This is a genomic window from Flavobacterium sp. (assembly GCF_028689845.1).
Classification (GTDB): Bacteria; Bacteroidota; Bacteroidia; order Flavobacteriales; family Flavobacteriaceae; genus Flavobacterium.
In genome coordinates, this window is record NZ_JAQVCH010000004.1 from 1 (window position 1) to 57,671 (window position 57,671).

Consider the following 57,671-nt stretch of genomic DNA (forward strand, 5'->3'; position numbering starts at 1 on the left):
AGAGCAATTGAGATTTTTTTGATGCCTGATTTTGAAAATTGACAAAAAAATAAAATCAAACAACTGATTTTCAGTTAAATAAAAAACAAAAAAGTTCGATTTTAATTTTTATCGGACATTAATGAAAGGAAATATAGAAGTTGAAGATTTTGTTTTGAGATTTGAAATGAAAGCTGGAGTTAAAGCTATTATGAATGTATTTAACTTTAGCAATAAGTATCATCATCTTTATAATTCTGAAATTTTTTCATGGAATAATTCTAATTCACCAAAGTTTGGAGGTTGGTTAACCAACAATTATATTACTGTAAACTGGGTTTTTGGAAAAAAAATAAATACAAATTCAAAAACAGTACTTACAAATAGTTATGATTTTGTTATGTTGACCGATGGTGATTTTTTTGAACTGGATGATGAAGAACATAAATTAGAAGAATTCTGCAGGTTAAAGTTTGTAGATCAGTTTATTGTTGGGTTTGAAAATGGTTATAAAAAAACAAAACAGGACAAAATTGAATTTTATGAGTATTTGATTGATTTTAATAATTCACTTTAATTTTGACCGTTATTTTAAAATAAAATTTTAAAACAATAATTACTTATGCTTCCCGAATTAAATAATTTTCATGATTTACTCGATAAATTAGAATATGACAAAAATAGACTTACTACTACCAGTCATATTTATGAATTATTAGATTGTTTGCTAACTTTAAATGCATTACCCGAATGGATTATAAATTCTGATGTTGAAAATGATAAATTAAAGGAATTAGCTAGAAAAAAAATATTGATTATGAGAGGAATAAATTTTGATTTAGATGAAAATTTAATATCTCACGAACTAAATCATCAGCTCAGGTTGATTAGATTGGTTTGTAACCATGCAAAGCACAATACAAATTCTAGACTAATACCAAAAATTAAAAGAGAGTATGATGCATCCTTTCCTATGGACTTTCCTGTTAAATTTGGATTTGTAATTTCAATTGGTAATAAAAAAGTTGACGCAGAATTTATTGTGGATGCTATAGCTACATTCTGGAAAACTGCTATAGCAGAACAAAGATAATATTAGAAAATAAACTATTTAATTCAATGATTTATCAATTGCCACCTCCTAAAAGTCCTGATTCTTTTGAATCTATAATTTGTGATTTATTAAATGCTTTGCATAATACAACGAGTTTTACTTTATATGGACGTAAAGGACAAAAGCAAAATGGTATAGATATTATTTCGAGCGAAAAGAAAATTGTTGCACAATGCAAACTCAGGAATATAAATCTCAATAATAGATCGGCAAAAATTGATTTTATTAATGAAATTATAAAAGACATAAATTCGATTCTACTCTTTGATAACCCACCCTATAAAATTATTATAGCTACTTCAATTGATAATGATACTTTGATTCAGGATCAGTTAAATACGATTATGCTTAAAAATAATAGTTCTTTATTAATTGAATTTTGGAGTTGGGATTATATTAGTAATCATCTTTTTCTTTTCTCTTTTCTTGTAAATAGATATTATCCTTATCGAAATAATTTTATTGAACTATCCAAAATTGAAGTGCTGAACAAAAATGTATATCGAAAAGATCCCTCTAATGAAAGGCTTTACATTTTTCATGATTCGCCTGATGATAATATTTTACCTGTTTTTGATATTTCCTTCATTAATAATTCTGAGAATACTATTCTGTTGAATTCTATAGATATAATAGCTAAAATACTACCCGTAGGTTTGGCTGGAGTATATCCAAAACCTACAGGTTTTTTAAAAGTAACAACAAAGTTTACTGCAGAAATAAATTTTGGTGATTTATATAATGAAGGAAAAACAATTATTGAATTAACAGATCCACTCTATATTTATCCTAAAACTCCTTTTAGAATTCAAATACAAAACTTAAAACCAATAGTTTCTTTTGTTAAGATAAAATTTGTATTTCATTTCTCTTCAGACACCATAGTTACACCTGATATCTTTTTTAATTCTGAAAGAGGGGTAGGTGGCAGAATAGTAGGTTTGAGATAAAATCTGATTTTTTAATTTTTAGATTTAATTTTTTTTAAGATTTTATTTGTTGATTTTTTTTTTTCTTAGTTCCTTTATTTTACAAATTCTCAAGAGCTTTTAGAAATAGTTTTTATACTCAATTTCTCTTTGAGTATTGCCATATCCTCACTTACTTTTCTATCCAAAACCTTAGCATAATGCTGCGTAGTTCTCAAATTTTTATGGCCAAGCATTTTGCTAACACTTTCTATTGGAACGCCATTTGTCAGTGTTACAGTAGTTGCAAATGTATGGCGAGCCATATGAAAAGTTATTTCCTTTTGAATGCCGCAAACGTCTCCTATTTCTTTTAAATAACTATTCATTTTTTGATTACTTAGAACAGGTAAAATTCTATCTTCATTTATACATTTTGGATGTTCGGCATATTTTTCTATTAATTCTTCTGCTACTGGTAGTAATGGAATTCTTGATTTTGTATCCGTTTTTTGTCTGTTCTTGAAAATCCATCTATTGCCATCGATTCCTATCCCAATGTGATCTTTGCGAAGCAATTGAACATCAACATAGGCTAAACCAGTGAAACAGCAAAAAATGAATATGTCTCGCACTTGCTCAAGTCGTGCATTGTTTAATTTTTTGGAATATATTTTTTGTAGCTCTTCTTCGGTTAAAAATTCTTTATCAATTTCATATACTTTTCCTTCGTATTTACTAAAAGGATTTTTTTCAATCCAATCATTATTTAGACAGCCATTGATAATTTTTCTAAAGTTACGGACGTATTTTACAGCTGTATTGTTTGAGCAATTTTTGACTGTTCTAAGGTAGAATTCGAAGTCGGTTATAAATGCAAAATCTAATTTATCTAATCTGTAATCATTGAGATTGTATTTCCACATAATAAAGTTCTGTAGATGGTTTAGAGTAACCTCAAATCTTTGTAAAGTGCCGCTGGCATATTTTTTACCAACTAACTCTTTCATGTGTTTATTATGGTCTTGAAAAACGGATACTAACATTCTAACATTTTTATCTTCATTGAACAATAAACTTTGAAAGTTTTCAATTGAAATATCCTCGTTTTTATGTAGAAGCTGAAGTTCTGCTCCCATGACTTTAGATCGCATCATATCAAGGTAACTATTTATTGAACGAGCCTCCTCAGTATTCCCTTTCATTTTTGCTTGTTCTGGCGACCATTTTGTATTTTCTACAAATTTTTTAGAACTAAATTCTAGTCGTTTTCCATTAATGGTTAGTCTTACATAAATAGGCGACTTCCCGTTACTATTCATTTTTGTGCTTTTTGCATAAAAATGCAAAGTGATTTTTGTTTTCATAGTGGTGACCTTTTAATTAATATTCAATTTAAATTTATTAGTAATTGCAAACAAGATGTACATTATTTGAACAAGTGTTTGAACTGGTTAATGCATTGTATTTACTGTGCTTGAGGTGATTTAGCGAGACCCTAAATTTGAAATTTTATAGGGTCTCGATTTTGCACCTTTAAGTTGAAGATTGAATGAATAATTTGAAGTGACCAAAAAAGCAAAAACCCTATAAATACTAAGATTTGTAGGGTTTTGAGACTATTTGTTTTTTAAAGTGTGGGGAGAGCAGGATTCGAACCTGCGAAGATGTAATCAGCGGATTTACAGTCCGCCCTCGTTGGCCGCTTGAGTATCTCCCCCTGCATTAGCGGTTGCAAATATAAAATTGTTTTTACATTGTACAAACCTTTTTTTACCTATTTTTAAAAAAATATATAAGTACTTCATGCTGAATAAACTAAAAAATCCCCAAAAAGGGGATTTTTAACTAATTCTATTTTTTAGAGTTCTTATGAACCTAATAATTCTTGAATTTTAGCTTTTAATGCATCGCCACGTAAATCTTTGGCCACAATCACACCATTCGCATCCAAGATAAATGTAGCAGGAATAGATTGTACATTATATTTTTTAGCAACAGGATCATTCCAATATTTTAAATTAGATATTTGAGGCCACGATAATTGGTCGTCTGCAATGGCTTTTTTCCATTTTTCAGCATCACCTTCTTTGTCTAAAGAAACACCAATAATGTTTAAACCTTTGTTATGAAATTCATTATATAAAGCCACTACATTCGGGTTTTCTTGACGACAAGGTGCACACCATGAAGCCCAAAAATCAATGATCGTTACTTTTCCTAATGATTCTTTTAAGGATATTGTTTTTCCTTCTGGATTTGGAGCAGAGAAGTCTGGTGCAGCTTTGCCCACATCGGCTGAAGCATAATTAGAAACCATTTCTCCAATTTTTTTACCTGGTTTTGTGTCTTGGATAGTTTTATCTAATCCTGTGTACACTTTTTTAATTTTTTCAATGTCTACATTGGGTTGGTAGAACATGTTTTCTAACATTAAGACACTGATAAATGCTTTTGGATTATCTTCCGCAAACTTCACATTATAAGCGTTTAATTCATCTTGCAATTTAACAAAATCAGCTTGGATTGTGTTCACCGTTGTGGTATCATTCGCTCCCATTGCTTCTTGCATTTTTTGCATGTTGACATTTCTAAAGTCAGTAATTTTCTTTTGAATAGCACTTTGACCTTTGTTATATTTTGCAAACTCGTCGTTGTTAAACGTTCCGCCTACTTCTGATTTATTGACACTATCTTTATAAATTTTCAAATTGATTTCACCATTTTCAAGTATAAAAACGGCTTTTCCTTGTACTTCTGGCAATTGGATAAAACGTAATTCCGGTTCTGTAGTTGTTCCTTTAAATTCGAATTTTCCATCTGTAATCACGGCAGAATCAATGGCTTTTAATCCCATTCCTGTTTCATCTTGTGTTTCTAAAACAGCCATTTTTCCGTTTTCAATTCCTTCAACAGATCCTTTAATTACATATTCGTTGTCGCCTAATTGGTTACAACTTATAAAAGTTAAAGCCATAACGAACAATACCACTAATTTTTTCATGATTTAAATTTAATATTTCGAGTGCAAAAGTATTAAAAAAACCTTTTTGATATGTATATGTTAACTTATTTTTTGGTTATCTAAATACACTAACTTAAAAATAGCTTGCTAATTTTGATTTTAATTTAAAAAATGAAAATTCTTAAGACAGATATATAGTTTTTTTTTAGCAAATTAAAAGCAAAGGGTTCAGTTCGTTCCTTCCTTCTCAATCTTTTTGTTTTATCGTATATGTGGGAGTTTTTTCAAGTCTAAGCAGTTGTAATCGGAATTTAATGTTAGTAAATACTATTTTAATGTGTATTTAATGCTATTTGTGATGGTATTTACTAACATGTTTTCAGTAATATTTTTTTTTAGTATTTTTTTTCGTTATATTTGTTAGGAAAAATCAACGATAAAATTCATTTAAACTAATAAAAATGGTAAATACCAACCTAGAGTGGGTTGCAATGAGTGATACAGCAATCGTAACTAAAATTGGAACATTCATTAAAAATGAGCGACTAAAACAAAATAAAACGCAAGTGCAGTTGGCACAAGAAGCAGGTGTTAACCGTTGGACCATTAGTCAAATTGAAAACGGAGAAGCCATTACGATGCTATCCTTGATTCAGATTATGAGGGCTTTAGATATTTTGCAACTCTTAGACGTATTTTCTATTCGGCATGAAATAAGTCCGCTCGAACTCGCAAAGCAAGACCAGCAAAAAAGACAACGGGCTAGAAAAAAAGATCACGACAACACAAAAAATTCTGACTGGTAATGATTACAACAGCATTTGTAAAAATTTGGGGAGAAACAGTTGGAGCTGTTGCATGGAATGCAGCGACTGGTATTGCGAGTTTTGAATATGATTCAAAGTTTATAAGTACCAAATTAGATTTGGCTCCTTTAAAGATGCCCATCACAAACAGTGCTAAGCGTATTTTTTCGTTTCCAGAATTGCGAGACCTTAAAACATTTAAAGGGTTGCCCGGTTTGTTAGCCGATGTTTTACCCGATGATTACGGAAACCAATTAATCAACAGTTGGTTGGCACAAAATGGTCGTCCCGAAAACAGCATGAACCCTGTAGAGCTATTGTGTTTTATAGGAACACGAGGTATGGGAGCTATAGAATTTGAACCTTCTCAATTAAAACCTAGCAAAAGGGCTTTTGATATCGAAATAGACAGCTTGATTAGCATTTCACAAAAGATGCTTTTGAAAAGAGAAGATTTTCAAACTAATTTAAGTGAAGACGAACAAAAAGCCATGCTCGACATTCTAAAAATAGGAACTTCAGCGGGTGGAGCACGTCCAAAAGCCATTATCACGTATAATGAAAAAACGGGTCAAGTAAAATCAGGACAAACGACAGCTCCAAAAGGTTTTGAACATTGGTTGATTAAGTTAGATACCGTAAGTGACATTCAGTTTGGTGAAAGTACAGGTTATGGCAGAATAGAAATGGCCTATTACCTTATGGCAACTGCCTGTGGCATTGAAATGACGGAATGTAAATTGATGGAAGAAAATGGTAGAGCTCATTTCATGACCAAGCGTTTTGATCGTGAAGGTGGTACACAAAAACACCATATACAAACATTGTGTGCGATGCAACATTATGATTTTAACCAAATTATGAGTTTTAATTATGAACAAGTGTTTCAGACCATGCGTTTGTTGCGAGTTCCTTATCCGCAAGCTGAACAAATGTTCAAACGAATGGTATTTAATGTTATCGCTAGTAATTGTGACGACCATACCAAAAATTTTGCGTTTCGACTTAAGCAAGGAGGAGTTTGGGAATTAGCTCCCGCATACGATATCTGTTTTGCTTACCGGCCAGAAAGTGAATGGGTAAGCCAGCATAATTTGAGCATTAACGGAAAAAGAAAAAACATTACAAAAGAGGACTTGTTAGCAGTGGCCAAAAGCATGAATATTAAGAAAGCAAATCGTATTATTGAACAGATTAGCGAAACGGTTGTCGATTGGTATACCTATGCAGAACAAGCCAAAGTCGAGAAGCATCATAAAGTAGCAATTGGGCACTCACATCTTATTTTATAAAACTATTGCAGATGAAGTATAAAAAACTACATTTTCATTGCTATTTTGTTTTAAAGAAGGTTGTTTTCAACTTTTTCTTTACTATTTTGTCTGTTTTTTCCGAGAATAATCATCCCATTTAGAATAAATAAAAGTTAGTTTCTTGTAAATTACTATAAGCAAGACCAATTGAAAATTACTAGTTTTTAATGTAGTTTGTTTCGGCTATTTATTTGCCGATACAGAAATTAGCAAAAATATTTCCTAACAATTCATCGTTGGTTACTTCGCCAGTAATTTCACCAAAATAGCATAAGGCTTCTCGAATATCAATGGCCATTAAATCAGACGAAATGCTTTGTTCTAGTCCATATCTCACTTTCGCAATTTCTTCTAAGGCTTTTAACAAGGAGTCGTAATGCCGCGAATTGGTGACTATCGTTTCGTTATTTCTCAACGCACCCGTGTTTACAAACGAAAGTAGGGTAGACTTGAGCTCGTCGATACCGGTTTTGTTTTTGGCAGAAATTGTTTCAAGTTTCACGTTTAAAGTTTCAAGTTGTTGGCGTAAAGAAGTAACGTCGTCCGCAGTGAGCAAATCGACTTTATTTATGATTACAACGAGCGGTTTTAACGGAAACTTGTTCTTAATCTTCTCAATTTCGATTAAAACTGATTTCATACTTTCGACTTTTGACTTTTGACTTTCGACTAAATATAAAACAACCTGTGCTTGCTCAATCTTTTCAAACGTCTTTTTTATCCCAATACTTTCCACAACATCTTTTGTTTCTCTAATTCCAGCCGTATCGATAAATCGAAAACCAATTCCACCTATAACCAATTCGTCTTCAATCGTATCACGCGTTGTGCCAGCAATCTCCGAAACGATGGCTCGTTCTTCGTTTAATAAGGCATTCAATAAAGTAGATTTTCCCACATTGGGTTCGCCTACAATCACAATCGGAATCCCATTTTTGATAACATTTCCAACGGCAAAACTGTCGATTAATCTTTTTAAGACGAATTCAATACGGTTCAATAAATTAGCAAACTGTGTTCGGTCGGCAAATTCGACATCTTCCTCCGCAAAGTCTAATTCTAATTCAATTAACGAAGCAAAATTGAGTAATTCTTCTCGCAGTTTCGAGATTTCGTTGCTAAACCCGCCACGCATTTGCTGCATCGCAATTTGATGACTTGCTTCATTATCGGAAGCAATTAAATCGGCCACCGCTTCGGCTTGCGACAAATCGAGCTTTCCGTTTAAAAAAGCACGAAGCGTGAATTCGCCCGGTTGAGCCATTTTTGCTCCGTTTCGCAACAATAATTGGATAATTTGTTGCTGAATGAAAGTCGAACCATGACATGAAATTTCTATGACATCTTCGCCTGTATAAGAATGCGGATTTTTAAAGAGCGAAACCAACACTTGATCGATAACTTTTGGACCGTCTTTGATAAAACCTAAATGAATAGTATGTGTTTTTTGGGCTGCTAAGTCTTTATTTGAAACCGATTGAAACACGGTTGAGGCAATCATTAGGGCATTTTTACCCGAAAGACGAATGACCGCAATCGCACCTGCACCAGAAGGAGAAGCTAAAGCAACAATGGTTTCTATTGGAATCATAACTTGAAATTTGAACTGCAAAATTAGCAATAATTAATCAAACTCCCATTTTTTGCTTGAAGTGGAAATTTATATGATAATTGTCATTCTATTAAATGAAAAGTTTTCACTAAATTTACCTAACCATAATAACGTAAAACAACAGAACTCATGAAACGTATACTTTTTCCAACAGATTTTTCAGAAGCCTCTAAAAATGCTTTTGTTTACGCCTTGAAATTGGCAGATGCAATTAAAGCTGAAGTAATTACGCTTCATGCTTATGAGTTACCCCAATTGAATGTGGGTCGACTTCCGAACACGATTAAAGAAGTGTATGATAATATTGAATTAGAAAATTTTGATGATTTCAAAGGTCAGATTCCAGTCTTGCGAGAAATAGCTGAAAAATATCAGTTAGGTCATGTCAAATTAACGAATATGTTAAAACATGGCGATATTATTTGGACTATTAAAAATGTAGTCAAAGAAGAGCATATTGATTACGTGGTGATGGGAACAAAAGGAGCTACTGGTTTAAAAGAAACTTTTTTAGGTTCTAATACAGGTAGTGTAATCACCGAAGTGGATGCAATTGTGATTGGAGTGCCAGAAAGTTCTGAATTTACAGGAATTCACAATATTGTGTTTTCAACTCGCTATCGTGAAAAAGATTTAAAAGCGATTAAACAATTAGTTCCGTTAGCGGAATTGTTTGGAGCAAAAATCCATTGTTTGTATATCAAAACTAAAAAATCAGATGTAAATCCAGTAGTTATTGAAGATTGGAAGTTTTTATTAAAAGATGCAAATGTTATTTTTCATACGGTAGAAAGTGAAAATGTAAAAGATTCTATTTTGAATTTTGTCGATTCTTATAATATTGATATGTTAGCTATGTTGAACTATAAAAGAGGTTTTTTTGAAGAATTATTTAAACAAAGTTTAACTCAAAAACTATCTTACCATGTTAAAGTTCCAATTTTGGCTTTGCATGAAAATGCAGTGTAAAACAAATTTAACCAAACGAAAAAACCGAAGTAAACTAGTACTTCGGTTTTTTTATGAGTAAAACATTCTTAAACGTTTAAGCTTATAAAAAGATTAATTATTTAACATTACTGGCATCACCAACATGGTCACAATTTCACCTTCGTCTAAACCGTCAACAGGGGTTAAAATTCCTGCTCGGTTGGGCAACGACATTTCTAATTGAATTTCGTCAGACTGCAAGTTGTTTAACATTTCAGTTAAAAAACGAGAGTTAAAACCAATCTGCAAATCATCACCTTGGTAATCACACGTTAACCGTTCTTCTGCTTTGTTGGAATAATCCACATCTTCTGCAGAAATATTCAATTCTGTTCCCGCTATTTTTAAACGAATTTGATGGGTTGTTTTGTTTGAGAAGATCGCTACACGACGCACAGAATTTAAAAACTGCGTTCGATTAATTAATAATTTATTTGGATTTTCTTTTGGAATAACCGCTTCATAATTTGGATATTTTCCGTCAATTAAGCGACAAACCAACATATAATTGTCAAAAGAGAATTTGGCATTGCTGTCGTTATATTCTATTTTAACATCGCTGTCTAACATACTTAAAATTCCTTTTAAAATGTTAAGCGGTTTTTTAGGCATGATGAATTCCGCGACTTGCGAAGATTTCACATCCGTACGCGAATATTTTACTAATTTATGAGCATCGGTGGCCACAAAAATCAATCCTTCGGTAGAAAATTGAAAGAAAACACCGCTCATTACCGGACGTAAATCATCATTTCCAGCAGCAAAAATCGTTTTGCTAATGGCTGAAGCTAATACTTCTGCCGGAACTAAGGTGGTTGATGATTCGTCTAATACAACTGCTTTTGGAAACTCATCACCTGGCGCATAGGCCAAAGCATATTTTCCAGAATTTGAGCTAATTTCAATCGTATTATTTTCTTCAACTGTAAAAGTAAGGGGTTGTTCAGGAAACGTTTTAAGAATTTCTAACAACAATTTTGCAGGCACAGCCACACTTCCTTCACTTGTACTGTCAATTTCTAAGGTGGCCAACATGGTCGTTTCTAAATCGGTTGCAGAAACCGTTAAACGATTTTGTTCTAATTGAAAAAGAAAATTATCTAAGATGGCAAGCGAATTACTGCTGCTAATCACACTTCCTAAGACTTGTAATTGTTTTAATAAATAGGAACTCGATACTATAAATTTCATTTCGGTTTTTTATTTTTTATATCCCACAAATATAAACGTTAGTATTCAAACAAAAAAAGTATTTTATTAACATCTAACGAGCATATTTTTTCTTTCGGATAAAACGGAATATAAATCCAAATATAAGTAGGATAAGTATTGGTAATCCAACGGTTATCAATTGAATTAAGGTATAATCTTTACTCACTTTATCTTTGTCTAAAACAGCTAAGGTAATCTCTTTGTTTCGAATGTTAATAAGTCCTTTGTCATCTAAAAGATAGTTCACGGCATTTAATAAAAATTCTTTATTGCCATAAACTTGCTGCGTCCATTGGTCAATGCCGTTATCCAAAGGTTTTTTGTTCACATAATTATAATTGATGATGTCGCCATCTGCAATCACAATCATTTTATTATTTTTTCCTTCATCCATTCCTGTGAATGAAAAAGGTTTTACCCGATTTTTAAAACCTGAAGTAAATTTACCTTCTAAAAGCACCCCTAAAATGTGATTTCCTTTGTTAAAACTGCTCTCGTCTAAATTCTCCATGAATTGGTATAAATTGACTTCTAAAGGGCTTCCAAGGGCTTTTGATTGCGGTGAACTTTGTAATAAAACCGTTTTTTTTATGTTGTTTTTTAATGTGTCAATGGTATTGGCAAATTCTAATTTAACTAAATTGACGTTTTTTGTGATGGGATGATTGTCCAACGATTTCACAATGGGCGAATACAACCAATCGATGGGTACATCGCCTTGTGGTCCTTGAGCAGTTATCGGTGTCGATAATAAATCTTGTACCAAATGAGAATTGATTCGAACGCCATATTTAAAAAACAAATCATCGAGTTGCAATTCTCTTGGAAAAGCCAGAGCCACATTCTGCTCATTTTGCAAGGAATCAATGTCTATGACGACCTTATCCATGAGCCACAACGTTTTGCCGCCGTGCATTACATATTGGTCTAAAATATATTTTTCGTTGTCTGAAAAAGCTTCAGTAGGTTTGGTAATTATCGTAGCGTCAAAACGCTTTAAATTCTCTAAAATCTTTTGTGGATTAGCTTGAAGCGAGTCAAAATTAAATTCGCCTAATTGATAATATTCTTTCAATTGAAACAGAAAATCGGCTTGGTACTTATCGGCCATTTCACCATTTCCTTTTAAAATGGCAATTTTTTTCTGTTTTCCGGTGGTAATTTTAGTAAGGGCATCGGCGAAAGCAAATTCAAGTAATTGAACAGATTTATTGATATTATCCGAAGGTGAATTCCCGAAATTATTTACTAAAAGTGAGACACGAACCGATTTTTGCTCTTGGTTTACAATGGCCCACGGAAAAATTTGAATCAATTCTTTCTTCCCTTTTTTAGTGCTATTGATGTTGGTAGGAACAAAACCTAAATTACTCAATTCTTTTGCATATTGTTCTGCTTTACTATCGTCTTCAAGCGGATCGGTAAACTGAAAAATTAAATTGGAATTATAACTCCGAAACTCTTCTAAAATTTGTTTGGTTTCAGTTTTTAACCGTTCAAATTCAGGAGGAAAGGCACCCTCTAAAAATACATCAATAAAAACAGGTTCTTTAATGCCTTGAATCAATTGTATAGTCGATTCCGATAACGTATAGCGTTTATCTTGTGTTAAATCAAATCGCTTAAAATAAAAATGACTACCAAGGTTTACTAAAACTAAAAACACAAAAAGGAAGCCCAGCGATTTACTATTTTTTTTTGTTTGCTCTTTCATTAGTTTTTCAAGTTATTAAGTTGATATACCGTCGCTGCTAAAAAAAAGAGGGTGATGCTCACAAAATAAATAACATCTCGTGTGTCAAGTATGCCGCGGCTAATGCTATTAAAGTGATAATCCATTCCCAAAGCAGCTACCACATCGGCCCATGAGCCTGAAAAACTAGCCAAGCCTTCAAAACCAAAATAGAAAAGAAAACAAAGAAAAACGGCAACTAAAAAAGCTACAATTTGATTTTCGGAAAGGGTGGAGGTAAAAATTCCAATGGCTGTATAAGAAGAAACCAAGAAAAGTAATCCAAAATAAGAGCCCAGCGTACTGCCAACATCTAAATTTCCAGGAGGATTTCCGTAATCAGAAATAACAAGCACATAGAGTAAGGTAGGCAACAAAGCAATAATAATCAGAAACAAAGAACCTAAAAACTTTCCATTTACAATTTGCCAGCTGCTTAAGGGTTTGGTTAAAAGCAATTCAATGGTGCCCAATTTTTTCTCGTCAGAAAAACTTCGCATCGTTACCGCCGGAATAAGAAAAATTAAAATCCAAGGTGCCAAGGTAAAAAACGGATTTAAATCGGCGTAACCACTGTTTAAAATATTAAAATCACCTTCAAAAACCCATAAAAATAAGCCGTTGAGCAGTAAAAATAAGCCAATGACCAAATAGCCGATGGGCGATCCAAAAAAGGATTTAATTTCTCTAAAAAGTATTGCTTTCATTAACTATTTTATCGTTTAATTTGTAGCACAAAGCGGTTAATTTTATTTTAAACTGACCAATTTATCAACACTCCACGCTTCGGGTTTGTCATTAAAAAGCTTTTTAGTAAATTGCCAAACTTCATAGAATAGTTCTGAATTTCGGTAATTTTCTAAATCGGCTTCGGTATCCCAATAGCTATAAGTAAAAAATAATTCTGGATTTTGTTTGTCCTGATACAATTCTAACAAACGGTTTCCTGGAGCATTTCGTATTTTTTCTTTCATCAATTCAAAATTTTCCAAAAAAGCAGGAATATTTTCAAGGTGAAAGCTTAATTTGACAATTCGTACAAACATATTTTTTTATTTAAAATGAATCGTAATCGTATCACGATAACCAATTCCCAATAGGGAAGAAGCACTTCCCATCGATTTCGGATTGCTTCTAAACAACGCTATTTCTAAAAATCCCGCTTCATTAAAAATGGCCAATCGTTCTCCTTCATAATATTTTATAGGAAATTTATCAGAAATTGCCACTGCTTGAAAATTTGGTAAAATGGTTTTTAAAGGTTTTGGTTTCAACTCAATTTCATATTCTCGTCCTTTACTAATTTCTAAAAAAAGCTTTTTACTAATGTTTACGACAATATTGCCAAAATGGTCTATATATATCACATTTCCTTTAATAGATTGAGCATCTTTTGAAATAATCGGCTGTAAATCGCTTGTTGGTTTTAAACTTGAGATTTCTTTTCCAATCACATTTAGCGAACCTCCTTTTGCCAAATGACAAGCCACGGTTTTAAAAACATCTAAATCAGTCGCCGTTTCAGATAATCGGTCATGAATATTGATGGCCACAATTTTTTCGGGAAGCAAACGTTCGGTAAGCATACTCAAAATCCCATTATCTGCACAAATGAAAAAATGATCATTCCAAAGCATTGCAACATGGTCAATATCAGCACTTCGCTCTGCGTCAACCCCAATTAAATGAACGGTTCCTTTAGGAAAGCTATCGTATGCGGCTTGCATAATATAACTTGTTTCGGCCAGGTTAAAGGGGTCAATGTCATGAGAAATATCTACGATTTTCGCATCTGGAAACTCGGATAATATTTTTCCTTTCAAAGCACCCACAAAGTGGTCTTTCAATCCGTAATCTGTAGTTAGCGTAATTATTGACATTTTTTTGTTTATAACTATTCGTTGAACCAACGAACTTTTTTGTTTAAATTTGAGTGATGCAAATCTACTAATTAAAAACTATTTTTTAATTCTAAAACCATTGCTTTTGAACGAAAGAATCATCGAACTCCACGACATTGCCCCAAAAGAGTTTTGGGGAGCACAAGATAAACATCTTGAAACCATCAAAAAGTATTATCCAAAGCTGAAAATTGTAGCCCGGGGAACCACCTTGAAGGCTTATGGCGAGAAGGAAGAGCTAGATGAATTTGAAAACCGCTTTAACCGACTTATGTTACACTTTACGCGTTATAATAATATTGATACCAATGTAATTGAACGAGTAATTCAAAGTAATTCGGCTGAAGAACAAAAAATGAGTGACCATGATAAAATCTTGGTGCACGGTTTAGGCGGAAAACTGATTAAACCCATGACGCCCAATCAACACAAATTAGTTGAATTGGTCAATAAAAATGATATGGTTTTTGCTATTGGCCCCGCCGGAACGGGCAAAACCTATACGGGTGTTGCCTTGGCTGTAAAAGCTTTAAAAGAAAAACAAGTCAAACGCATTATTTTAACCCGACCCGCCGTTGAAGCAGGAGAGAATTTAGGTTTTTTACCGGGCGACATGAAGGAAAAGCTCGATCCGTATATGCAACCGCTTTATGATGCGTTACGCGATATGCTTCCGCCACAAACATTAGAAGATTATATTCTGAAAGGAATTATTCAAATTGCTCCGTTGGCTTTTATGCGAGGGAGGACACTCGATCATGCTTTTGTGATTTTGGATGAAGCTCAAAATACAACGCATTCTCAAATGAAAATGTTTTTAACCCGAATGGGTAAAAATGCCAAATTCATCATTACAGGTGATCCTGGACAAGTAGATTTGCCACGAAGAACTATTTCTGGTTTAAAAGAAGCCATTCTTATTCTTAAAGACGTAGAAGGAATTGGAATTATCTACTTGGACGATAAGGATATTGTGAGACACCGATTAGTGAAAAAGGTGATTGATGCCTACAAAAGTATTGAGAATATAGACTAATTTATTTGATGAATTAAAATAACATCCTACTAATTAAGTTAGTAATAGCAAAGCCAATTATTTTTAATAGTTGGCTTTTTTAGTTGATTTTCAATAAGATAGCTGTCTGTTGTTCGAATTCTATAACAATTGGTTAAAATCATGTAATTTATTTTTCGTACTTCTACTCGAAATTTGTACTTGTAATACCAAACAAAATATCATTATGAGAAATTTATTTTTATTTATCGGATTAATTGGATTTAGTTCCATTTTCGCACAAGAAACAGAAATCGATATCACGCCAGACAATTCTTGGCTTAAGGCAGGTTTAACCGCTGGTGTGCCGGTAGGCGATGCAAATGATTATGCCTCTTTTAATTTTGGTCTCGATTTAAGAGGGCAGTATTTATTTAACCCCAATTTTGCAATCGGAATTGCCTCTGGGTATACGCACTTTTTTGCAAAAGATGATTTTGAAGATTTTGGTGTAATTCCAGTTGCCGGATTTGCCCGTTATTATTTTACACCCCAGGGATTATTTTTCGGAGTCGATTTAGGCTATGGTTTTTTAACAAATGTAGAAGATAATGCAGGCGGAATGTATGTAAATCCTCAAATTGGTTACCACAACAGAGATTGGAATATTTATGCTTTTTATCAAAATACATTTGCTGAGAACGATTTAGATTTACAATCTGTAGGTTTAGGCGTAACGTATAACATACGGTTTAACTAATCAATTTAGTGTGGTTTAGTTTAGTTTTTGTTGAAAAAGGAGAAATATTATTTCTCCTTTTTTTATTTTATATTGTATAGCATCAAGAAACAAATTACTTTTGCACTTCAACACAACAACACACTATGAATACAATCACCACAACCGATTTTTCTTTTCCAAATCAAAAATCGGTTTACCGCGGAAAAGTACGTGAAGTTTATACTATTAATGACGAATTATTAGTCATGATTGCTACCGATCGCTTATCGGCTTTTGATGTGGTCATGCCCAAAGGGATTCCTTATAAAGGTCAAATTTTAAATCAAATTGCCACGAAATTCATGCATTTAACTTCGGATATTGTTCCGAATTGGTTAATTGCTACGCCAGATCCAAACGTAGCGATTGGGCATTTATGCGAGCCTTTTAAAGTTGAAATGGTTATTCGAGGTTATTTGTCAGGTCATGCCGCACGGGAATATGCCAGCGGAAAGCGAATGATTTGTGGCGTGCCAATGCCTGATGGTTTACAGGAAAACGATAAGTTTTTAAATCCGATCATTACACCCACGACCAAAGCAGAAAATGGCTCGCACGACGAAGACATTGCTAGAGAAGCAATTTTAGCCAACGGAATTGTTTCTGAAGCAGATTATTTGGTTTTAGAAAAATATACACGAGCTTTATTCCAACGCGGAACTGAAATTGCCGCTTCACGAGGGTTAATTTTAGTAGATACTAAATATGAATTCGGCAAAACAAAATCAGGAGAAATTGTTTTAATTGATGAAATTCACACACCAGATTCCTCGCGTTATTTTTATGCGGATGGGTATGCAGAACGTCAAAAAAATAAAGAGGAGCAGAAACAATTATCTAAAGAATTTGTACGTCGATGGTTAATTGAAAATGGATTTCAAGGAAAAGAAGGGCAGCAAATTCCAGCGATGTCAGAGGAATATATTGAAACGGTTTCAGAGCGATACATCGAATTATTTGAAAATATTTTAGGAGAAAAATTCATCAAAGCGGATATTTCAAATATTCACGAACGCATTGAGAAAAATGTTTTGAATTATTTGAGATAATCGTCAACGGAACAAGTTTTTCAACCACGTTTTATACGTGGTTTTTTTATGATTAAGGTAAAAGTGTAACATTTTGTTAATTTGGTCGTCTATCACTATATCCTTCATCAGTCAAATTTTTGAACGAGTTAGTTAATCAAAAAAGCCGCTACAATTGAACTTTGTAACGGCTTTAATTTATGTTAGTATTGTCAAAATAATCAAAAAAACTATTTGATAATCGTTTGCTTACGGTCAGGTCCGACAGAAATCACAGTAATAGGAACTTCAATTTCTTTTTCGATAAAATCAATATAGGCTTTTAATTCAGCCGGAAGTTCAGTGTAGGAAGTCATTCCCGTTAAATCCGCATGCCAGCCTTTCATTTCCGTATAAATAGGTTCTACATTTTCAGGTTCAATATTATAGGGAAGGTGCGTTATTTTTTGACCTTTATATTGATAAGCGGTACACACTTTTAAAGTGTCAAAACCGGATAAAACATCACCTTTCATCATATATAAACCCGTTACTCCATTCACTTGTACGGCATATTTCAAGGCTACTAAATCTAGCCAACCGCAACGTCTTTTCCGTCCGGTCACAGAGCCAAATTCATTACCTACTTTTGCCATTATGTCTCCCGCTTCTTCAAAATCTTCTGTTGGAAACGGACCACTTCCTACGCGAGTGGTATACGCTTTAAAAATTCCAAAAACATTTTTTACCTTATTGGGAGCAATGCCTAAACCTGTACAAGCACCAGCGGCAGTAGTGTTAGACGAAGTTACAAACGGATACGTACCAAAATCAATATCAAGTAAAGAACCTTGAGCACCTTCACACAGAATTGATTTTCCGACTTTCAAAGCTTGATTTAAAAATTCTTCACTATCAATAAAAGTTAGCGTTTTCAATACCTCAATTGCGGTAAAAAATTCTTCTTCCAGTTCAGGTAAATTATATTGTAAATTGACATCATAAAATGAAATCATCGCTTCATGTTTATCCGCTAAGGCTCGATAACGTTCTTTAAAATTGGTCATTTCGATATCGCCAACTCGAATTCCGTTTCGCCCAGTTTTATCCATATACGTTGGACCAATTCCTTTTAAAGTAGAGCCAATTTTAGCTTTTCCTTTAGAAGCTTCCGAAGCCGCATCAAGTAAGCGATGGGTTGGCAGTATCAAGTGAGCTTTTCTAGAAATAAATAATTTCGACTTGATATCCATGTTGAATTTTTCAAGTCCTTCTAATTCTTTTTGAAAAACCACGGGGTCAATTACCACGCCATTTCCAATAATATTTAATGCATTTTTATGAAAAATTCCAGAAGGAATAGTTCGCAAAACATGTTTTATTCCATCGAATTCTAAAGTATGTCCGGCATTTGGACCACCTTGAAAACGAGCAATAATATCATATTTTGAAGTGAGTACGTCTACAATTTTTCCTTTTCCTTCATCGCCCCATTGCAGGCCTAGTAGCAAATCTACAGTCATTTTTTTTGTGAGTTGTTAGTGTTGAGTAGTTGTTTATTTATTCGATTGTTTTTTTCTTATTTCCATAGAAATAAAGGGAATGGTTATGAATTTCTATTCCGAAAATTTCTTCAATAGTTTGTTTTATTTGTTGAATTCGTGGGTCACAAAACTCGATGACTTCGCCAGAATCTGTCATAATAATATGGTCATGTTGTTTGTCAAAATACGACTTTTCATAATGAGCTTGGTTTTGCCCAAATTGATGACGCCGCACTAAGCCACATTCCAACAATAACTCTATGGTATTGTATAGCGTGGCCCGGCTTACCCGATAGTTTTTGTTTTTCATCTTGATATAGAGTGATTCAATATCAAAATGTTCTTTGTTATTGTAAATTTCTTGAAGAATAGCATAGCGTTCTGGGGTTTTTCGATGCCCTTTTTGCTCCATGTATTTGGTAAATACTGTTTTTACTACTTCTTGATTTTTTTGAGTTTCCATGATTATTAATATCTACAAAGATACATTATTTTTAGTTTTTGACTGATTTTCATTGGAAGTTTACCATGAGATTATGAATAATAAAACGAATGCCTTTATCATTACTAATTGTTTACTCGTGTAACTTTATCAATACCGTCAATTTTTTTAATATTTTCAATTAATCGTTTTAAAATTGTATTATTTTGCACCACAACAGTTACTTGTCCGTTAAAAATTCCCGCATCGCCACTAAGTGAAATACTTTGAATATTCACGTTCATCTGGTTGGAAATCACCCGTGTAAGTTCGTTGGTTAGACCCATCGTGTCCATTCCCGTAATTTTTAAAATCGCTTTAAAGTCTTGTTGGCTTGAATCAATCCATTTGGCTTGAATAATCCGATAGGCATAATTTGATTGTAAACTGATGGCATTCGGACAGTCTTTTCGGTGCACTTTTATTCCGTCATTTATAGTTAAAAAACCAAAAACATCGTCACCCGGTATTGGATTACAGCAACTGGATAATTTATAATCTAATTTATCAAGTTCCGATCCAAACACAAGCATGTCATAATTCTTACTTAATTCATGTTTTAAAATTTGCTCTGGTGCAACCGAAGGAGAACGTTTCATTTTTTTGAAAAAGTTCATCAACGTGTTGCTTTTTTGAGCGGCATAATCTTTTAATTGTTGATTATCTATGGTGCCAATTCCCATTCTATAAAACAAATCTAAACTTGTTTTTAACTTAAAATAACTCACCAACTCATTGATAGTTGTTTCGTTTAACGTAATTTTTAAATGACGCAATTTTCGAGTAAGCAATTCTTTTCCGTCTTCTGCAATTCGTTTTGTATCTTCATTGAGCACATTTTTAATCTTATTTTTTGCTCTAGAAGTAGTAACATAATCAAGCCAATGTGCCGTTGGTTTTTGGTTGGGTGAGGTGATAATTTCTATTTGATCACCACTATTTAATACATGGTTTAAAGGAACAAGTTTTCCATTAACACGTGTTCCTCTGGTGCGTATACCAATTTCAGAGTGAATACTAAAGGCAAAATCTAAAGAAGTAGCTCCTTTGGGAAGTGATTTAATTTCTCCTTTTGGCGTAAACACATAAATTTCTTTGGAATAGAGATTGAGTTTAAAATCTTCTACAAAATCAACCGCATTGGCAGTCGAATTTTCTAGAGCTTCTTTTAATAAATTTAGCCAAGTATCTAAGGTGTTTTCCTCTGTAACGCCTTGTTTATATTTGTAATGTGCTGCGTATCCTTTTTCTGCAATTTCGTCCATGCGTTCGGAGCGGACTTGAATTTCTACCCAACGCCCTTTCGGACCCATTACTGTAATATGTAAGGCTTCATAACCGGTAGACTTTGGTGAAGAAATCCAATCGCGTAGGCGACTCGGGCTCGGACGATAATGGTCTGTAACGATTGAATAAATTTTCCAAGCAATGAATTTTTCGTCGTGTTGATTCGATTTGTAAACAATACGTAAAGCAAATTTATCATATACTTCATCAAAAGTTACCCCTTGTGTCAACATTTTTCGACGGATGGAATAAATCGATTTTGGTCGGCCTTTAATGGTATATTCTATGCCTTCCACATCTAATGACTTTTTAATTACATCAGAAATCGCATTGATATACGCTTCTTGCTCTTCTTTACTTTCTTTAAGTTTTCCGATAATATCTGCGTAAACGGCGGGTTCTGTATATTTTAATCCTAAATCTTCAAGTTTAGATTTGATGTTGTATAAACCAAGACGGTGGGCGAGTGGTGCATAAATATAAAGAGTTTCTGAAGCAATTTTGGCTTGCTTATAATCCACCATCGATTCCATGGTTTGCATATTGTGCAAGCGATCAGCCAATTTGATTAGGATTACCCGAACATCATCGTTTAACGTTAAAAGCATTCTGCGAAAATTTTCGGCTTGCATCGAAATTTCCTGGTCTGTTTTTACTTTCGCAATTTTGGTCAACCCATCTACTAGTTGAGCAATTTTCGGATTGAACATTTTTTCGATATCGGCCACGGTAATATCGGTGTCTTCTACCACATCGTGCATCAAAGCAGCAGCAATAGCAGTGGCACCCAGCCCAATTTCTGCAGCTACAATTTTAGCTACTGCTATGGGATGAAAGATATACGCTTCGCCAGATTTACGACGTTGGTCTTTATGGGCATCAACTGCAACATCAAAGGCTTTACGGATGATTTTCTTATCATCGGGAGTTAAGGTTTGATAACTAATGCGTAATAACTCTTTGTATTCCTTGGCAATAAGCTTGTTTTCTTGTTCAATTTCTATTTCCGTCATAGTAGTTGGTTCATTTACTAAAAGTAGCATAAAGTTTTGAATTATACAAGGCGTTTAGGAGTATAAAAGTACATTTTTTTGAATTTTATTTTCATAAAAAAGTTTAAAGGGGATTTGATTTTAAGTAGTTGTACACATTGAATTAATTTTTTAGAATATGTAAAATACTAAAAAATTGAAATTTTCAATTAAAAATAAGGATGTAAATAGGAGGCAAGTCTTATCACATTTGCACGATTTAAAAAAAAATGGCTTTATTTGTATATGGAAATAAAAAAAATAGTCAGTTGGATAGTCTTGTTTTTTGGAACAATGGGATTTGCTCAAACGAGTGAAACGGATAAAGCCTTAGAAGAAGGAAAAAAATTATACCGTTTAGAAAAAGCCTCTTGGTATAGTGTGGACGATTTTTTAGAGCGTTTCAAATCGAAACAAGATAGTTTGGCGGGTTACTTATCTTATTTTAATGATCAAGGTAATGTTATTACAATCTTTTACGGACGTGATACTTCTCAAATTCTCGTTCGTTATGAGTATGAGAATGTTCCAACCCGAAAACCAATTTTAATTGATACTCGAAATCGAACCCCTGAAGCTGTTGAGGAAGTCTTAATTACCCTTCGGCAAGATGCCAAAAAACGCGTAGCTGCAAATCCGAATGGATTTTATAAATCGTATGAACATACGACGTTGAGTTATATTCCGATTTATCATGAAAATGATAAAAAAGTGTATGTGATGACCGCTTCTACAAAAAAAGGAATAATCACGATGGGAAATGACTATTTGTTACATTATAACAACAATAATAAATTTGTTAAAGAAGAGAAATTTCATCATTCCCTGATACAATTACCAGCTCAATCTAAAGATAAGAAGTCAAAATTAGAATCAACAACCCATACCAACGTGATGAGTGATTATATAGATGCAACTGATATTTGTACGCTTCTTTTATATAAAGATTTTGTTGAATGGAAAAAGCATATCGTGTTGAGCGATAAAGAAGTTTCTGTTTTTGTATTAGATACCGAATTGATTTATACCATGTCTAGAAAAGAATGGGATAAACAAAATAAGGGTAAGTAACAGTTCTTTTTATAGGGTTTGACTATTACGAATGATAGATTTTAGCGTATAAATCTTTATATATTTCGCGTATAATTTTACGGCGTAGCTTCATAGTTGGTGTAAGATGTCCCGCTTCAATTGACCAAACATCAGGAGTAAGTTCAAATCGTTTTACTTTTTCCCAATTACCAAATCGTTCATTGGCATGGTCAACTTCTTCTTGAAAACGCTCAAGAACTTTTGGGTTTTTGATTAATTCTTTATTGCTACCTTCTAATTTTAAGCCATGTCGTAATCCCCAATCACGGATAAAATCAAAACTAGGTTGAATAAAAGCAGCTGGCATTTTTTCGCCATCACCAATAACCATCGCTTGTTCAATAAATAAGGATTGTTTCATACGGTTTTCAATAATTTGAGGAGCAATATATTTTCCGCCAGATGTTTTAAACATTTCTTTTTTACGGTCTGTAATTCGTAAAAAACCATCCGAATCAAATTCTCCAATATCCCCAGTATGAAAATAACCGTCTTTAATTGCTTCATTGGTTAGCGTTTCATCTTTGTAATAACCCATCATTACATTAGGGCCTTTACAAAGAATTTCACCGTCTTCAGCGATTTTAACCTCTACATTTTGTATTACTTTTCCAACTGTTCCAACACGAAATAAACCCTTACGCATGTCGTTGACCGAAATAACAGGCGAAGTTTCTGTCAAGCCATATCCTTCCATGACTGGAATATTGGCTGCCGCAAAAACACGAGCTAACCGATGTTGTAAAGCTGCACTTCCAGAGACCATGACGCTTAATTCGCCTCCTAAGCCCTCTCGCCATTTGCTAAATATTAATTTTCTTGCAATAGCCAATTGTTTTTCATAAAACCAACCATTTTGCCCATACGGTTTGTATCGTAAGCCGAGGTTAATTGCCCAAAAAAACAACATTTTTTTCAGACCAGATAATTCCGCTCCTTTGGCATAAATTTTATCGTATACTTTTTCTAAAAGCCGCGGAACAACCGTCATGACCGTGGGATGAACTTCCTTTAAATTATCCGTTAATTTTTCAATACTTTCAGCAAAATAGATGGAAACAGAATAATATTGATAAATGTAGATTATCATTCTTTCAAAAATATGGCAGATAGGCAGAAAGCTTAACGCCCTGCTTGTACCTTCATCAAAAGGAATTCGGGGAGCACTATTTAGTACATTTGAAACAATATTGTTATGCGACAACATAACTCCTTTAGGTTTTCCTGTTGTTCCAGAAGTATAAATAATAGTTGCTAATTCTTCTGGTTTTACATTGTCTTTTCTGTGTTCTACGTCTGGTTGATTGGATTCATCCGCCCCAAGTTCAAGGAGCTCTTTCCAATTTCTGCAGCCCGAAATTTCATCAAAGCTAAATACTTCTTTTAAGGAAGGAATATTTTGTTTGATGGCGTTTAATTTATCCAAAACTACTTGGTCAGAAACAAAACAGTATTTTGATTCCGAATGGTTTAATACATATTCATATTCTTCTGGAGAAATGGTTGGATATATCGGTACCGTTTGAGCACCAACTTGCAGTGAACCAATATCCATTATATTCCACTCTGTTCTATTTGTTGTAGAAATGATGGCTATTTTATCCATTTTTTGAACTCCCAAACGAAGTAAGGCACGCGAAATGGCATTCGATTTGTTGATATATTCTTGGGTAGAAGTTTTAATCCATTCCCCATTATATTTTGTTACTAAACAATCTGGAATATTGTTTTTTTCCAGTTGGTAATATGGAAAGTCGAAAAGTCGCGAAATTTGCACCATTTGTTAATGAATTTTGTGCAAATTAGATAAAAATCAATCATTTTCAAATGATTTTAATAAAAAAAGGAGCTGAATAGTGTCAACTCCTTGATTTTATGAAACTAAAATGTTAAAAAATTTTATTTTTTAACATTTTCTACCCAAACTCTAGCATTTACAAAAGCCTCTAGCCAAGGTGAAACTTCATCATTTCTGTCTTTTGGATAATAAGCCCAATTCCATGGAAATGTGGAGCGTTCAATATGCGGCATCATGACTAAATGGCGTCCCGTTTTATCGCACAACATGGCGGTATTGAAATCGGAACCATTTGGATTGGCAGGATAATTATCATAGCCGTATTTGGCCACGATGTTATAATTTTCTTCTGAAAGCGGTAATTTAAATTTTCCTTCGCCATGTGAAACCCATACGCCTAAAGTGCTTCCAGCTAATGTTTTAAGCATGACCGAGTTGTTTTCTTGCACTTTTACCGAAGTAAAGATACTTTCATGTTTTTGACTGGTATTGTGTTGCATTTTTCCATGAATTTCATGTTCTGGATTAATCACTTCTAATTCCATAAACAATTGACAGCCATTGCAAATTCCAACAGAAAGTGTGTCTTCTCGTTTAAAAAAGTTATCCAAAGCAGTTTTTGCTTTTTCATTATACAAGAATGCACCCGCCCAGCCTTTGGCAGAACCTAATACATCCGAATTGGAAAAACCGCCAACCGCTCCAATAAATTGAATTTCTTCTAAGTTTTCACGACCGCTAATTAAATCGGTCATATGAACATCTTTTACATCAAATCCGGCTAAATACATGGCATTGGCCATTTCGCGTTCTGAATTACTTCCCTTTTCACGAATAATGGCTGCTTTCGGGCGAACTTGTGCTGTTTCCACTACTGGTTTTTTACCAGAAAACTGAGTTGGAAATTGATAGGATAAGATTTGGTTTTTATAATTTTCAAACCGAGCGTTTGCCTGTCCGTTTTTAGTTTGTTTTTGATCTAATAAATACGAAGTTTTAAACCAAATGTCTCGGTATTCCGGAATAGAAAGCGTCCAGTTTCCAACTTCTAATTTCTCATCAGTAATTACTTTTCCTATGTTGAAAAATTCGATATTTTCCTGAGTTAAGAACGATTCAAAAACAGCATCATCATTGGCTTGCAAAACGACTCCAATGTTTTCTGCAAAAAGTATTTTGAGTATATCTTTTTCTGTAAAAGCACTAAAGTCCAATTGAGCCCCCAATTGTGTATTCGCAAAACAGAGTTCTAATAAAGTGGTAATTAAACCACCACTTCCAATGTCATGACCTGCGGCAATTTCATCGTTTTTTATCAACTCTTGAATGGCATTAAATGCATTTTTAAAGAAAGCTGCGTTTTGAACGGTTGGCGTTTCCTTACCAATGGCATTTCTAATTTGACCAAAGGAAGAACCGCCTAACTTAAATTTGTCTTGCGATAAGTTGATATAATAAATAGAACCACTATTTTTTTGAAAAACAGGCTCAACTACTTTTGTTATTTCGTTGCAATTTCCTGAGGCAGAAATAATTACTGTTCCAGGAGCAATCACTTCTGCATCGGCATATTTTTGCTTCATGGATAAAGAATCTTTTCCAGTTGGAATATTAATTCCCAATTCAATCGCAAAATCAGAACAGGCTTCAACAGCTTCATATAGCCGGGCATCTTCGCCTTCATTTTTACAAGCCCACATCCAATTGGCAGAAAGGGAAACACTTTTTAAGCCATCTTTTAAAGGTGCAAAAACAAGGTTAGAAAGAGCTTCTCCAATAGCATTTCTGCTTCCAGCTTTAGGGTCAATTAAAGCAGCAATAGGAGCGTGGCCAATGGAGGTTGCAATTCCTTCTTTTCCATTGTAATCTAAGGCCATAACGCCTACGTTGTTTAAAGGTAGTTGCAACGGACCAGCACATTGTTGTTTGGCTACTTTTCCGCCCACACAACGGTCGACTTTATTGGTTAACCAATCTTTACAAGCCACGGCTTCTAATTGTAAAACTTGTGCTAAATAGGTTGTAAAATCCGATTCAGAATAGCTAATTTCCGTATAATTTCTAGTAACGGTTACATCGTGCATTCTTACTTTGGGAGAACTTCCAAACATATCGGCTAAATCAAAATCCATTGTTTTTTCTCCAGTTGATTTAGATTCAAAAGTAAACCGATGATTTCCTGTTACATTACCCACATCATATATTGGTGAACGCTCTCTTATTGCAATTCGCTCTAGCGTTTCATAATCTTTTTGTCCGATAACCAATCCCATTCGCTCTTGACTTTCATTGCCAATAATTTCTTTGGCAGAAAGCGTTGGGTCGCCCACAGGAAGTTTATCTAAATCAATTAATCCGCCAGTTGCTTCGACTAATTCAGATAAACAATTTAAGTGTCCACCAGCCCCATGATCATGAATAGAGACAATCGGATTTTCATCACTTTCTACCATTCCACGAATCGCATTGGCGGCTCTTTTTTGCATTTCAGGATTTGAACGTTGGATGGCATTTAATTCGATGCCAGAACCTAAAGCTCCAGTATCTGCTGACGAAACAGCCGCTCCGCCCATTCCAATACGGTAATTTTCACCACCTAAAATCACTATTTTATCCCCAACTTTAGGTTCTTTTTTTATTGCTTGATCCGCTTTTCCGTAGCCAATTCCACCCGCTAACATGATGACTTTGTCAAAACCTAATTTCCGAGCTTCTTCTTCGTGCTCAAAAGTGAGTACAGAACCTGTAATTAAGGGTTGGCCAAATTTATTTCCAAAATCAGAAGCTCCATTGGAGGCTTTGATTAAAATATCCATCGGGGTTTGATATAGCCATTTACGTTCTTGCATGGCATTTTCCCATGGACGATTTTCGTCTATTCGAGAATAAGAAGTCATGTAAACCGCAGTTCCAGCTAAAGGCAAAGAACCTTGTCCACCTGCTAAACGGTCTCTTATTTCGCCACCAGAACCCGTTGCAGCACCATTAAATGGTTCTACTGTTGTTGGAAAATTATGGGTTTCTGCTTTTAATGAAATAACTGATTCAAATGGCTTGGTTTGGTAAAAATCGGGTTTATCGGCACTTTTAGGGGCAAACTGTTCAACTATTGGCCCTTTGATAAACGCCACATTATCTTTGTAAGCGGAAACAATCTCGTTTGGGTTTTCGGCCGAAGTTTTTTTAATTAATTTGAATAGGGATGAGGGTTTCTCTTCGCCATCGATTATAAATGTTCCGTTGAAAATTTTGTGACGGCAATGTTCTGAATTTACTTGGGAAAATCCAAAAACCTCAGAATCTGTTAAATTTCTTTTTAACTTAATGGCTAAAGTATTCAAGTAATTGACTTCTTCTTCACTTAACGACAAGCCTTCTTTTTGGTTATAAGCCGCAATGTCATCAATTTCTAAAATGGCTTCTGGTTGGATTTTTATATAGAAGATTTCCTGATTTAAAGTCGAATATTTTTGAAAAAGCATCGGATCAAAATCAGAAAAAACTTCAGTTGTGTGTTGAAATTCTTCTATTCGAATAATTCCGAAAATCCCCATATTTTGAGTAATTTCAACTGCATTGGTACTCCAAGGCGTAACCATAGCGGCACGTGGGCCAACAAAAAAATCCGCTAAGACGGATTTTTCTATTTTTTCTGTTTGTCCAAAAAGCCAATTTAATTTAGCAATGTCTTGAGTTGAAAGATCATTTTGCGATTGAACGGCAAAAACTGTGTTATTTTCGTTTCCGAAGAAATGAATCATGATATGTTGAATTAGTTGTGTGGCACAAAGATAATCCGAAAAATTTAATCGGCAAAGTTGAATTTTACTCTTTTTGTAAACAAAAAGAATAAGGTATTGTTAACAGTTTTTAAACTATAACTTTCGAATTTATAAGCAAAAAAGTTGTTTTGTTAATCTTCTTCAAAAGTCACAAAATTATAGGCTCCAATATCAGAAGGATTTTCTCGCGTTCTGTCCGTTATATCCTTTGTGCCAGTAGAATAAATGTAATTTGCTTGTCCGCGAGCAGCAGAATCATCACCAATAATTAATTGATTAGAATTTACATCAAAAAAAGAAGGGCGAAAAACGGCAGAATTCACAGCGATTAAACAATTTTCATAATGAGTCACATCTGTAGCAAATTGATACAACGGATTGTTTGAAAAAACATTATTCACGTTATTAAATCGAATGAGACAATGGTCAAACTTATAATTGAAATTAGGATCATCTTTTTTGTCAATAATAAATTGGATTTGGTTAGAACCATATATAAGACAATTGGTAAATGTTGCTTCTACCATTGGCTGAATTTCAGGAATAGCTCCTTCAATATAATTATTCAACAGAACAGAAAGCTGTTTAGAACTCGACCAATTGTTATTAAAAGTGGAATGATTAAAATTATATTTTCCACCGTAGGTACAAGCTAAAGCCGCCTGTCCCGCACTATTAATAACCACATTTTTACCAGTGATATAACCGGTTTGGGCTAAAATTCCAAAGTTGGAATGGTTGTAAAACTCTACATTTGTTAAGGTTACATCCGCTTCTGAATTGGTTAGCGAAGTATTTCCTGTAACATATAATCCAAACGTTCCGTTTTTGATGAGACAATTCGTGAATAAATTATTTTTACTCCCTTGCGTAAGCCAAATCGTTCCCCATTGACCAGGAACATTTTCATACAATGGCTCTAGTCGATCGCCTTCAAAAACCACACGATTTTCATAGAAATCATCTGGATTAGCAGAAGGTAATCCATTCACTTGCATCGAAGCATTATTTCCGACAATGATTCCTGATTCAGCATGAAAATGAATTCGAGCTCCGGCTTCAACGGTTAATGTTTTGTTAGATGGAACAGCGGCGTAACCATAAATTACATAGGGTTTCGAATTATTCCAAACATATTCATTGCCATTTATAGGATCATTTTCATCTAAATAGAAACCAAAAATTTCGTCCTCCCTAATGGGAAGGGTTTCTGTGGTGCCATTATCAAAACGCTGAGGATAAAGAAAATATGCATCTTGAATTAAAGTCACTAATTCTACTTTTTGAAAACTTGTTGCCGAACCAAATTCAATTTGATCGGTATATAAAAAATCACTCGGATTTGCTTCGGCGATATCCACCGTAGTTTCAATAAAAATATACATACTGTCTTTGGCCAACATTTCCACATTTTCAAAAATGCGGTTGTTAGTTCCAGTCATTCCATCCACGGTCATGCGGTATTTCGATTCTAATCCTTTGGCGAATTTAATTTGTGAAATACGAATGTCCTTATTCGATTTGTTATACACTTTTAACGTATAGGTGCTTGAGCTAATTCCTGTAAAAATGGTGTCAAAATAAATGGTGTCTTTTGAGAATTCGAGACCGCCATTACTCGGTTCAAAAGTGAAATCTTCTCGACAAGAAGCTAACGAAAGTATGGACAGGATGAAAAGTATAACAAGTGAATTGCGCATGGACTTCTTTTTTGGTAAAATTAGCGATTTATTTGAATTAGCAAAACAAAACTACAAACGGGAATAAATTCATTTTAGTTTATCGGAATTGTCATATTTTATTTTTCTTTAGTAAATTTACCAAAAAAGTAAAAATGGCAATTGACAAAGAAGCAATCTTACAAAACTGTAAAAAATGGAGCAAGAATACTTTAATGGAAACTTTAGAAATTGAATATATTGATGTGGGTGAAGATTTTTTAACAGCTAAAATGCCAGTCAATTCTCGCGTTCACCAACCGATGGGATTATTGCATGGCGGAGCAAGTGTTGCTTTAGCAGAAAGCGTAGGCAGTGCTGCCTCAATGCTGTTTGTTGATGCAGAGCAACATGAAATTAGAGGCATTGAAATTTCGGCAAATCACTTAAAGAGTAAAAAAGAAGGTGAAGTTTTTTGTACCGCTCGAATCATTCATAAAGGGCGGAGCATCCATTTGTGGGAAATTAAAATTACCGATGAAGAGGGAAAATTGATTTCACTTTGTAAATTAACCAATATGATTTTACCTCGAAAAAATTAACCGCATGACTATTTTTGAAAAAGTTAGCTTTCAAATAGAAAGCGAATTACCATTTGTATTGTATTCCGAACCGAATCAACAAAAAATTTGTGCTTTGCTTCAAAAGGATACTGTTTTACATACTTTTAAGGGGCAAGATGGTTTTGTAATGGCTTCCTTTGAATTAGACAAAGTAATCGTTATTCCAAAAGTTAATTCTGATTACATAGAAGAGGAAAAAAGCAATTATGTAGAAGCAAAATCTACTAAAATCGACTATCAATCCTCAGCAGAAGCACGGTCTAATTTTGAAAAGCTAGTAGCAAAAGCTGTTAAAGCGATTCAAGAAGGAGTTTTTGAAAAAGTGGTGGTATCACGAACACTTGAGATTCAAAAACGGGTTGAAGTTTTTTCAACGTTTATTCGAATGATGCAACAGTATCCAACGGCTTTTTGTTCGTTGTTTTATCATCCTAAAAGTGGTTGTTGGATGGGAGCAACGCCTGAACAATTAGTAAAAGTAAAAGAAAGTCAGCTAGAAACAGTTGCCTTAGCGGGCACACAAGCTAAAGCAACTTTTGAAAACTGGTCTTCCAAAGAAATACACGAACAACAAGTGGTGACTGATTATGTGGTGAATTTAGTGCAATCGGAAGTGAAAAACATTAAAATTTCTGATACCAAAACAGTAGAAGCAGGGCAATTAGTACATTTGAATACTACAATTTCAGGAGAAATTCAATCGCAAATAGCATTAGAAAAAATTGTCCACGACTTACATCCAACTCCAGCGGTCTGTGGTTTTCCTAGGAATTTAGCTTTTGATTTTATTGTCAAAAACGAAAATTATTCGCGTGAATTTTATAGTGGTTATTTAGGCCTTTGGGAAGGAACGAAATCAAATGCGAATCTTTTTGTAAATTTGCGGTGCATGCAAGTCCAAAAAAACAAAGTTATTCTTTATGTGGGATGTGGTATAACTGCCAAAAGTAATCCGAGTTTAGAATTTTTGGAAACAGAGCACAAATCGATGACTATGCGAAACATATTATAAAAAACAAAAAAGTGGAATCAATAAAACTAGATATTTTAGCTTTTGGAGCACATCCAGACGATGTAGAATTAGGTTGTGCTGGCACCTTGCTTAAAGAAATTGCTTTGGGTAAGAAAGTTGGCCTAATTGATTTAACACAGGGTGAATTAGGAACGCGAGGCTCTGTAGAAATTCGCTATCAAGAAGCAGCCAAAGCAGCTAAGATTTTAGGCGTCGCTGTGCGTGAAAATTTAAAAATGCGTGATGGTTTTTTTGTCAATGATGAAGCACATCAGCTGCAAGTTATTCAAATGATTCGTAAATATAAACCTGAAATTGTGTTGTGTAATGCAATTAACGATCGTCATATTGATCATTCCAAAGGAAGTCAATTGGTTTCGGACGCCTGTTTTTTATCGGGTTTACAAAAAATAGAAACGTTTTTAGCAGGTGAATTGCAAGCAGTTTGGCGACCAAAAGTAGTCTATCATTATATTCAATGGGCTACTATTGAACCAGATTTTGTGGTAGACATTTCTGGTTTTATGGAAAAGAAAAAAGAAGCAATTTTGGCTTATGATTCGCAGTTTTACAATCCTACTACGCAAGAACCGCAAACGCCAATTGCCACTAAAAACTTTTTAGAGAGTATTCATTACCGTTCACAAGACCTCGGACGTTTGATTGGAACTGATTTTGCAGAAGGTTTTACCACAGAAAGATATGTGGCTGTCAGTAGCTTAACAAAATTGATGTAATTTTTTATAAAAACCTTTGTAAAATTCAAGGTTTGCATTATATTTGCACTCGCAAACAAAGCTTTGACGGATTTATTTCAAAAAGTGTTGCGAAGTAAAACAAATGGTGGTTGTAGCTCAGTTGGTTAGAGCATCGGTTTGTGGTACCGAGGGTCGCGGGTTCGAGCCCCGTCTCCCACCCAATTTTCAAAGCCTCAAGGAAAACTTGAGGCTTTTTTTTGTTTTATATTTTTAAATTTAATTTATGGTCTTTTCATTTTGAATTGTTAAAATTATTTTTTAATTTAGTAGTCAATAATTTTAAAAATAACATTAATCACACATTATGGGATCATTTGTAATTAGTAAAAGAAAAAACGGAGAATTTCAATTTGTACTTAAAGCGGGAAACGGTCAAGTTATTCTGGCTAGTGAAGGCTATACCACTAAAGCAGCTTGCGAAAACGGTATCGAATCAGTTCGTAAAAATTCACAAGTAGATGCTCGTTTTGACCGTTTGGAAGCAAAAAATGGTAAACCTTATTTTAATTTAAAAGCCACTAACGGTCAAATCATTGGAAACAGTGAAATGTATGAGTCGGTTGCCGCTCGGGAAAATGGTGTTGCTTCTGTGGCAAAAAATGCTCCAGATGCGGATGTGAAAGAAGATTTAGAATAAATTATTTCTATTTCAATATCAAAAAAGCTCTGAGAATTCAGAGCTTTTTTTTATGATGTAAATGCATCTTTTAGCTATTTAATTTCTTCATAAGTCACCAATTAATAACAAATATTTTTTTATTTATGGTACTTTTAGATGTGCTTTTTTACGGCTTTAGCTTTTTAAAATTAATTAAAATCAAAAAACTATTTCCCATCCTTATCCACTTTCGGGCGTTCTGGATTATTTGCTAATTCCCACGCCACTACAAATGCTAATTGAGCTCGCTTGGTCAATTGGGGATAGTCAATTTTATCTGGGGTATCGGTGGCTTTATGATAATCATCGTGAACGCCATTAAAATAGAAAATAGCTGGAATTCCTCTTTTTGCAAAATTATAGTGATCAGAACGATAATAAAATCGGTTTGGGTCTTTTAAATCGTTGTAAGTATAATCCAATTCCATGCCGATGTATTTTTTATTCGCATCCTCAGACCAATTATGTAAATCGGAGCTCAAGCGGTCGGAACCAATTACATAAATATAATTGTCGTTGTTTTCTTTGCCATAACCACGTCTGCCAATCATATCGATATTGATGTTTGCAATTGTATTTTCTAATGGAAAAAGTGGATTTTCGGTATAAAAACGAGAACCGTGTAAACCGTGTTCTTCGCCAGTTACATGTAAAAACAAAATAGAACGTTTTGGTCCATTTCCTTCCTTTTTCGCTTTTTGAAAAGCAGCGGCGATTTCTAATAACGCAACTGTTCCTGAACCATCATCATCGGCACCATTATAAACTTCCCCGTTTTTCATTCCCACATGGTCATAATGTGCAGAAATTACGAGTATTTCTTCTGGTTTTTCAGAACCTTCAATAAACGCCCAAATATTTTCAGAATCGCCTAATTTTGGGCTAAATTGTTTTTTGAAAAATTCGGATGGAATCGGTTGGTAATACGTTGTTGCTCCTTTTGGGTAATTCACACCTATCGATTTATAAAAATCAATCAAGTAAACCCCCGCTTTTTTTTGTCCTGGAGTGCCTGTGTCGCGGCCTTCCATTTCATCTGAAGCGACAATATATAAGTGTTTACTTAAATTTTCCGCTTTAATATGGGTTAAATAATCTGCAGGATTAAAATCTTTGGTAGCAGTTTTATTTGATGAGCATCCAACACTAAAAAAAGCGATAATAAAAAGACTAGCTATGATTTTATTCATGTTTACTTAATTTGAAAATCAAAAATTAGGAATTGTTTTTTATAATATTTCTTGAATGAAATTTAAAAAATGAGCAAAAGATCGCTTATCGGCCAATTCATTATAGGCCGCTCCTTTTGAATTATCATTGCCCGCATTTTTATTCGTAAACGAATGTACTGAATTGGCGTAATAAATCATTTGCCAATCTGCTTTAGAAGTTCGCATTTCTTCTTGAAATTGTGCGATTTCCTTTTCAGAAACATAAGGGTCATCGGCTCCATGAAGCACTAAAACTTTAGCTTTTATTTGTGCATCATCTCGCTTTTCGTCTTTGCCTAATCCACCATGAAAAGAAACAACGCCAACTACATCCAAATTACTTCGAGCGGCTTCTAAAGCACCGGTTCCGCCAAAACAATAACCAATCACGACGATTTTGTTTTTATTCGCCCCAGTAGTAATGAGTTGATTTAAAGCTAATTGAATCCGACGTTGATAGTCAACAACATTGTTTTTATAATAACCCGCTTGTTGACCTGCTTCTTGTGTATTGGTGGGGTAATTTCCTTCTCCATAAATATCTGCAATAAAAGTAAAGTAGCCTAATTCACTTAATTTTGAAGCTACTTCTTTTTCGTGTTCGCTAATTCCCATCCAAGAAGGTAAAATCAGAATTCCCGGATGAGTTGAAATTGCTTTAGTGGGTTTGGATACCAATCCGATTAAAGATTGATTTTCATCTTGGTAAATAACTGATTTTAATTGAGCGTTTAACATCAAAGGGAGGAATAATAGAAGGAAAATTATTTTTTTCATCGTTTTCATAATCAAAAATAGAAATTAATTTTAGTAGAACTATTATTTTAATAGATTTTTAATAGTTTAACGTGATATAATGAGATTTGCAATTAAAAACGAAACAAAACCTTTATTTTTTCTATTTTATTCCTATATTTTTCTCAAATTTACCAGTTATATAAGCTTGTTAATTATGATTGATTTATTGAAGCAGACTTACGGTTTTATTTTTGAAGAAAAATTAATTGAAGAAATTGCCGAGGTTTCCGTTTTACGGGATTTTAACGAAGGTGATGTGCTTATTGATTTTGGCGATTACATCAAAAAAATGCCACTATTGATAAATGGAGCAATTAAAATTTTACGAGAAGATTTTGATGAAGGCGAATTACTTTTATATTTTATTGAAAAAGGCGATACGTGTGCGATGACACTAGCGTGTTGTATTGGTGAAACCAAAAGCGAAATTAGAGCTGTTGCAGAAACTAAAGGGGTTGTTATTATGATTCCGATTTATAAAATGGAAGAATGGTTGGGCAAATATAAAAGTTGGAGAAATTATGTGTTCAACAGTTATAACAACCGTTTAAAAGAAATGCTTTCTGCTATTGATAGTTTAGCTTTTATGAACATGAATGAACGCCTGATGAGCTATCTGTTTGACAAATCTAAGATTAATCAATCTAAAATGATACTCAATACGCACCAAGAAATTGCGTATGATTTAAACACGTCTCGCGTCGTGATTTCCCGATTACTAAAAGCCTTGGAACGCGAAAATAAGATTGTCTTGCATCGTGCTTTTATTGAGTTGAAGTAATTGAATCTCAAGATTTGATAAAAACCAAATTATAAATGTAACCAAAGTTACGTTCAATTAAAAAGGTTCATGTAATTTTGCCTTCAATATGGAAATTTCTTCAATTATAGGATATTTTTTAGCTGTTTTAGTCGGAATTTCTTTGGGATTAATCGGCAGCGGCGGTTCTATTTTATCCGTTCCCATCTTGGTTTATATTATGCATGTTGAACCCGTCCTGGCCACAGGTTATTCTTTATTTATCGTGGGTGTTTCTGCATTAGTGGGCGGAATTCAAAAAGCAAAACAACAATTAGTCGATTTTAAAAATGTAGCTTTATTTGGTATTCCTACGATTATAGCCGTTTTTCTTACTCGAAACTTTATTGTTCCAGCTATTCCAGAAAAACTAATCGAAATCGGCACATTTGTAGTGACAAAATCAGTATTTGTCATGCTTGTTTTTGCGGTAGTAATGGTCATCGCTTCCATTCGAATGATTAAGCCAATGCAACATAAAGAAAGTGAAAGCGACAAGCCGCTTAATATGAGAGCTATTGTTTTTCAGGGATTAGGAATTGGTTTAATAGCAGGATTTGTTGGAGCTGGTGGCGGATTTTTAATTATTCCTGCTTTGTATTTTTTAGCTAAAATTTCAATGAAAAAGGCCATCGGAACTTCTTTGTTTATTATCGCTTTTCAATCGCTTATTGGATTTATAGGTGATTTAAATCGAACTCCAGCAATGGATTGGAATTTGTTGTTAGGTTTTACATTGGCATCGATTGTCGGGATTTTTATCGGTAACTTATTATCAAAATATATATCTGGAGACAAATTAAAAACAAGTTTTGGATGGTTTGTGCTACTAATGGGGATTTATATTATTTTAAAAGAAGTAGTTTTGTAATATGGAAATGACTAGAAAAGAACATTGGGAAAATATTTACTCGAACAAAAAATTAGAGGAGGTAAGCTGGTATCAGCCCAAACCAGAAGTAAGTCTAGCTTTTATTTCTGCTTATAGCTCTTCTAAAACCGATGCGATTATCGATATAGGCGGTGGCGATAGTTTTTTAATTGACTATCTTTTAAAACAGGGTTACCATGATATAACCGTGTTGGATATTTCAGAAAAAGCGCTTCAACGGGCTCAGCACCGTTTGGAATCTCTTCGTACTAAAGTACAATGGTTAACGAGTGATATCACCGAATTTAATCCACTTCAACCTTATCAAATTTGGCATGACCGAGCAGTTTTTCATTTTTTGACAGAGGAAAACGAAGTTAAAAAATATGCTTTGATTGCAGCAAAAGCATTGGCTCAAAATAGCTTGATGATTATTGGAACGTTTTCTGATAAAGGTCCTTTAAAATGTTCAGGTATTGCTATTCAACAGTATACGGTTGCTACGATGTGTCAAGTTTTTCAAGATAATTTTGAATTAATCGATTCGAAAGAAATAATTCATCAAACACCGATGCAAACGGAACAACAGTTTATTTTTTGCGTATTTAGAAAAAAATGATTTCAAAAAACCAACTTCCTGGCATCTTTTTTACACTTATAATTGGTGTGCTTGTTTTTGTTTCAACCTATTTTTTTAGTTTTTTAAATAGTATTTTAGTTGGACTCTTATTGGGTATTTTCATCGGAAATATTTATAAAATAAATCCAATTTTATTTCCTGGAATTGGTTTAATGGGTGCAAAAACCCTTGAGTTTTCAATTCTTTTTCTCGCTTTTGGAATTAATTATACCAATATGGGAAAATTAGGTTGGAAAAGTTTTGTTTTGATTGCTTTGGTTGTTTTTTCCATGATTATTCTAACCGTTTATCTCGCAAAAAAAATTAAATGTCCAGGAACAGTCGGGTGGATGGTTGGTTTTGGTACAGCCATTTGCGGTTCTAGTGCTATCGCGGCATTGGCCCCTAGTATCAGCAATAAAAACAAAGAAGATATTGGGGTTTCTATGGCAGTTGTCAATTTATATGGAACAGTAGGAATGATACTTTTTCCGTTTATTTTAGCGGCTTTCTCTTTTACTTCAATTCAAAGCAGTTTAATTTTGGGAGGGACTTTGCATTCGGTTGGTAATGTTGTAGGTGCTGGTTTTACGATGTCTTCTGAAATTGGCGAACAAGCTTTGGCCATTAAATTAGCACGAATTTCATTATTATCACCGGGATTAATTTTCTTTAACTATATTACACAACGCAATACCATAAAAAATTGGAAACAACATTTTCAATTACCTTGGTATTTATGGGGTTTTATGGCGATAACAATTTTAGTTTCTGTGGTTGATTTTCCAAAAAATATCCTTGACGGAACTTCTGAAATAGGTAAAATTCTTCTGACCTTAGCCATGATTGCAATAGGACTTCGTGTGAGTTTTACTGCTTTATTACAATCAGGTAAACGCGGATTGATTTTTGGATTATTACTTTTTATTTTACAAACTGTCATTATCCTTTTAGGTATTTTTATTCTAGAAATTTGATAAATGTTGGGATTGTGTAATCAATAAGTAAAGTCAAAAACCAACAGTATTATTCCATTACAATCTGTTATCTTGTTAAAATAAGACACGTTAAATAATGTTAATTCCGATATCGAGTGAAAAATCAGTTCAAATTGGGTTTTAATATTTCTTATCTTTGTAACTAAAGTTACTGCTATTGTGAGGTTAAGCAATTAGTTTTGTAAAAAATTAAAAATATATTTTATGAAAATTGAACAAATTTATACGGGATGCTTGGCTCAAGGAGCCTATTATATAGAAAGTAAAGGTGAAGTAGCAATTATAGATCCTTTACGGGAAGTACAACCCTATTTAGATAAAGCCGAACAAAGTCAAGCCAAAATCAACTATATTTTTGAAACCCATTTTCATGCTGATTTTGTGAGTGGCCATGTTACTTTAGCAGAAAAAACGGGAGCTCCAATTGTTTTTGGTCCAAATGCAAATCCAACGTTTAAAGCACATATTGCCAAAGATGGTGAGGTGTTTAAGCTAGGCGATATTACCATTACGGCATTGCATACGCCCGGACATACCATGGAAAGCACCACATATTTATTAAAAGATAAAGAGGGAAAAGATTACGCTATTTTTAGTGGCGATACGTTGTTTTTAGGTGATGTTGGCCGACCCGACTTAGCTCAAAAAGCTGCCGATATGACTAAGGAGCAATTAGCCGGATTATTGTTTGACAGTTTGCGTACAAAAATTATGACGTTAGCAGATGAGGTCATTGTTTATCCAGCACATGGTGCAGGTTCTGCATGCGGAAAGAATTTAAGCAAAGAAACGGTGGGAACTATTGGCGAACAAAAAGCAACTAATTATGCTTTGCGTGCCAATATGACTAAAGAAGAATTTGTAAAGGAAGTAACAGATGGTTTGTTGCCTCCGCCGGCTTACTTTCCGATGAATGTTCAATTGAATAAAGAAGGGTACGGCGATGTTGAAAATATCATTAAAGAAGCTAAAGCCTATGAACCTTCTGTTTTTGAAATGATTGCAAACGAAACTGATGCGTTGGTTTTAGACGTTCGTCATCAAGATGATTTTGCAAAAGGACATATTCCAAAATCTATTTTTATTGGGATTGACGGTGGATTTGCTCCGTGGGTTGGTGCATTAATCTTAGATTATAAACAACCTATTTTATTAATTACACCAGAAGGAAAAGAAAAAGAAACCATCACTCGCTTGGCACGAGTTGGTTATGACAATACCATTGGTTATTTAAAGGGTGGATTTGAAGCATGGAAAAAAGCAGGTTTAGAATACGATACGGTTTCTACCATAGAAGCTCTCGTATTGGCTGATATGAATTATAGCAAACTCAACGTTTTTGATGTAAGAAAACCGGGTGAATATGCTTCTGAACATATGGTTGATGTGCCTTTAACACCATTGGATTTTTTAAATGAACACTTAGCAGAATTTCCAAAAGAAGAACCATTTTATTTATATTGTGCAGGTGGATACCGCAGTATGATTGCCGCTTCTATTTTAAAATCAAGAGGTTATCACAATGTTATCGATGTAAAAGGTGGTTACGTTGCTATAAAAAACACTACTATCGAGCGAACAGCCTATGTTTGTCCGAGTACCTTATAATCTAATCCCCAGAAAATCAAATATATATATATATGAAAAAAATTGTTTTTTTAGTTTTATTAGCTGTGATGACTATTTCATGTCAGTCACAAACCAACCCGAAGATTAAAGTTTTACCCGTTGCAGAATATAAATCTCATATTAGTAAGGAATCAGTTCAATTAGTTGATGTGCGAACACCGGCAGAATTTAAAGAAGGAGCAATTCCAAATGCCTTAAATATTGATGTGAATAATGCCGCTTTTGACGAAGAGATTCAAAAATTAGACAAAACAAAACCTGTTTACGTTTATTGCCGAAGTGGTGCTAGAAGTCAGACCGCCGCTCATAAAATGGTGGAGATGGGTTTTGTAGAAGTGATAGATTTAGCTGGCGGTTATCTAAGATGGAATTAAAAAACCAAAAAATTTAGAAAAATGAAAACTTTCCAAGAAATTATTCAGTCCGATAAACCAGTTTTAATTGACTTTTTTGCTACTTGGTGCGGACCTTGTCAACAATTGGGCCCAATTTTAAAACAAGTGAAAGAGGTAATGGGCGAACGCATTTCTATTCTTAAAATTGATGTAGAAAAAAATGAACAATTAGCGGCCCAATATCAGGTGAAAGGTGTACCAACCATGCTCTTGTTTCAGAATGGAAAGCAACTCTGGCGACAATCGGGCGTTTTAAGTAAAGAACAACTTATTCAAATCATTACTGAAAAGAGTAATTAAGAAAAGCTTGTATTTTTAAGTTTTTGGTTCTATTATTAAATTTAACATTTAATATTAAAGTAGTTCCATTAATTTTATATATTTGTAGTATTCAATTGTTTAATCTTAAATTATAAAAAAATATGAAAAAATTAGTTTCCTATGTTGCTATAGCGGCATTTATGTTCTCAATTAATGCTTTTGCAGGAGTAACACAAGAACAAGAAAAGAAAAAAGAAAAAGCTAAAACTGAAAAATCTTCAACTGAAGATAAAAAAGAATGTGGAACCGAGAAAAAAGGTGGATGTTGCTCTTCTAAAAAAGCTGAAGATAAAAAAGCATAATACTTTTTTTGACTTTATATAAAAAGTGTTCGAATAATCGGACACTTTTTTTTTGTTTCTAACAAAAATATTTATCAACAATATTTGCACATAACTTGTTCATTTCTTTATATTCAAAAAGGATATAAAAGTCTTATTAGAATTATATTTGTAAAAGTCAACTCAAATATTTCTACTCAAAACAAGCAATATGGAAAAATATGTTATCAAAAGAAATGGAGCTTATGTTCCTTTTGAAACCTTTAAAATTGAGGAAGCAATTAGAAAAGCTTTCCAAAGTGAATCACAACCAGTTTCGCTAGAAGTCATCGCTAGTGTATTTGGTCAATTAGAATCAAAAGAAACTTGGGCAGTTGAAGAAGTACAAGATTTAATTGAAAAAGCATTATCAGAATTTGGATTTTTTAACGTCATGCGTTCGTTTATGTTATATCGGCATACCCGAAAATTACAACGAGAGCACATTCTGGGTTTAAATGAAGATACGACTTATGTAGACAGCTCTCAGACCATTGAAGAATATATTCAACAAACCGATTGGCGAATTAATGCCAATGCAAATACCTCTTATTCTAACGCAGGCCTAGTCAATAATGTAGCAGGAAAAATCATTGCCAATTATTGGTTAGATAAAGTTTATGCCAAAGAAGAAGGTTATGCACATCGGAATGGCGACATTCACATACACGATTTAGATTGTTTAACAGGTTATTGTGCAGGGTGGAGTTTACGCGTTTTATTAAATGATGGATTCAATGGCGTTCGTGGTCGTGTAGAAAGCAGACCGCCAGCTCATTTCCGAGAAGCTTTGGGTCAGATGGCCAATTTTTTAGGAATTTTACAGAGTGAATGGGCAGGAGCACAGGCTTTTAGTTCTTTCGATACTTATTTAGCTCCCTATGTTTTTAAAGATAAACTTAGTTTTGACGAAGTGCTTAAAGCGGTTCGAAGTTTTGTTTATAATTTAAATGTTCCCGCTCGTTGGGGTCAGTCTCCGTTTACAAATATTACTATAGACTGGGTTGTTCCAGAGGATTTAAAAGAACAAATTCCGACTCGGAATAATGAACATTTATTTTTGCATAAAGCAACACCCGAAATGCTTGAACGAGCCAGAGAAAGAGGTGTTGAGAGCGTAACTGAACTCCGCTATGAACATTTTCAACCCGAAATGAACTTAATCAACAAAGCCTATTATACTATCATGACGGAAGGCGATGCAAATGGTCAACCGTTTACGTTTCCAATTCCAACCGTGAATATTACTGAAGATTTTGATTGGTATGGAGAAAACACGGATATTCTATTTGAAAATACAGCCAAGATAGGCTCTTCTTATTTTCAAAATTTTATCGGAAGTCAATATACGCTCAATGACCTAGGAGAAAAAGTAGAAAATCCAAATGCCTACAAACCCAATGCGGTACGAAGTATGTGCTGCCGTTTGCAACTCGATTTACGCGAATTACTCAAACGGGGAAATGGGCTTTTTGGAAGTGCAGAAATGACCGGAAGTATTGGGGTTGTTACCATCAATATGGCACGTTTAGGTTATTTGTATGCTCAAAATAAAACGGATTTTTACACGCAATTAGATCGACTGTTATTGCTTTCTAAATCGACCTTAGAAAAGAAACGAGTTTTTATTAAAGAGATGTATGACCGAGGAATATTTCCGTATACCAAACGCTATTTGCCACATTTTAACAATCATTTTTCAACCATTGGGGTAAATGGAATGAATGAGATGGTTTTAAATTTTACCAAAGGCGAACAGGATATTACGAGTAATTTTGGGACAGAAATGGCCACTGAAATATTAGAATTTATTCGTAATCGGATGCGTGAATTTCAAGAAGAAACAGGCAATTTATATAACCTAGAAGCCACTCCAGCCGAAGGAACTACGTATCGCTTTGCGAAAGAAGATAAAAAACGTTATTCAGATATTATTCAAGCAGGCGAAGGTGAAAACATCTATTATACCAACAGTTCGCAGATTCCGGTGGATTATACCGAGGATCCGTTTGAAGCTTTATTAATGCAAGATAATTTGCAATGTCAATATACCGGTGGTACAGTTTTACACCTTTATATGAATGAAAAAATTAGCACACCTGAAGCTTGTCGAAATTTTGTCAAAAAAGTAATAACCAATTTTAAATTACCATATATCACCGTTACTCCTGTGTTTAGCGTTTGTTCGGTGCACGGATATTTAAACGGCGAACACGAATACTGTCCAACCTGTGATGAACTTTTATTAACTCAATTAAATTTAGAAAACCATGAACCAAACACCACAAACTAAAACGCTTTTAGAGCAACACAATGAATTACGTACCAAATGCTTAGTGTATACACGAGTAATGGGTTATCATCGTCCGGTTGAAAGTTTTAATATCGGAAAAAAAGGCGAACATAAACAACGTACACACTTTAATGAAATCAAGTGCTAAAAAATTAATTCATAGCATTACTGCTTTTACATTATTGGATTATCCCGATAAAACAGCTTGCATTCTTTGGTTTGCAGGTTGCAATATGAAATGCAGCTATTGTTATAATCCAGAGATTGTATTCGGGAAAGGAAATTATACCATTCCCGAATTACTTTCTTTTTTAGAAAAAAGAAAGAATTTATTAGACGCTGTCGTTTTTAGCGGAGGAGAATGTTTGTTATATCCTGATGTCTTAGAACTGATGACTTTGGTAAAAAAAATGGGTTTTTTAATAAAAGTAGATACAAATGGAAGTATTCCGTTGCGATTACAACAAGCTATTGATTTAGAGATGATTGATTATGTGGCATTAGATTTTAAAGCACCACTATCCAAAACAAAAAGTATAACCAAAGCCGATTTTTACGAACATTTTATCCAATGTGTTGCGATTCTTCAAGAAGCTCAAATACCTTTTGAAGTGCGAACAACAGTACATTCTGATTTATTGGATGAAAGTGATTTAAAAGAAATGATTTCTATCTTAGAAGAGAAGCAGTATCGCGGAAATTATTACTTGCAATCCTTTCGAAATGGAGTGGAGACTATAGAAAAAATGAACCCTTCGAAATTCAAAGCGTTCACTCATTTGTCTACCGAGACGATTTGGGTTCAAATGCGATAAATCAGGCCAAAATTCCCATAAATTCTTTTAATTGGTCGAGTAACTTTTTTAGTTGATCTATTTCAACATGATCCATCACTACAATTTTATACCAATCATTTTTTCCGGTATGTTTTTGTGGTACTAAATCAAACTGATGCGCAATCGATTCAGGAATAAAAGATGATTTTATCGTCACAATGTTCATGTTCGGCTCTCTAAAGTAGTCAATATTCAACGCTGTTAATTGTTGACAAAGCCAATCGGTTCGCATTTGAAGCACTTTTACTTTTTCAAACCAACCATTTTCTCCATAGGTAACCAAAATCATCCAAACGGCAACGGCATTGGCTCCAGAACGGCTTCCGGAAAGCGTTAAATCCATTCCTTCAACATATTCTGCTTCTTTGGTCAAAACGTTTTCAATTAAATCTTTTCGACATAAAAAAACACCAGAACCATAAGGAGCTTGCAACATTTTATGGGCATCAACTGTAATTGATGAAACGGCAGGGTTTTTAAAATCCAATAAATTTTCTTTGGCTAAAAAAGGATAAACAAATCCACCATAAGCAGCGTCTACATGCAGTTTATAGGCAAGTTGATGTTTCTCTAAAATAGAAGTATAATCACCTGGATTATCTACAGAACCAAACATGGTCGTTCCCATATTACAAACAACGATGAAATATTTTTTTCCGAGTTGAGCGGCTTCTAGAAGTTGTTTTTCAAAAGCAACAACATCAATTTGACGACTTTCAAAATCTACTTTTACATTTAGCCAATCGATTAATAATAAATTAGAGCCTTTCGCAATTGAATAATGCGTGTCTTCAGAGGCGATAATTGCAATTTCAGCGGGTTGTGCTCCAAACGATTTCATAAAATAATTTCGAAACATCCACAATGCTTGCAAATTAGCTTCTGTTCCTCCTGTTGCTATATAACCGTCGTAACCGTCTTGTTCACAGCCAAATATAGCGGTAGCCAAGATGTCGATTGTTTCTTTTTCAATTTTTTGAGAACCCTTAAATGCATTTTCAGATGTTCCGGTGGTGTGACAACCAATATGATTTGGATTAGCCACATAGGTTGATAAAACGGGAGCATCTTTTAAAAATGGGGCGTCGTCATAAAAAACTCTACCATCTAATTTTGAAGCAGGATAGCCTAACGGAGCGTCTATGGAGAAATTAATGTTTTCCAACAATGCTCGATTTACTCTCGCAACTTGTTCTGCATGGTTCAGCTTTTTCCAATTTTTCATTTGTTTTCTATTTTGTGCAAATTTCGTCGTTATAGTCAGCTATACGTATGATTTTAATCATAATTTTAAAGTTTATTTCAAGTTAATTTTGTTCCCTAATTGCCGTATTAATTTTGAATTACAAGACAACTTTGTTTTCAATTTGAGAAACTAGGTTATCTTTGATAAAAAAATATGTTTTCAAAAACCTGTGAATATGCCATTCGAGCAACGATTATAATTGCCTCTGAATCGCAATTAGGAAATAAAGTTAGTTTACGTGAGATTGCCAGAAAAATTGATTCACCCGAATCGTTCACGGCCAAAATACTCCAAAAATTAGCAAAAAATGATATTGTAGAATCCTCAAAAGGAAATGGTGGTGGTTTTTTTGTGTCGAAAGAAAAATTAAGTAATGTAAAACTTCGACAAATTGTATTAGCATTCGATGGAGATACTATTTATAAACGCTGTAGTTTAGGGCTTCAAGATTGTTCCGATGTAAAGCCTTGTCCCTTTCATGACCAATATAAACCCATTCGCGAACAACTCAAAAATGCATTAGATTCTACCGATTTAGCTCAATTAATTATAGGTTTAAAAATAGGGGAGACCCATCTGAAAATTTAAAAAATTTAATTTAAAATAAGACTAAAAAGTCCGATTAGAAATGACTAAAACTGAAGATTGGAAGAAAAAAATTTTGGATTTAAAAGAGCAAAAAAACGCCGTAATACTTGCTCATTATTACCAAGAACCAGCTATTCAAGAAATAGCAGATTTTGTAGGTGATAGTTTAGAATTGTCGCGAAAGGCAGCAACTTCAACAGCTGAAATCATTGTTTTTGCAGGTGTTTATTTTATGGCAGAAACGGCAAAAATTGTAAATCCAACCAAAAAAGTACTTGTTCCAGACGTCGCTGCGGGTTGTTCATTAGCCGATGGTTGTCCGCCCGATGAATTTCGAGCGTTTATTAATCAATATCCCAATCACCACGTGGTTACTTATATCAATTGTTCAGCGGAAATTAAAACGATGAGTGACAGTGTTTGTACCTCTTCTAATGCTATAAAAGTAATTAATGCTATTCCAAAAGACAAACCAATTCTTTTTGCTCCAGATAAAAATTTAGGTAAATACTTGATTAAAGAAACTGGTAGAGATATGGTTTTATGGGAAGGTTCGTGCGTGGTTCATGAAGCATTTTCATTAGAAAAATTAATTGATTTATATCAAAAAAATCCTGATGCCGTCATCATTGCACATCCCGAATCAGAAACACATATTTTAAAAGTAGCTCAATTTATAGGCTCCACTTCGGCGATGATTAATTACGTTAAAGAATCGCCTGAAACTAAATTTATTGTGGCTACAGAAAACGGAATTTTGCATAAAATGCAACAAGAAGCTCCACATAAAATACTACTTCCTGCTCCTTCTAAAGAAGATAATAGTTGTGCGTGTAGTGAATGTGCTTTTATGAAAGTCAATACGTTAGAAAAACTATATCGCTGTTTGCTAGAGGAATCACCTGAAGTTAAATTAGATGAAAATATCATAAAAAAAGCAATTGTTCCTATTGAACGAATGCTTCAACTATAAGTGTATGAAATCGTGTGATGTTTTAATATCAGGAACTGGAATTGCGGGACTTTCACTTGCCATACAATTGATGGAAAAAAAACCCGAATTAAAAATTATTTTACTTACAAAAAACGAACCAGAAGAAAGTAATACGTCACTTGCTCAAGGTGGAATTGCAGCTGTTTGTGACCGATTAGTCGATAGTTTTGAAGAACATATTCAAGACACGTTAAATGCCGGTCAGGGAAAGTGCAATCCAACAATAGTAGAAATGGTTGTCAAACAAGGGCCACAACGATTGAATGAATTAATCCGTTGGGGTGCCGAATTTGATACAGAAAATGATGGTCAATTAGCCATGGCTTTAGAAGGCGGTCACAGTCGAAGCCGAGTGGTTCATCATAAAGATAAAACGGGTTGGCATATTCAAAAAGTTTTATGGGATAAAATTATAGCTTCTCCACAAGTAGAAGTGATTGCTCACGCTTTTGGAATTGATTTAATAACCCAAGTTTTAGAAGAGGAAACATTAGTAATTGGATTGAATTATTTGCCAAAAGAAAATACGCAGATAAAGCAGGTTTTTGCCTCAACGGTGGTTTTAGCAACTGGCGGATGTGGACAACTTTTTCAATATACGTCTAATCCGAGTATCGCTACGGCAGATGGCGTTGCAATGGCTTTTAGAGCAGGAGCAACCATTAAGGAAATGCAATATATTCAATTTCATCCCACTGCTTTATACGAAAAAAATAAAAGTAATTTGTTTTTGATTTCTGAGGCCATTCGAGGTTATGGAGGCTATGTAGTGAATCAAAAAGGAGAACGTTTTTTATTTCAGTATGATTCTCGTGGCGAATTGGCCACGCGTGATATTGTTTCGCATGCCATTCTTGATCACCTCAAACTCACTCAAGATTCGTGTGCTTTTTTAGACCTTCGACATTTGAATCAAGCGGATTTTAAAATTCAATTTCCAACGATTTACGCTCAAATTTTGCAAACAAATTTAAACCCTGCTTTACATTTGATTCCGATTATTCCAGCAGCTCATTATCAATGTGGTGGAATTGAAGTAGACCAAAACGGACGAACATCGCTAAGCAATTTATATGCACTTGGCGAATGTTCAAGTACGGGTTTGCATGGAGCTAATCGGTTGGCTTCTAATTCTTTATTAGAAGCCTTGGTTTTTGCATTTAATGCTGCTAATGAAATTGTAAAACGGCAACTTCCACCGCTTGAACCGCTTATTTTAAAGGCATCCAGAGTTTTTGAGCCCCATGAAATAATTGAATCAGCGGTAATAAATGTTTTTAAAAATAAGGTTAAAAGCATGATGAATTATCAAACATTGCACGCCTCAAAAGAAGAAAAACTGACGATTATAGAACAACTCACAAAAATTCATTTTGATTTAATTGAATGTGTGGAGTACTATTTTCGATGTCGGAATTGTATCGAATTAGAAAATATGTTACAAACCGCTTTGATTATTATGGAACACGCTTTAAGTGAAAATGAGCTTTCTTCCTTCAATTCTAATTTTAATACTGTTTTATCCTAAAAGCACAACCTAACCAATAAAAAAACACTTGAATAATATTCTTCAAGTGTTTTTTTTATCTTCAAAGATTCTAAGTTAATTAAGGGAATACAACACATTAATAAATACATTTCGTCCCATTCTAGGAATATTATTCCAATCGGCAAACGTCGAGTAATCGGCATCTAAGATGTTCTCTATACCTGTTCGCAAACTCAATTTTGTTTTATCAAAGGAGAGCGTATAACTTGTTGCAAAATTTAAAATAGCATAAGCTGGCTTTTCAATTTCGCCATAAAATGGAGCATAATTGGTTTGGGTAGCATTTCCTTGAACCTCTATTTCCGCTGTAAAAGCTGCTTTTTTATAAAACAATTTACTTTGATAAGCCAACGGGCTAATAAACGGGAGATTTTCACCATCGCTTCCTTTTCCGTAACTGTAGGTTAATTGGTTATCCCACTTTAAATTTGACATCAAATAGGTTTCAAAATTAAAAACCGATTTAATTAAAGAAGCATAATCGATTGCACTATAAATCTTTACGCCTTGTGCTCCAATAGTCATTTGATAAACCGATGGATCTGGTTTTCCTACGATATAATTTGAAATATGAAAATAAGAAGTACTAAAAGAGGTTTTAAATGATTTGGTTTGATATTTCAAATTTACCGAAGCCTCTGCTGATTGTTCATTCTCTAAATCAGGATTTCCAATATAATCATAACGGTCAAAACTATTAAACAAGTAAAATCCGTATCCTTCTGAAACCGAAGGAGCTCTTTCGCCATAAGCGAGACCAAAAGAATAACCAAATTTCTCTTTTTTCCAATTAAAATTGGTCGCTAAGCTTTTTAGAAATCTATTTTTATCGGCTTTTAATCCAGGATAAAATATTTGTAAACTTTCTAATCCAAACTGACTTTTCACTTCATTAAACTGATTTCCTAAACTTCCAGAAATTTTGAAGTTGCTATGACAATTGAATTCATAGGTGTTTTCAGCATAAATTCCGTTATAAAAAGTAATAACATCTGGCCAAGTAAGCATGAACATGATGTTTTCATTTGGATCACTTGGATACATGGTCATTTCTGCCAAAGAACGATTGTAAAACGAGTTAAATGTACCTAAAAAAGTATTTTTATTTACTTTTCCATCTAAATTGGCATACATTCCATAGGTGTCACTCCATCCCGGCATATCCATGTGAATGGCTACATCTGGTCTTGTGGTATCATCCATTATGTGCGTGATGGTGTTGTAATAGACTTTTGTTTCCAATTTGTTAAAAATAGATTCCATTGGAATATATTCAAATTTCACTGAAGTAATTAACGCTTCAGCCAAAGAAACGTCCATTGGCAGAGCGGGATAACCGACATCGGTTGCTTTATCATAAATAACAGCCGCTTCAAAATACTTGTTCTTATTAAATAAAAATCCAGCGGTAGTCGACATATTTATTTTTCTAAACTGTGAAAAAAGAACTTCGTTATTGTTTCCTGCGGTATAATTTTCAGCCTCTCGAAACATGACATTGTTATCGATAAAAAACAAACTATCTGCATAATTGATAGCTCCACCTATAATTTTTTGCTGATTATTAAAATCGTAGCCCGCATTAAAATAGCCATTAAATCCTTTTTTGCCAATCTCACTTCGGTTTCTTTTTAAGTTGATTGAGCCTCCAATGGTTGGGCCGTGACAACTTCCACTTTGTCCCGAGGCTATTTCTGCTTCAGACAAATTAGAAACCTCTACATAGGACGTAATTGGATCCATTTTATCGGTACAAGCACCAAAAATTCGCATTCCATCAATGGTAACTACGGTTCGTTCCGTACTCATGTTGTTAATAGTTGGTTCCCAGGCATAACCGCCTCTTTTAATCATTTCCACAGCACCAGATTGTTGAAGATATTCATCAATTGTGGCTAATGGTTTAAATTGTTTTTGAACTAAATCTGTTTTCTTTCCAATAAGTATAATTTCTGTTAAACTCATTGGGAGTATACTATCATTTTCTTGACTAAATAAACGAATAGGAAGAAGAAAAAGAAGTACTATAAATAGCAATTTTTTCATTTCGGATAAATTTCGGATATAATTTATAACTTATATCAGGGGTTGAATATGTTTTAAAAAGGTCAAAAAGTTATTTTTTCGACCTTTTTAAACTCTTTTTATTTAGAATTCGATTTCTAAAAAGATGCTGCTTGCAGGGTTTTCTTCTGTCACTACTTCACCTTTTAAAACCTCGTCTAACTCATTCAGTAATTGCAAATTGATTTTCCAATAGCCCGTCATCGTTAACGATAATTTTCCGTGGTATAATTTATCCGCTGATTGAGTCAAATCGACATTATTTGGAGAAGTGTGGTTGCCCATACTCGGCATTCTAGGGTCAATTTTGATTTTGTAGTTGTCTACAATAGGAAAAGACATCATGCTTTCCATTTTATATAATCCAAAAGTGACGTCATTCAAGGCTACTTTTGGAGAAGAAGGATCAATTAGGGCAATTAGGTATTTTTTATTATCGGAACCCATAAATGAAGTCACTTTTCTTTTTGCAGAAGCGGGAACATTAATGTTTTCTGTGGCAGTATACAATATGCCATTAATAGTGTAATCAATTTTTAAATCCCAATATTCAGTTTCATTTTGGGCCATTTGAAAAACAATATAACCATTGTATAGGGTTTCTTTTAAAGCAGTTTTTGCTACCTCTGATTTAGGACAAGAGTGATTCATCGTTGCCATATGCATAACCGGCATCCAGCTTACGGTTGCGTTTTTTTCGTATTCGTTAGTGTTTTTATCTTTAAAACGAAGAGAAATAGCATTATAACCTTGCTCCAAAGCACCAGTTGAATTATATAGTTCAATGATATGGGTATCGTTAGTGAATTCTTGAATTTTTGTTAAACCATCTAATTCATTTACAATAGTTTCCTCATCATCAGAAGAACAAGCGGTTAGGATAGCTAATATAAATAAAAAGCTATATTTAAGTAATTTCATTTTTTGTTTATTTTAATTTTAGACATAAGTAAGACACTTTAGTTAAGAATAACTAAAGAAAAAATCAAGACGATTTTGGTAATAAAGTACTTAAGCTAAAATAGGAGGGTGAAAAATAGAAGTACTATTTAATCGAAAGTATATGCAATTGTATAAGGTAGACACCTTTTTTGTTATTGTAATATTCGATGTAAAGGAATAAGTTGTTAAATGATCACAAAACAAAACTTCTATAGTAATTGGTTTTCCTTTTTGCTCATTTGATTTCGGGTTTTCATCTTGGGCAAGTTCCGCTAATTCTTTTTTCAAATGACATTTACCGTTACACTCTAATTCTGGTTTTTGTGTGTTTTCGCATAACTGTGTGGATATATAATCATAGTTTATAACGTAATCCACCACGGGAAACACTGGTTTTAGTAAGAAAAATGCGGCTACTATGTATATAATGTATTTCAAAAGGATGAATTACGGTTGTTTAGATGGGGCAAAATTAAATGACAAAATTTGTATAAAATATGATTTTAATCATAAAATGTGAATTGTTTAAACTAGACCTTTGTGTCATAAATTAAAAAACATCAATTTATGAACAAATTATCATTATTAGTAGTAGTATTTATTTTGTTTATTTCCTGTGGAAAAGACAAAAAGGAAGGGGGCGAGGACTTCTCTGCAAGCCCAAGTACGGAAGAAAGTGCAGCATCAACTGATGCATCTTCTTATGACCCAAACCGTGGAGAAGGAAAGCATGAAAATGTTGATTTAGGAGCAGCATTGGATGTCGCTATGGCAGAAAAAGGAGAAAGCATTTCAGGCGTGAAATGTAATTCTTGTCACAAAATGACAGACGAACGTTTAGTTGGTCCAGGGTGGAAAGGCGTAACAGAACGCAGAAAGCCAGAATGGATTATGAACTTCATCACCAATCCTGACCCAATGATCGACAAAGATCCTGAATTACAAGCTCAGTTAGAATTGTGTTTGGTAAGAATGCCAAATCAATCTTTAGCAGATCAAGAAGCTCGTGAGATTTTGGAATTCATGCGTAAAAATGACGGTGTAAAATAAAAACAAATTATAAATCGAACGTATATGAAAAATAGATTTTTAACAGCAAGTTTTGCTATCGTTTTAGTTGCCGCTTTTTTTGGTTCATGTAGACCAAAAAATACTAGTGATGCCGTAAGTGGCGATGCCGCTTCTAAAGTTTATGTAGCCCCAGGAAAATATGACGAATTCTACAATTTCGTTTCTGGTGGTTTTAGTGGACAAATGAGTATTTACGGACTACCAAGTGGTCGAATGCTTAAAGTAATTCCTATTTTCTCTCAGGATCCAGAAAGTGGATGGGGATTTAGTGAAGAATCAAAACCAATGTTGAATACTTCTGAAGGATTTATTCCTTGGGATGATCAACATCACCTTGAATTATCTCAAACTAATGGAGAAGTAGATGGAAGATGGATTTTTGCAAACGCAAATAATACACCACGGGTAGCGAGAGTTGATTTAAAACGTTTTAAAACGGCAGAAATCATTGAATTACCTAACTCAGCAGGTAATCACTCTTCTCCTTTTATTACAGAAAACACTGAATATGTAGTCGCTGGAACACGTTTTGCTGTACCAGGTGATTATGAAAATGGTGATGTGCCAATTAACACGTACAAAGAAAATTTTAAAGCTCACATCAGTTTTATCAGTGTTGATAAAGAAACAGGAGGAATGGATATTGCATTCCAATTGCGTTTACCTGGAGTAAACTTTGACCTTTCTCACGCAGGTAAAGGAAAATCACATGGCTGGTTCTTCTTCTCTTGTTATAATTCAGAACAAGCTAACACGCTTTTAGAAGTAAATGCATCTCAAAATGATAAAGATTTTATCATGGCAGTAGACTGGAAAAAAGCAGAAGAGTACATCAAAGCTGGTAAAGGAAGAAAAGAAAAAGCTAGATATGCTCATAATACTTGGAATGATGAAACACATACTGGAACTTCAGTAATTAAAGAAGAAGTTTTAGTATTAGATGCAATGGAATTAAAAGACATTTGTTATTTAATGCCATGTCCAAAATCACCTCACGGTTGTGACGTTGATCCAACTGGAGAATACATTGTAGGTTCTGGAAAATTAGCTGCTTTAATCCCAGTATTTAGTTTTGATAAAATGACCAAAGCTATTGCAAACAAAGATTTTGAAGGTGATTACGAAGGAATTCCTGTATTAAAATATAACTCTGTTTTACATGGAGAAGTTCAAAAACCAGGATTAGGACCATTACACACTGAATTTGACGGAAAAGGAAATGCTTATTCAACAATGTTTGTTTCTTCTGAAGTTGTTAAATGGGATATTAAAACACTTAAAGTGTTAGATAGAGCTCCAACCTATTATTCTGTTGGTCACTTAATGATTCCTGGTGGGGATTCAAGAAAACCATTCGGAAAATACTTAGTAGCTTATAACAAAATTACGAAAGACAGATATTTACCAACAGGACCTGAGTTAACTCAATCTGCTCAATTATATGATATTAGTGGTGATAAAATGCAATTATTGTTAGATTTCCCAACTATTGGTGAACCTCACTATGCTCAAGCAGCTCCAGCGGATTTAATTCGTAATAATGGACAATTGAAAATTTATGACATTAATAAAAACGAACACCCAAGAGTAGCAAAAGGAGAAAAAGAAACTAAAGTAGTTAGAGAAGGAAATAAAGTGCATGTTTACATGACTATGGTTCGTTCTCACTTCTCTCCAGATAATATTGAAGGAATTAAAGTTGGTGACGATGTGTATTTCCACATTACGAATCTTGAACAAGATTGGGATGTACCACACGGATTTGCAATTAAAAATGCTCCAACTGCTGAATTGTTAGTGATGCCAGGTGAAACAATGACTTTATACTGGAAAGCAACAAAAGTAGGTATTGTACCATTCTATTGTACAGATTTCTGTAGTGCGTTACACCAAGAAATGCAAGGATACATTAGAGTATCTCCTGCAGGAAGTAATGTGCCAATTTCTTACAGCTTAGGTACTAATTTACCCGCTTCTTCTAAATAATAATCATAGAAATGAGGGAGCAATTTAAAACTGCTCCCTTATTTTTTTAAAAATCTTAAAATGAAAACATCAAATTTAACTTTGGCTTCAAAAGTTATGCTTTTGATTGTAGGTTTACTTTTTATAGCTTCTTTATTTATGCCCTTATGGAGAATCGAATTAGATGCTCCACAATATCCAGAAGGATTAACATTGCAGTTACACGCCAATAAAATTGCAGGTGATGTGGATATTATTAATGGTTTAAATCATTATATCGGAATGGCAACTTTGCACACAGAGAATTTCTTTGAATTCACGATTTTACCTTATATATTTGGTGCGTTTGCCCTGATTGCATTAGTTTTAATTTTTGTGAATAATAGAAAAGCAGTTTTAGGCTTTTTAGTTACTTATGTTCTCTTTATTATTCTTTCTGCGATAGATTTTTACAGATGGAATTATGAATACGGACATAATCTTGATCCAAATGCGGCAATTATAGTACCAGGAATGGCCTACCAACCGCCTTTAATCGGATTTAAACAATTATTAAACTTTGGAGCTTTTTCAATTCCTGATACAGGAGGTTGGTTGCTAGCCGGAGCTGGACTCTTATTAGCATTAATTGTTCTTAAAGAATTTAAATTTAAAAAAACAGTATAATGAAAATTTTATCTTATTTTTTACTTCTCTCAATCGTAATTTCTTGTGGAACTAAAGAAGTTGAACCAATTAAATTATCCGCCTATGGTTGTGAATATTGCAAAATGAAAATTGCAGACGGAAAATTTGGTGCCGAATTAATTACGGCCAAAGGAAGAGTATATAAATTTGATGATATGCATTGCATGATTAATTATCATAAGGAGAATGTTTCCACAAAAATTCAATCTTTTTATATTCATGATTTTAATCAAAACAATGTACTTATTCCAGCTGAAACCGCTTTTTATATTAAAGGAGGCGAAATCAATAGCCCAATGCACGGCAATGTAATTGCAGTACAAACTAAAGAAGAAGCGGAAGAATTAGCTAAAAATTTTAAGGCAACTCCAAGTTCTTGGAGTGAAATTATTAAATAGAATTAAATGAAATATTTTTTAATTATACTTCTTCTTTTCTCTTTTTCAATTCATGCAAATACCATTCACGTCGGAAAAAATCATCCGATTAAATCGGTCAAACAAGGAATTGCATTAGCTAAAGATGGTGATACCTTAATGGTTCACGGCGGAATATACAAAGAAGGAAATATAATAATTGATAAAAAAATCGTCTTTATAGGTAAAGGTTTACCTGTTTTAGATGGTGAAAAAAAACATGAAGTGCTTTCTATAAAAGCAGATAGTGTTGTAGTAGATGGTTTTAAAGTGATTCGTTCGGCTTATGCAACCATTACTGACCCATGCGGAATCAAAGTGTATAATAAACAATATGTGGTTATTCAGAATAATGTTTTAGATGATAATTTTTTTGGTATATATCTACAAAATAGTAAAAATTGTACCATAAAAAACAATTATTTAAAGGCTTACGGAAAGGAAGAACAACAATTAGGTAATGGAATACACTGTTGGAAATCAAATGATATTTTAATTATTGGCAATCGTATTGACGGCCATCGAGACGGAATTTATTTTGAATTTGTATATGATTCTTTAGTATGGAGAAACATCAGCATTAATAATATTCGGTATGGATTACACTTCATGTTTTCTCATAGTGATACGTACATTACCAACATTTTTAGAAATAATGGTGCTGGAGTGGCCGTAATGTATAGTAAAGATGTAAAAATGTTTAATAATCATTTTGAAGAAAATTGGGGCGATTCTGCTTATGGGTTATTGCTAAAAGACATTTCAGATAGTTATATTTTTAACAACACCTTTGCCCGAAATACTTCTGCCATTTATATGGAAGGAGCTTCAAGAAATAGAATAGAAAAAAATGTTTTTTTATCCAATGGTTGGGGATTGAAAATTCAAGCAAGCTGTTTGGATAATGAAATTGTCAATAATAATTTTTTAAAAAATACTTTTGATATAAGCACCAACGGAAGTTTAGTCTTAAACACATTTAACTCTAATTATTGGGATAAATATGAAGGCTATGATTTAAATAAAGATGGAATTGGCGACGTGCCTTATCACCCATTAAGTTTATTTGCCGTTTTAACTGAATCAACTCCATCAGCGATGCTCTTATACAGAAGCTTCATGATCACACTATTAGATAAGTCTGAAAAAATCTTACCAAGTATCACACCAGACAACTTTATTGATAAAACGCCATTAATGAAATCGTTGCCACTATGATTGAAATAAATAATTTAAATAAAAAATTCGGAAAATTAGAAGTTTTAAAAAATGTTAATCTTTCGTGTAAAAAAGGACAATGTATTGCTTTAATTGGACCTAACGGATGTGGAAAAACAACCCTAATAAAATCAGTTCTTGGAATGGTTTTGCCAGATAAAGGTTCGATAGAATTTAATGGTAAATCAATTTTAAAAGAGTATTTATACCGTTCAAGTATTGGTTATATGCCGCAAATTGGACGCTATCCTGATAATATGACAATTGGTCAAATTATCGATATGATTAAAACAATTAGAAATTCGGACGAAGCATTAGATGAAGATTTATTACATGCGTTCGAACTTGAAAAAATGTTTGATAAAAAAATGCGAACGCTTTCTGGCGGAACAACTCAAAAAGTAAGTGCAGTTTTAGCTTTTTTATTTAATCCAGAGGTGTTAATACTAGATGAACCTACTGCTGGATTAGATCCATTAGCATCAGAGATTTTGAAAGAAAAAATTATCAAAGAAAAAGATAAAGGAAAACTAATTTTAATCACTTCCCATTTGTTGAGTGAATTAGATGATTTGATTACCGAAATTATTTTCATGCAAGAAGGTGAAGTGCATTTTCATAAAAAAGTAGACGATTTAAAATCTGAAACAAATGAAGATAAAATTTCAAAAGCAATTGCTTCCGTGTTGAAAAGAAATGTATATAACAAAAAAGTATAATGTTAGGATTGTTGGTTTATAATTTCGCGTTATTATTTTCATTAAATTTTAACGAAGTTAACCCACAGCCCACAACCTAAAATC

The 57,671-nt window shown here is 33.8% G+C and carries 54 protein-coding genes and 2 tRNA genes; 35 read left to right on the forward strand and 21 right to left on the reverse strand.

The annotated features are described in order from the left end of the window. Nucleotides 1-121: 121 nt before the first annotated feature. Genes PHR76_RS02565 through PHR76_RS02575 form a run of 3 tightly spaced genes read left to right on the forward strand, consistent with a single transcriptional unit; the run spans nucleotide 122 to nucleotide 2,043 of the window. Nucleotides 122-556 (forward strand): hypothetical protein, encoded by a 435-nt coding sequence (locus PHR76_RS02565; RefSeq protein WP_300058203.1) that lies wholly within the window; start codon nucleotides 122-124, stop codon nucleotides 554-556. A gap of 45 nt (nucleotides 557-601) precedes the next feature. Beyond that, nucleotides 602-1,072, forward strand: a complete 471-nt coding sequence (locus tag PHR76_RS02570) for a hypothetical protein (RefSeq protein ID WP_300058205.1) — start codon at nucleotides 602-604, stop codon at nucleotides 1,070-1,072. Nucleotides 1,073-1,098: 26 nt separating this feature from the next. Next, entirely contained in the window at nucleotides 1,099-2,043 is a 945-nt protein-coding gene (locus tag PHR76_RS02575; RefSeq protein ID WP_300058207.1) for a hypothetical protein, read from the forward strand. 89 nt (nucleotides 2,044-2,132) lie between these two features. Here the strand turns inward: PHR76_RS02575 and PHR76_RS02580 are convergent, their stop codons facing one another. The 3 genes from PHR76_RS02580 to PHR76_RS02590 all read right to left on the reverse strand — a co-directional run bounded on the left by PHR76_RS02580 (nucleotide 2,133) and on the right by PHR76_RS02590 (nucleotide 5,005). Next, a complete protein-coding gene (locus PHR76_RS02580) occupies nucleotides 2,133-3,368 on the reverse strand; it encodes a site-specific integrase (protein ID WP_300058210.1) in 1,236 nt (411 codons plus the stop codon). 271 nt (nucleotides 3,369-3,639) lie between these two features. Continuing rightward, a tRNA-Tyr gene (locus PHR76_RS02585) sits at nucleotides 3,640-3,721 on the reverse strand. 150 nt (nucleotides 3,722-3,871) lie between these two features. Next, entirely contained in the window at nucleotides 3,872-5,005 is a 1,134-nt protein-coding gene (locus PHR76_RS02590) for a TlpA disulfide reductase family protein (protein WP_300058212.1), read from the reverse strand. 422 nt (nucleotides 5,006-5,427) lie between these two features. On the opposite strand from PHR76_RS02590, the gene PHR76_RS02595 reads away from it, so the two are divergent. Both PHR76_RS02595 and PHR76_RS02600 read left to right on the forward strand, forming a co-directional pair. After that, entirely contained in the window at nucleotides 5,428-5,772 is a 345-nt protein-coding gene (locus PHR76_RS02595; protein WP_300058214.1) for a helix-turn-helix transcriptional regulator, read from the forward strand. Then, nucleotides 5,772-7,064: a type II toxin-antitoxin system HipA family toxin gene (locus PHR76_RS02600; protein WP_300058216.1), complete on the forward strand. Its 1,293-nt coding sequence runs from the start codon at nucleotides 5,772-5,774 to the stop codon at nucleotides 7,062-7,064. The genes PHR76_RS02595 and PHR76_RS02600 overlap by 1 nt, the downstream gene beginning before the upstream one ends. A gap of 208 nt (nucleotides 7,065-7,272) precedes the next feature. Here PHR76_RS02600 and mnmE read toward each other — a convergent pair whose 3' ends face one another. After that, the gene (gene mnmE, locus PHR76_RS02605) at nucleotides 7,273-8,676 is read right to left on the reverse strand and encodes a tRNA uridine-5-carboxymethylaminomethyl(34) synthesis GTPase MnmE (protein WP_300058218.1); all 1,404 of its coding nucleotides are present in this window, start codon (nucleotides 8,674-8,676) and stop codon (nucleotides 7,273-7,275) included. Nucleotides 8,677-8,826: 150 nt separating this feature from the next. Here mnmE and PHR76_RS02610 point away from each other — a divergent pair, with 150 nt between their 5' ends. Further along, the gene (locus PHR76_RS02610; RefSeq protein WP_300058220.1) at nucleotides 8,827-9,666 is read left to right on the forward strand and encodes a universal stress protein; all 840 of its coding nucleotides are present in this window, start codon (nucleotides 8,827-8,829) and stop codon (nucleotides 9,664-9,666) included. A gap of 93 nt (nucleotides 9,667-9,759) precedes the next feature. Here PHR76_RS02610 and dnaN read toward each other — a convergent pair whose 3' ends face one another. From dnaN to PHR76_RS02635, 5 genes are all read right to left on the reverse strand, one after another. Continuing rightward, nucleotides 9,760-10,878: a DNA polymerase III subunit beta gene (dnaN, locus tag PHR76_RS02615; protein ID WP_300058222.1), complete on the reverse strand. Its 1,119-nt coding sequence runs from the start codon at nucleotides 10,876-10,878 to the stop codon at nucleotides 9,760-9,762. Nucleotides 10,879-10,951: 73 nt separating this feature from the next. Next, nucleotides 10,952-12,613, reverse strand: a complete 1,662-nt coding sequence (gene gldG / locus PHR76_RS02620) for a gliding motility-associated ABC transporter substrate-binding protein GldG (protein WP_300058225.1) — start codon at nucleotides 12,611-12,613, stop codon at nucleotides 10,952-10,954. Then, nucleotides 12,613-13,338 carry a gliding motility-associated ABC transporter permease subunit GldF gene (gldF, locus tag PHR76_RS02625; RefSeq protein ID WP_300058227.1) on the reverse strand — a complete coding sequence of 242 codons (726 nt, stop codon included), beginning with the start codon at nucleotides 13,336-13,338 and terminating at the stop codon, nucleotides 12,613-12,615. The genes gldG and gldF overlap by 1 nt, the downstream gene beginning before the upstream one ends. 42 nt (nucleotides 13,339-13,380) lie before the next feature. Beyond that, nucleotides 13,381-13,677 (reverse strand): antibiotic biosynthesis monooxygenase family protein, encoded by a 297-nt coding sequence (locus tag PHR76_RS02630; RefSeq protein WP_300058230.1) that lies wholly within the window; start codon nucleotides 13,675-13,677, stop codon nucleotides 13,381-13,383. A gap of 6 nt (nucleotides 13,678-13,683) precedes the next feature. Then, nucleotides 13,684-14,511, reverse strand: a complete 828-nt coding sequence (locus PHR76_RS02635; RefSeq protein WP_300058233.1) for an SAM-dependent chlorinase/fluorinase — start codon at nucleotides 14,509-14,511, stop codon at nucleotides 13,684-13,686. Between the two features lie 106 nt (nucleotides 14,512-14,617). Here PHR76_RS02635 and PHR76_RS02640 point away from each other — a divergent pair, with 106 nt between their 5' ends. From PHR76_RS02640 to PHR76_RS02650, 3 genes are all read left to right on the forward strand, one after another. Further along, nucleotides 14,618-15,568, forward strand: a complete 951-nt coding sequence (locus PHR76_RS02640; protein ID WP_300058236.1) for a PhoH family protein — start codon at nucleotides 14,618-14,620, stop codon at nucleotides 15,566-15,568. A 205-nt stretch (nucleotides 15,569-15,773) separates the two neighbouring features. After that, entirely contained in the window at nucleotides 15,774-16,286 is a 513-nt protein-coding gene (locus PHR76_RS02645) for a hypothetical protein (protein ID WP_300058239.1), read from the forward strand. A gap of 125 nt (nucleotides 16,287-16,411) precedes the next feature. Further along, entirely contained in the window at nucleotides 16,412-17,356 is a 945-nt protein-coding gene (locus PHR76_RS02650) for a phosphoribosylaminoimidazolesuccinocarboxamide synthase (protein ID WP_300058242.1), read from the forward strand. A 209-nt stretch (nucleotides 17,357-17,565) separates the two neighbouring features. Here the strand turns inward: PHR76_RS02650 and PHR76_RS02655 are convergent, their stop codons facing one another. From PHR76_RS02655 to PHR76_RS02665, 3 genes are all read right to left on the reverse strand, one after another. Beyond that, a complete protein-coding gene (locus tag PHR76_RS02655; protein WP_300058244.1) occupies nucleotides 17,566-18,837 on the reverse strand; it encodes an adenylosuccinate synthase in 1,272 nt (423 codons plus the stop codon). 37 nt (nucleotides 18,838-18,874) lie between these two features. Next, nucleotides 18,875-19,321: a transcriptional repressor gene (locus PHR76_RS02660; RefSeq protein WP_300058247.1), complete on the reverse strand. Its 447-nt coding sequence runs from the start codon at nucleotides 19,319-19,321 to the stop codon at nucleotides 18,875-18,877. Between the two features lie 104 nt (nucleotides 19,322-19,425). Next, on the reverse strand, nucleotides 19,426-21,639 hold the full coding sequence (locus PHR76_RS02665) for a RelA/SpoT family protein (RefSeq protein WP_300058477.1): 2,214 nt from the start codon (nucleotides 21,637-21,639) through the stop codon (nucleotides 19,426-19,428). A gap of 264 nt (nucleotides 21,640-21,903) precedes the next feature. Between PHR76_RS02665 and PHR76_RS02670 the strand changes: the two genes are divergently transcribed. Next, nucleotides 21,904-22,728: a hypothetical protein gene (locus tag PHR76_RS02670; RefSeq protein ID WP_300058250.1), complete on the forward strand. Its 825-nt coding sequence runs from the start codon at nucleotides 21,904-21,906 to the stop codon at nucleotides 22,726-22,728. A 25-nt stretch (nucleotides 22,729-22,753) separates the two neighbouring features. Here the strand turns inward: PHR76_RS02670 and PHR76_RS02675 are convergent, their stop codons facing one another. The 3 genes from PHR76_RS02675 to PHR76_RS02685 all read right to left on the reverse strand — a co-directional run bounded on the left by PHR76_RS02675 (nucleotide 22,754) and on the right by PHR76_RS02685 (nucleotide 30,029). Further along, nucleotides 22,754-24,529: a long-chain fatty acid--CoA ligase gene (locus PHR76_RS02675; protein ID WP_300058253.1), complete on the reverse strand. Its 1,776-nt coding sequence runs from the start codon at nucleotides 24,527-24,529 to the stop codon at nucleotides 22,754-22,756. A 119-nt stretch (nucleotides 24,530-24,648) separates the two neighbouring features. Continuing rightward, on the reverse strand, nucleotides 24,649-28,308 hold the full coding sequence (gene purL, locus PHR76_RS02680; protein WP_300058255.1) for a phosphoribosylformylglycinamidine synthase: 3,660 nt from the start codon (nucleotides 28,306-28,308) through the stop codon (nucleotides 24,649-24,651). A 152-nt stretch (nucleotides 28,309-28,460) separates the two neighbouring features. Further along, entirely contained in the window at nucleotides 28,461-30,029 is a 1,569-nt protein-coding gene (locus tag PHR76_RS02685; protein WP_300058257.1) for a hypothetical protein, read from the reverse strand. 134 nt (nucleotides 30,030-30,163) lie between these two features. Between PHR76_RS02685 and PHR76_RS02690 the strand changes: the two genes are divergently transcribed. The 5 genes from PHR76_RS02690 (at nucleotide 30,164) to PHR76_RS02710 (ending at nucleotide 33,017) form a co-directional block, all read left to right on the forward strand. Next, nucleotides 30,164-30,589: a PaaI family thioesterase gene (locus tag PHR76_RS02690; protein ID WP_300058260.1), complete on the forward strand. Its 426-nt coding sequence runs from the start codon at nucleotides 30,164-30,166 to the stop codon at nucleotides 30,587-30,589. A 4-nt stretch (nucleotides 30,590-30,593) separates the two neighbouring features. After that, a complete protein-coding gene (locus tag PHR76_RS02695) occupies nucleotides 30,594-31,622 on the forward strand; it encodes an isochorismate synthase (protein WP_300058263.1) in 1,029 nt (342 codons plus the stop codon). Nucleotides 31,623-31,642: 20 nt separating this feature from the next. Continuing rightward, the gene (bshB1, locus tag PHR76_RS02700; protein WP_300058480.1) at nucleotides 31,643-32,359 is read left to right on the forward strand and encodes a bacillithiol biosynthesis deacetylase BshB1; all 717 of its coding nucleotides are present in this window, start codon (nucleotides 31,643-31,645) and stop codon (nucleotides 32,357-32,359) included. Between the two features lie 105 nt (nucleotides 32,360-32,464). Then, nucleotides 32,465-32,540, forward strand: a tRNA-His gene (locus PHR76_RS02705). Nucleotides 32,541-32,684: 144 nt separating this feature from the next. Further along, a complete protein-coding gene (locus PHR76_RS02710; RefSeq protein ID WP_300058265.1) occupies nucleotides 32,685-33,017 on the forward strand; it encodes a YegP family protein in 333 nt (110 codons plus the stop codon). A 188-nt stretch (nucleotides 33,018-33,205) separates the two neighbouring features. On the opposite strand, the gene PHR76_RS02715 is transcribed toward PHR76_RS02710, so the two are convergent. Together PHR76_RS02715 and PHR76_RS02720 are read right to left on the reverse strand one after the other, a co-directional pair. After that, complete coding sequence (locus PHR76_RS02715) at nucleotides 33,206-34,228, reverse strand: M28 family metallopeptidase (protein ID WP_300058268.1); 1,023 nt, start codon at nucleotides 34,226-34,228, stop codon at nucleotides 33,206-33,208. Between the two features lie 39 nt (nucleotides 34,229-34,267). Then, entirely contained in the window at nucleotides 34,268-35,026 is a 759-nt protein-coding gene (locus tag PHR76_RS02720) for a dienelactone hydrolase family protein (RefSeq protein WP_300058270.1), read from the reverse strand. Between the two features lie 175 nt (nucleotides 35,027-35,201). Between PHR76_RS02720 and PHR76_RS02725 the strand changes: the two genes are divergently transcribed. The 11 genes from PHR76_RS02725 (at nucleotide 35,202) to PHR76_RS02775 (ending at nucleotide 44,107) form a co-directional block, all read left to right on the forward strand. Further along, nucleotides 35,202-35,828, forward strand: a complete 627-nt coding sequence (locus PHR76_RS02725) for a Crp/Fnr family transcriptional regulator (RefSeq protein ID WP_300058272.1) — start codon at nucleotides 35,202-35,204, stop codon at nucleotides 35,826-35,828. 88 nt (nucleotides 35,829-35,916) lie between these two features. Further along, nucleotides 35,917-36,717, forward strand: coding sequence for a sulfite exporter TauE/SafE family protein (locus PHR76_RS02730; protein ID WP_300058275.1), 801 nt, complete (start codon nucleotides 35,917-35,919; stop codon nucleotides 36,715-36,717). A gap of 7 nt (nucleotides 36,718-36,724) precedes the next feature. Then, a complete protein-coding gene (locus tag PHR76_RS02735; protein ID WP_366143563.1) occupies nucleotides 36,725-37,336 on the forward strand; it encodes a class I SAM-dependent methyltransferase in 612 nt (203 codons plus the stop codon). Beyond that, the gene (locus PHR76_RS02740; protein ID WP_300058281.1) at nucleotides 37,333-38,313 is read left to right on the forward strand and encodes a putative sulfate exporter family transporter; all 981 of its coding nucleotides are present in this window, start codon (nucleotides 37,333-37,335) and stop codon (nucleotides 38,311-38,313) included. Before PHR76_RS02735 ends, PHR76_RS02740 begins: the two co-directional genes overlap by 4 nt. 225 nt (nucleotides 38,314-38,538) lie before the next feature. After that, nucleotides 38,539-39,942 carry an MBL fold metallo-hydrolase gene (locus PHR76_RS02745; RefSeq protein ID WP_300058283.1) on the forward strand — a complete coding sequence of 468 codons (1,404 nt, stop codon included), beginning with the start codon at nucleotides 38,539-38,541 and terminating at the stop codon, nucleotides 39,940-39,942. Nucleotides 39,943-39,974: 32 nt separating this feature from the next. Further along, nucleotides 39,975-40,337 (forward strand): rhodanese-like domain-containing protein, encoded by a 363-nt coding sequence (locus PHR76_RS02750; protein WP_300058287.1) that lies wholly within the window; start codon nucleotides 39,975-39,977, stop codon nucleotides 40,335-40,337. Nucleotides 40,338-40,358: 21 nt separating this feature from the next. Then, on the forward strand, nucleotides 40,359-40,658 hold the full coding sequence (trxA, locus tag PHR76_RS02755) for a thioredoxin (RefSeq protein ID WP_300058290.1): 300 nt from the start codon (nucleotides 40,359-40,361) through the stop codon (nucleotides 40,656-40,658). 122 nt (nucleotides 40,659-40,780) lie between these two features. Continuing rightward, complete coding sequence (locus PHR76_RS02760; protein ID WP_300058293.1) at nucleotides 40,781-40,981, forward strand: hypothetical protein; 201 nt, start codon at nucleotides 40,781-40,783, stop codon at nucleotides 40,979-40,981. Between the two features lie 190 nt (nucleotides 40,982-41,171). Then, nucleotides 41,172-43,292, forward strand: coding sequence for a ribonucleoside triphosphate reductase (locus PHR76_RS02765; protein ID WP_300058296.1), 2,121 nt, complete (start codon nucleotides 41,172-41,174; stop codon nucleotides 43,290-43,292). Beyond that, nucleotides 43,270-43,440: an anaerobic ribonucleoside-triphosphate reductase gene (nrdD, locus tag PHR76_RS02770; protein ID WP_300058298.1), complete on the forward strand. Its 171-nt coding sequence runs from the start codon at nucleotides 43,270-43,272 to the stop codon at nucleotides 43,438-43,440. The genes PHR76_RS02765 and nrdD overlap by 23 nt, the downstream gene beginning before the upstream one ends. Beyond that, nucleotides 43,424-44,107: an anaerobic ribonucleoside-triphosphate reductase activating protein gene (locus tag PHR76_RS02775; RefSeq protein WP_300058300.1), complete on the forward strand. Its 684-nt coding sequence runs from the start codon at nucleotides 43,424-43,426 to the stop codon at nucleotides 44,105-44,107. The genes nrdD and PHR76_RS02775 overlap by 17 nt, the downstream gene beginning before the upstream one ends. Before the next feature lies 1 nt (nucleotide 44,108). On the opposite strand, the gene PHR76_RS02780 is transcribed toward PHR76_RS02775, so the two are convergent. After that, a complete protein-coding gene (locus PHR76_RS02780) occupies nucleotides 44,109-45,353 on the reverse strand; it encodes an aminotransferase class I/II-fold pyridoxal phosphate-dependent enzyme (protein WP_300058303.1) in 1,245 nt (414 codons plus the stop codon). A gap of 174 nt (nucleotides 45,354-45,527) precedes the next feature. On the opposite strand from PHR76_RS02780, the gene PHR76_RS02785 reads away from it, so the two are divergent. The 3 genes from PHR76_RS02785 to nadB are packed head-to-tail and all read left to right on the forward strand — an operon-like array spanning nucleotide 45,528 to nucleotide 48,484. Then, the gene (locus PHR76_RS02785; protein ID WP_300058306.1) at nucleotides 45,528-45,962 is read left to right on the forward strand and encodes an Rrf2 family transcriptional regulator; all 435 of its coding nucleotides are present in this window, start codon (nucleotides 45,528-45,530) and stop codon (nucleotides 45,960-45,962) included. Nucleotides 45,963-46,002: 40 nt separating this feature from the next. Beyond that, nucleotides 46,003-46,935, forward strand: a complete 933-nt coding sequence (gene nadA / locus PHR76_RS02790; RefSeq protein ID WP_300058309.1) for a quinolinate synthase NadA — start codon at nucleotides 46,003-46,005, stop codon at nucleotides 46,933-46,935. A 4-nt stretch (nucleotides 46,936-46,939) separates the two neighbouring features. Further along, a complete protein-coding gene (nadB, locus tag PHR76_RS02795) occupies nucleotides 46,940-48,484 on the forward strand; it encodes an L-aspartate oxidase (RefSeq protein WP_300058312.1) in 1,545 nt (514 codons plus the stop codon). Nucleotides 48,485-48,559: 75 nt separating this feature from the next. On the opposite strand, the gene PHR76_RS02800 is transcribed toward nadB, so the two are convergent. The 3 genes from PHR76_RS02800 to PHR76_RS02810 form a co-directional block, all read right to left on the reverse strand. After that, nucleotides 48,560-50,551, reverse strand: a complete 1,992-nt coding sequence (locus PHR76_RS02800) for a TonB-dependent receptor (protein ID WP_300058314.1) — start codon at nucleotides 50,549-50,551, stop codon at nucleotides 48,560-48,562. Nucleotides 50,552-50,653: 102 nt separating this feature from the next. Further along, complete coding sequence (locus PHR76_RS02805) at nucleotides 50,654-51,490, reverse strand: hypothetical protein (RefSeq protein ID WP_300058317.1); 837 nt, start codon at nucleotides 51,488-51,490, stop codon at nucleotides 50,654-50,656. 90 nt (nucleotides 51,491-51,580) lie between these two features. Next, a complete protein-coding gene (locus tag PHR76_RS02810) occupies nucleotides 51,581-51,889 on the reverse strand; it encodes a hypothetical protein (protein WP_300058321.1) in 309 nt (102 codons plus the stop codon). 189 nt (nucleotides 51,890-52,078) lie between these two features. On the opposite strand from PHR76_RS02810, the gene PHR76_RS02815 reads away from it, so the two are divergent. From PHR76_RS02815 to PHR76_RS02840, 6 genes are read left to right on the forward strand one after another with little or no spacing between them, the layout of a single operon-like run. Further along, nucleotides 52,079-52,561, forward strand: coding sequence for a c-type cytochrome (locus PHR76_RS02815; protein ID WP_300058324.1), 483 nt, complete (start codon nucleotides 52,079-52,081; stop codon nucleotides 52,559-52,561). Between the two features lie 24 nt (nucleotides 52,562-52,585). Then, complete coding sequence (gene nosZ, locus PHR76_RS02820; protein ID WP_300058327.1) at nucleotides 52,586-54,568, forward strand: Sec-dependent nitrous-oxide reductase; 1,983 nt, start codon at nucleotides 52,586-52,588, stop codon at nucleotides 54,566-54,568. Nucleotides 54,569-54,628: 60 nt separating this feature from the next. After that, nucleotides 54,629-55,213 (forward strand): hypothetical protein, encoded by a 585-nt coding sequence (locus tag PHR76_RS02825; RefSeq protein ID WP_300058330.1) that lies wholly within the window; start codon nucleotides 54,629-54,631, stop codon nucleotides 55,211-55,213. Beyond that, the gene (locus tag PHR76_RS02830) at nucleotides 55,213-55,632 is read left to right on the forward strand and encodes a nitrous oxide reductase accessory protein NosL (RefSeq protein WP_300058333.1); all 420 of its coding nucleotides are present in this window, start codon (nucleotides 55,213-55,215) and stop codon (nucleotides 55,630-55,632) included. The genes PHR76_RS02825 and PHR76_RS02830 overlap by 1 nt, the downstream gene beginning before the upstream one ends. 6 nt (nucleotides 55,633-55,638) lie before the next feature. Continuing rightward, nucleotides 55,639-56,868, forward strand: coding sequence for a nitrous oxide reductase family maturation protein NosD (locus tag PHR76_RS02835; protein ID WP_300058336.1), 1,230 nt, complete (start codon nucleotides 55,639-55,641; stop codon nucleotides 56,866-56,868). Next, nucleotides 56,865-57,587 carry an ABC transporter ATP-binding protein gene (locus tag PHR76_RS02840; protein ID WP_300058339.1) on the forward strand — a complete coding sequence of 241 codons (723 nt, stop codon included), beginning with the start codon at nucleotides 56,865-56,867 and terminating at the stop codon, nucleotides 57,585-57,587. Before PHR76_RS02835 ends, PHR76_RS02840 begins: the two co-directional genes overlap by 4 nt. The last annotated feature ends 84 nt before the right edge of the window (nucleotides 57,588-57,671 follow it).

Bases quoted from the DNA above. Each gene is read 5' to 3' on its own strand.
- PHR76_RS02835 (WP_300058336.1), top strand. From the start codon at position 55,639: ATGAAATATTTTTTAATTATACTTCTTCTTTTCTCTTTTTCAATTCAT.
- PHR76_RS02720 (WP_300058270.1), bottom strand. From the start codon at position 35,026: ATGAAAAAAATAATTTTCCTTCTATTATTCCTCCCTTTGATGTTAAAC.
- PHR76_RS02840 (WP_300058339.1), top strand. From the start codon at position 56,865: ATGATTGAAATAAATAATTTAAATAAAAAATTCGGAAAATTAGAAGTT.
- dnaN (WP_300058222.1), bottom strand. From the start codon at position 10,878: ATGAAATTTATAGTATCGAGTTCCTATTTATTAAAACAATTACAAGTC.
- nrdD (WP_300058298.1), top strand. From the start codon at position 43,270: ATGAACCAAACACCACAAACTAAAACGCTTTTAGAGCAACACAATGAA.
- PHR76_RS02745 (WP_300058283.1), top strand. From the start codon at position 38,539: ATGAAAATTGAACAAATTTATACGGGATGCTTGGCTCAAGGAGCCTAT.
- PHR76_RS02750 (WP_300058287.1), top strand. From the start codon at position 39,975: ATGAAAAAAATTGTTTTTTTAGTTTTATTAGCTGTGATGACTATTTCA.
- nadA (WP_300058309.1), top strand. From the start codon at position 46,003: ATGACTAAAACTGAAGATTGGAAGAAAAAAATTTTGGATTTAAAAGAG.
- nadB (WP_300058312.1), top strand. From the start codon at position 46,940: ATGAAATCGTGTGATGTTTTAATATCAGGAACTGGAATTGCGGGACTT.
- PHR76_RS02570 (WP_300058205.1), top strand. From the start codon at position 602: ATGCTTCCCGAATTAAATAATTTTCATGATTTACTCGATAAATTAGAA.
- PHR76_RS02725 (WP_300058272.1), top strand. From the start codon at position 35,202: ATGATTGATTTATTGAAGCAGACTTACGGTTTTATTTTTGAAGAAAAA.
- PHR76_RS02800 (WP_300058314.1), bottom strand. From the start codon at position 50,551: ATGAAAAAATTGCTATTTATAGTACTTCTTTTTCTTCTTCCTATTCGT.
- gldG (WP_300058225.1), bottom strand. From the start codon at position 12,613: ATGAAAGAGCAAACAAAAAAAAATAGTAAATCGCTGGGCTTCCTTTTT.
- PHR76_RS02765 (WP_300058296.1), top strand. From the start codon at position 41,172: ATGGAAAAATATGTTATCAAAAGAAATGGAGCTTATGTTCCTTTTGAA.
- PHR76_RS02580 (WP_300058210.1), bottom strand. From the start codon at position 3,368: ATGAAAACAAAAATCACTTTGCATTTTTATGCAAAAAGCACAAAAATG.
- PHR76_RS02600 (WP_300058216.1), top strand. From the start codon at position 5,772: ATGATTACAACAGCATTTGTAAAAATTTGGGGAGAAACAGTTGGAGCT.
- PHR76_RS02775 (WP_300058300.1), top strand. From the start codon at position 43,424: ATGAAATCAAGTGCTAAAAAATTAATTCATAGCATTACTGCTTTTACA.
- PHR76_RS02785 (WP_300058306.1), top strand. From the start codon at position 45,528: ATGTTTTCAAAAACCTGTGAATATGCCATTCGAGCAACGATTATAATT.
- PHR76_RS02715 (WP_300058268.1), bottom strand. From the start codon at position 34,228: ATGAATAAAATCATAGCTAGTCTTTTTATTATCGCTTTTTTTAGTGTT.
- PHR76_RS02740 (WP_300058281.1), top strand. From the start codon at position 37,333: ATGATTTCAAAAAACCAACTTCCTGGCATCTTTTTTACACTTATAATT.
- mnmE (WP_300058218.1), bottom strand. From the start codon at position 8,676: ATGATTCCAATAGAAACCATTGTTGCTTTAGCTTCTCCTTCTGGTGCA.
- gldF (WP_300058227.1), bottom strand. From the start codon at position 13,338: ATGAAAGCAATACTTTTTAGAGAAATTAAATCCTTTTTTGGATCGCCC.
- PHR76_RS02675 (WP_300058253.1), bottom strand. From the start codon at position 24,529: ATGGTGCAAATTTCGCGACTTTTCGACTTTCCATATTACCAACTGGAA.
- PHR76_RS02630 (WP_300058230.1), bottom strand. From the start codon at position 13,677: ATGTTTGTACGAATTGTCAAATTAAGCTTTCACCTTGAAAATATTCCT.
- PHR76_RS02695 (WP_300058263.1), top strand. From the start codon at position 30,594: ATGACTATTTTTGAAAAAGTTAGCTTTCAAATAGAAAGCGAATTACCA.
- PHR76_RS02635 (WP_300058233.1), bottom strand. From the start codon at position 14,511: ATGTCAATAATTACGCTAACTACAGATTACGGATTGAAAGACCACTTT.
- PHR76_RS02645 (WP_300058239.1), top strand. From the start codon at position 15,774: ATGAGAAATTTATTTTTATTTATCGGATTAATTGGATTTAGTTCCATT.
- purL (WP_300058255.1), bottom strand. From the start codon at position 28,308: ATGATTCATTTCTTCGGAAACGAAAATAACACAGTTTTTGCCGTTCAA.
- PHR76_RS02710 (WP_300058265.1), top strand. From the start codon at position 32,685: ATGGGATCATTTGTAATTAGTAAAAGAAAAAACGGAGAATTTCAATTT.
- PHR76_RS02655 (WP_300058244.1), bottom strand. From the start codon at position 18,837: ATGACTGTAGATTTGCTACTAGGCCTGCAATGGGGCGATGAAGGAAAA.
- PHR76_RS02650 (WP_300058242.1), top strand. From the start codon at position 16,412: ATGAATACAATCACCACAACCGATTTTTCTTTTCCAAATCAAAAATCG.
- PHR76_RS02780 (WP_300058303.1), bottom strand. From the start codon at position 45,353: ATGAAAAATTGGAAAAAGCTGAACCATGCAGAACAAGTTGCGAGAGTA.
- PHR76_RS02610 (WP_300058220.1), top strand. From the start codon at position 8,827: ATGAAACGTATACTTTTTCCAACAGATTTTTCAGAAGCCTCTAAAAAT.
- PHR76_RS02670 (WP_300058250.1), top strand. From the start codon at position 21,904: ATGGAAATAAAAAAAATAGTCAGTTGGATAGTCTTGTTTTTTGGAACA.
- PHR76_RS02685 (WP_300058257.1), bottom strand. From the start codon at position 30,029: ATGCGCAATTCACTTGTTATACTTTTCATCCTGTCCATACTTTCGTTA.
- PHR76_RS02805 (WP_300058317.1), bottom strand. From the start codon at position 51,490: ATGAAATTACTTAAATATAGCTTTTTATTTATATTAGCTATCCTAACC.
- PHR76_RS02830 (WP_300058333.1), top strand. From the start codon at position 55,213: ATGAAAATTTTATCTTATTTTTTACTTCTCTCAATCGTAATTTCTTGT.
- PHR76_RS02730 (WP_300058275.1), top strand. From the start codon at position 35,917: ATGGAAATTTCTTCAATTATAGGATATTTTTTAGCTGTTTTAGTCGGA.
- PHR76_RS02825 (WP_300058330.1), top strand. From the start codon at position 54,629: ATGAAAACATCAAATTTAACTTTGGCTTCAAAAGTTATGCTTTTGATT.
- PHR76_RS02575 (WP_300058207.1), top strand. From the start codon at position 1,099: ATGATTTATCAATTGCCACCTCCTAAAAGTCCTGATTCTTTTGAATCT.
- PHR76_RS02735 (WP_366143563.1), top strand. From the start codon at position 36,725: ATGACTAGAAAAGAACATTGGGAAAATATTTACTCGAACAAAAAATTA.
- PHR76_RS02665 (WP_300058477.1), bottom strand. From the start codon at position 21,639: ATGACGGAAATAGAAATTGAACAAGAAAACAAGCTTATTGCCAAGGAA.
- PHR76_RS02760 (WP_300058293.1), top strand. From the start codon at position 40,781: ATGAAAAAATTAGTTTCCTATGTTGCTATAGCGGCATTTATGTTCTCA.
- PHR76_RS02565 (WP_300058203.1), top strand. From the start codon at position 122: ATGAAAGGAAATATAGAAGTTGAAGATTTTGTTTTGAGATTTGAAATG.
- PHR76_RS02690 (WP_300058260.1), top strand. From the start codon at position 30,164: ATGGCAATTGACAAAGAAGCAATCTTACAAAACTGTAAAAAATGGAGC.
- PHR76_RS02660 (WP_300058247.1), bottom strand. From the start codon at position 19,321: ATGGAAACTCAAAAAAATCAAGAAGTAGTAAAAACAGTATTTACCAAA.
- PHR76_RS02815 (WP_300058324.1), top strand. From the start codon at position 52,079: ATGAACAAATTATCATTATTAGTAGTAGTATTTATTTTGTTTATTTCC.
- nosZ (WP_300058327.1), top strand. From the start codon at position 52,586: ATGAAAAATAGATTTTTAACAGCAAGTTTTGCTATCGTTTTAGTTGCC.
- PHR76_RS02590 (WP_300058212.1), bottom strand. From the start codon at position 5,005: ATGAAAAAATTAGTGGTATTGTTCGTTATGGCTTTAACTTTTATAAGT.
- PHR76_RS02595 (WP_300058214.1), top strand. From the start codon at position 5,428: ATGGTAAATACCAACCTAGAGTGGGTTGCAATGAGTGATACAGCAATC.
- trxA (WP_300058290.1), top strand. From the start codon at position 40,359: ATGAAAACTTTCCAAGAAATTATTCAGTCCGATAAACCAGTTTTAATT.